This window comes from Rheinheimera soli, from assembly GCF_021290985.1.
GTDB lineage: Bacteria > Pseudomonadota > Gammaproteobacteria > Enterobacterales > Alteromonadaceae > Pararheinheimera > Pararheinheimera soli.
In genome coordinates, this window is record NZ_JAJOYU010000004.1 from 57,672 (window position 1) to 115,342 (window position 57,671).

General features: G+C 46.4%; 53 protein-coding genes (2 of these 53 cut by a window edge). 27 read left to right on the plus strand and 26 right to left on the minus strand.

Annotated features, from left to right (window positions below; all coding sequences use genetic code 11):
- The 8 genes from aceF to LSG37_RS04630 form a co-directional block, all read left to right on the plus strand.
- Positions 1-1,122: the 3' portion of a pyruvate dehydrogenase complex dihydrolipoyllysine-residue acetyltransferase gene (gene aceF, locus LSG37_RS04595; protein WP_233078759.1), read on the plus strand. The gene continues 498 nt to the left of window position 1, outside the view; only the last 1,122 of its 1,620 coding nucleotides appear in the window; the start codon falls outside the window, past its left edge; the stop codon is at positions 1,120-1,122.
- A 143-nt stretch (positions 1,123-1,265) separates the two neighbouring features.
- The gene (gene lpdA / locus LSG37_RS04600; RefSeq protein ID WP_233078760.1) at positions 1,266-2,678 is read left to right on the plus strand and encodes a dihydrolipoyl dehydrogenase; all 1,413 of its coding nucleotides are present in this window, start codon (positions 1,266-1,268) and stop codon (positions 2,676-2,678) included.
- A gap of 155 nt (positions 2,679-2,833) precedes the next feature.
- The gene (locus tag LSG37_RS04605; protein ID WP_233078761.1) at positions 2,834-4,921 is read left to right on the plus strand and encodes a M13 family metallopeptidase; all 2,088 of its coding nucleotides are present in this window, start codon (positions 2,834-2,836) and stop codon (positions 4,919-4,921) included.
- 259 nt (positions 4,922-5,180) lie between these two features.
- Entirely contained in the window at positions 5,181-7,778 is a 2,598-nt protein-coding gene (gene acnB, locus LSG37_RS04610; RefSeq protein WP_233078762.1) for a bifunctional aconitate hydratase 2/2-methylisocitrate dehydratase, read from the plus strand.
- 113 nt (positions 7,779-7,891) lie between these two features.
- Positions 7,892-8,266 (plus strand): YacL family protein, encoded by a 375-nt coding sequence (locus tag LSG37_RS04615; RefSeq protein ID WP_233078763.1) that lies wholly within the window; start codon positions 7,892-7,894, stop codon positions 8,264-8,266.
- A 181-nt stretch (positions 8,267-8,447) separates the two neighbouring features.
- The gene (gene glnK / locus LSG37_RS04620; protein WP_008899672.1) at positions 8,448-8,786 is read left to right on the plus strand and encodes a P-II family nitrogen regulator; all 339 of its coding nucleotides are present in this window, start codon (positions 8,448-8,450) and stop codon (positions 8,784-8,786) included.
- Between the two features lie 10 nt (positions 8,787-8,796).
- A complete protein-coding gene (locus tag LSG37_RS04625; RefSeq protein WP_233078764.1) occupies positions 8,797-10,068 on the plus strand; it encodes an ammonium transporter in 1,272 nt (423 codons plus the stop codon).
- 1,027 nt (positions 10,069-11,095) lie between these two features.
- Positions 11,096-12,019: a Dyp-type peroxidase gene (locus LSG37_RS04630; protein ID WP_233078765.1), complete on the plus strand. Its 924-nt coding sequence runs from the start codon at positions 11,096-11,098 to the stop codon at positions 12,017-12,019.
- Here the strand turns inward: LSG37_RS04630 and argR are convergent.
- Positions 12,002-12,469, minus strand: coding sequence for a transcriptional regulator ArgR (gene argR, locus LSG37_RS04635; RefSeq protein WP_233078766.1), 468 nt, complete (start codon positions 12,467-12,469; stop codon positions 12,002-12,004). The two genes, LSG37_RS04630 and argR, sit on opposite strands and share 18 nt — an antisense overlap.
- Positions 12,470-12,657: 188 nt before the next feature.
- Between argR and mdh the strand changes: the two genes are divergently transcribed.
- The gene (gene mdh / locus LSG37_RS04640) at positions 12,658-13,599 is read left to right on the plus strand and encodes a malate dehydrogenase (RefSeq protein WP_233078767.1); all 942 of its coding nucleotides are present in this window, start codon (positions 12,658-12,660) and stop codon (positions 13,597-13,599) included.
- Between the two features lie 116 nt (positions 13,600-13,715).
- On the opposite strand, the gene ispB is transcribed toward mdh, so the two are convergent.
- Positions 13,716-14,687 (minus strand): octaprenyl diphosphate synthase, encoded by a 972-nt coding sequence (ispB, locus tag LSG37_RS04645; RefSeq protein WP_233078768.1) that lies wholly within the window; start codon positions 14,685-14,687, stop codon positions 13,716-13,718.
- Between the two features lie 207 nt (positions 14,688-14,894).
- Between ispB and rplU the strand changes: the two genes are divergently transcribed.
- The 5 genes from rplU (at position 14,895) to LSG37_RS04670 (ending at position 17,785) form a co-directional block, all read left to right on the plus strand.
- On the plus strand, positions 14,895-15,203 hold the full coding sequence (rplU, locus tag LSG37_RS04650) for a 50S ribosomal protein L21 (RefSeq protein WP_008899666.1): 309 nt from the start codon (positions 14,895-14,897) through the stop codon (positions 15,201-15,203).
- A gap of 18 nt (positions 15,204-15,221) precedes the next feature.
- Positions 15,222-15,479 (plus strand): 50S ribosomal protein L27, encoded by a 258-nt coding sequence (rpmA, locus tag LSG37_RS04655; protein ID WP_008899665.1) that lies wholly within the window; start codon positions 15,222-15,224, stop codon positions 15,477-15,479.
- 191 nt (positions 15,480-15,670) lie between these two features.
- Positions 15,671-16,831 (plus strand): Obg family GTPase CgtA, encoded by a 1,161-nt coding sequence (gene cgtA, locus LSG37_RS04660; RefSeq protein WP_233078769.1) that lies wholly within the window; start codon positions 15,671-15,673, stop codon positions 16,829-16,831.
- Positions 16,832-16,838: 7 nt separating this feature from the next.
- A complete protein-coding gene (gene folA, locus LSG37_RS04665) occupies positions 16,839-17,327 on the plus strand; it encodes a type 3 dihydrofolate reductase (RefSeq protein WP_233078770.1) in 489 nt (162 codons plus the stop codon).
- Positions 17,328-17,404: 77 nt separating this feature from the next.
- Positions 17,405-17,785: a DUF3718 domain-containing protein gene (locus tag LSG37_RS04670; RefSeq protein WP_233078771.1), complete on the plus strand. Its 381-nt coding sequence runs from the start codon at positions 17,405-17,407 to the stop codon at positions 17,783-17,785.
- A 68-nt stretch (positions 17,786-17,853) separates the two neighbouring features.
- Here LSG37_RS04670 and LSG37_RS04675 read toward each other — a convergent pair whose 3' ends face one another.
- From LSG37_RS04675 to LSG37_RS04705, 7 genes are all read right to left on the minus strand, one after another.
- Positions 17,854-19,866 (minus strand): HAMP domain-containing methyl-accepting chemotaxis protein, encoded by a 2,013-nt coding sequence (locus LSG37_RS04675; RefSeq protein ID WP_233078772.1) that lies wholly within the window; start codon positions 19,864-19,866, stop codon positions 17,854-17,856.
- Between the two features lie 109 nt (positions 19,867-19,975).
- Entirely contained in the window at positions 19,976-20,773 is a 798-nt protein-coding gene (locus LSG37_RS04680; protein WP_233078773.1) for a symmetrical bis(5'-nucleosyl)-tetraphosphatase, read from the minus strand.
- 4 nt (positions 20,774-20,777) lie between these two features.
- Entirely contained in the window at positions 20,778-21,155 is a 378-nt protein-coding gene (gene apaG, locus LSG37_RS04685) for a Co2+/Mg2+ efflux facilitator ApaG/CorD (protein WP_233078774.1), read from the minus strand.
- A complete protein-coding gene (rsmA, locus tag LSG37_RS04690) occupies positions 21,152-21,967 on the minus strand; it encodes a 16S rRNA (adenine(1518)-N(6)/adenine(1519)-N(6))-dimethyltransferase RsmA (RefSeq protein ID WP_233078775.1) in 816 nt (271 codons plus the stop codon). Before rsmA ends, apaG begins: the two co-directional genes overlap by 4 nt.
- Positions 21,957-22,955, minus strand: coding sequence for a 4-hydroxythreonine-4-phosphate dehydrogenase PdxA (pdxA, locus tag LSG37_RS04695; protein WP_233078776.1), 999 nt, complete (start codon positions 22,953-22,955; stop codon positions 21,957-21,959). Before pdxA ends, rsmA begins: the two co-directional genes overlap by 11 nt.
- Positions 22,952-24,244, minus strand: coding sequence for a peptidylprolyl isomerase SurA (gene surA, locus LSG37_RS04700; protein ID WP_233078777.1), 1,293 nt, complete (start codon positions 24,242-24,244; stop codon positions 22,952-22,954). Before surA ends, pdxA begins: the two co-directional genes overlap by 4 nt.
- Before the next feature lie 11 nt (positions 24,245-24,255).
- Entirely contained in the window at positions 24,256-26,529 is a 2,274-nt protein-coding gene (locus LSG37_RS04705) for an LPS-assembly protein LptD (RefSeq protein ID WP_233078778.1), read from the minus strand.
- Between the two features lie 142 nt (positions 26,530-26,671).
- On the opposite strand from LSG37_RS04705, the gene LSG37_RS04710 reads away from it, so the two are divergent.
- The 3 genes from LSG37_RS04710 to djlA are packed head-to-tail and all read left to right on the plus strand — an operon-like array spanning position 26,672 to position 29,136.
- Positions 26,672-27,661 carry an aminoglycoside phosphotransferase family protein gene (locus tag LSG37_RS04710; protein ID WP_233078779.1) on the plus strand — a complete coding sequence of 330 codons (990 nt, stop codon included), beginning with the start codon at positions 26,672-26,674 and terminating at the stop codon, positions 27,659-27,661.
- Between the two features lies 1 nt (position 27,662).
- A complete protein-coding gene (murU, locus tag LSG37_RS04715) occupies positions 27,663-28,346 on the plus strand; it encodes an N-acetylmuramate alpha-1-phosphate uridylyltransferase MurU (RefSeq protein WP_233078780.1) in 684 nt (227 codons plus the stop codon).
- On the plus strand, positions 28,336-29,136 hold the full coding sequence (djlA, locus tag LSG37_RS04720) for a co-chaperone DjlA (protein WP_233078781.1): 801 nt from the start codon (positions 28,336-28,338) through the stop codon (positions 29,134-29,136). The genes murU and djlA overlap by 11 nt, the downstream gene beginning before the upstream one ends.
- Here the strand turns inward: djlA and LSG37_RS04725 are convergent.
- From LSG37_RS04725 to rapA, 5 genes are all read right to left on the minus strand, one after another.
- Positions 29,133-29,477: a DMT family protein gene (locus LSG37_RS04725; protein ID WP_233078782.1), complete on the minus strand. Its 345-nt coding sequence runs from the start codon at positions 29,475-29,477 to the stop codon at positions 29,133-29,135. The two genes, djlA and LSG37_RS04725, sit on opposite strands and share 4 nt — an antisense overlap.
- Before the next feature lie 81 nt (positions 29,478-29,558).
- The gene (locus LSG37_RS04730; protein ID WP_233078783.1) at positions 29,559-30,323 is read right to left on the minus strand and encodes a DUF3530 family protein; all 765 of its coding nucleotides are present in this window, start codon (positions 30,321-30,323) and stop codon (positions 29,559-29,561) included.
- A gap of 141 nt (positions 30,324-30,464) precedes the next feature.
- Complete coding sequence (locus LSG37_RS04735; RefSeq protein WP_233078784.1) at positions 30,465-31,526, minus strand: OmpA family protein; 1,062 nt, start codon at positions 31,524-31,526, stop codon at positions 30,465-30,467.
- 185 nt (positions 31,527-31,711) lie between these two features.
- Complete coding sequence (locus LSG37_RS04740; RefSeq protein WP_233078785.1) at positions 31,712-32,365, minus strand: pseudouridine synthase; 654 nt, start codon at positions 32,363-32,365, stop codon at positions 31,712-31,714.
- An 11-nt stretch (positions 32,366-32,376) separates the two neighbouring features.
- Positions 32,377-35,292 carry an RNA polymerase-associated protein RapA gene (rapA, locus tag LSG37_RS04745; protein ID WP_233078786.1) on the minus strand — a complete coding sequence of 972 codons (2,916 nt, stop codon included), beginning with the start codon at positions 35,290-35,292 and terminating at the stop codon, positions 32,377-32,379.
- Between the two features lie 279 nt (positions 35,293-35,571).
- Between rapA and LSG37_RS04750 the strand changes: the two genes are divergently transcribed.
- A complete protein-coding gene (locus tag LSG37_RS04750; protein WP_008899305.1) occupies positions 35,572-36,963 on the plus strand; it encodes a PhoH family protein in 1,392 nt (463 codons plus the stop codon).
- A gap of 76 nt (positions 36,964-37,039) precedes the next feature.
- Here the strand turns inward: LSG37_RS04750 and LSG37_RS04755 are convergent, their stop codons facing one another.
- Positions 37,040-37,696, minus strand: coding sequence for a choice-of-anchor H family protein (locus LSG37_RS04755; RefSeq protein ID WP_233078787.1), 657 nt, complete (start codon positions 37,694-37,696; stop codon positions 37,040-37,042).
- 83 nt (positions 37,697-37,779) lie between these two features.
- On the opposite strand from LSG37_RS04755, the gene LSG37_RS04760 reads away from it, so the two are divergent.
- Positions 37,780-38,619, plus strand: a complete 840-nt coding sequence (locus LSG37_RS04760) for an RluA family pseudouridine synthase (protein ID WP_233078788.1) — start codon at positions 37,780-37,782, stop codon at positions 38,617-38,619.
- Here LSG37_RS04760 and LSG37_RS04765 read toward each other — a convergent pair.
- Complete coding sequence (locus tag LSG37_RS04765; RefSeq protein WP_233078789.1) at positions 38,610-40,589, minus strand: tetratricopeptide repeat protein; 1,980 nt, start codon at positions 40,587-40,589, stop codon at positions 38,610-38,612. The two genes, LSG37_RS04760 and LSG37_RS04765, sit on opposite strands and share 10 nt — an antisense overlap.
- An 80-nt stretch (positions 40,590-40,669) precedes the next feature.
- Here LSG37_RS04765 and LSG37_RS04770 point away from each other — a divergent pair, with 80 nt between their 5' ends.
- Positions 40,670-41,533: a kinase gene (locus LSG37_RS04770; protein WP_233078790.1), complete on the plus strand. Its 864-nt coding sequence runs from the start codon at positions 40,670-40,672 to the stop codon at positions 41,531-41,533.
- Here the strand turns inward: LSG37_RS04770 and LSG37_RS04775 are convergent.
- Genes LSG37_RS04775 through LSG37_RS04790 form a run of 4 tightly spaced genes read right to left on the minus strand, consistent with a single transcriptional unit; the run spans position 41,502 to position 46,019 of the window.
- A complete protein-coding gene (locus LSG37_RS04775) occupies positions 41,502-42,452 on the minus strand; it encodes a D-2-hydroxyacid dehydrogenase (protein ID WP_233078791.1) in 951 nt (316 codons plus the stop codon). The two genes, LSG37_RS04770 and LSG37_RS04775, sit on opposite strands and share 32 nt — an antisense overlap.
- Before the next feature lie 2 nt (positions 42,453-42,454).
- The gene (locus LSG37_RS04780; protein ID WP_233078792.1) at positions 42,455-42,871 is read right to left on the minus strand and encodes a group I truncated hemoglobin; all 417 of its coding nucleotides are present in this window, start codon (positions 42,869-42,871) and stop codon (positions 42,455-42,457) included.
- A complete protein-coding gene (locus tag LSG37_RS04785; protein ID WP_233078793.1) occupies positions 42,865-43,692 on the minus strand; it encodes a DUF3034 family protein in 828 nt (275 codons plus the stop codon). The genes LSG37_RS04780 and LSG37_RS04785 overlap by 7 nt, the downstream gene beginning before the upstream one ends.
- Positions 43,689-46,019, minus strand: a complete 2,331-nt coding sequence (locus tag LSG37_RS04790; RefSeq protein ID WP_233078794.1) for a bifunctional diguanylate cyclase/phosphodiesterase — start codon at positions 46,017-46,019, stop codon at positions 43,689-43,691. Before LSG37_RS04790 ends, LSG37_RS04785 begins: the two co-directional genes overlap by 4 nt.
- A 24-nt stretch (positions 46,020-46,043) precedes the next feature.
- Here LSG37_RS04790 and LSG37_RS04795 point away from each other — a divergent pair, with 24 nt between their 5' ends.
- Genes LSG37_RS04795 through LSG37_RS04810 form a run of 4 tightly spaced genes read left to right on the plus strand, consistent with a single transcriptional unit; the run spans position 46,044 to position 48,944 of the window.
- A complete protein-coding gene (locus LSG37_RS04795) occupies positions 46,044-46,229 on the plus strand; it encodes a hypothetical protein (RefSeq protein ID WP_233078795.1) in 186 nt (61 codons plus the stop codon).
- 42 nt (positions 46,230-46,271) lie between these two features.
- Complete coding sequence (locus tag LSG37_RS04800; protein ID WP_233078796.1) at positions 46,272-48,548, plus strand: patatin-like phospholipase family protein; 2,277 nt, start codon at positions 46,272-46,274, stop codon at positions 48,546-48,548.
- A gap of 14 nt (positions 48,549-48,562) precedes the next feature.
- Complete coding sequence (locus LSG37_RS04805; RefSeq protein ID WP_233078797.1) at positions 48,563-48,733, plus strand: hypothetical protein; 171 nt, start codon at positions 48,563-48,565, stop codon at positions 48,731-48,733.
- Between the two features lies 1 nt (position 48,734).
- A complete protein-coding gene (locus LSG37_RS04810) occupies positions 48,735-48,944 on the plus strand; it encodes a hypothetical protein (RefSeq protein WP_233078798.1) in 210 nt (69 codons plus the stop codon).
- Here LSG37_RS04810 and LSG37_RS04815 read toward each other — a convergent pair.
- Positions 48,941-49,390: a hypothetical protein gene (locus LSG37_RS04815; protein ID WP_233078799.1), complete on the minus strand. Its 450-nt coding sequence runs from the start codon at positions 49,388-49,390 to the stop codon at positions 48,941-48,943. The two genes, LSG37_RS04810 and LSG37_RS04815, sit on opposite strands and share 4 nt — an antisense overlap.
- Positions 49,391-49,573: 183 nt before the next feature.
- A complete protein-coding gene (locus LSG37_RS04820) occupies positions 49,574-50,518 on the minus strand; it encodes a helix-turn-helix domain-containing protein (RefSeq protein ID WP_233078800.1) in 945 nt (314 codons plus the stop codon).
- A gap of 154 nt (positions 50,519-50,672) precedes the next feature.
- On the opposite strand from LSG37_RS04820, the gene LSG37_RS04825 reads away from it, so the two are divergent.
- The gene (locus LSG37_RS04825; RefSeq protein WP_233078801.1) at positions 50,673-51,065 is read left to right on the plus strand and encodes a rhodanese-like domain-containing protein; all 393 of its coding nucleotides are present in this window, start codon (positions 50,673-50,675) and stop codon (positions 51,063-51,065) included.
- On the opposite strand, the gene LSG37_RS04830 is transcribed toward LSG37_RS04825, so the two are convergent.
- Entirely contained in the window at positions 51,062-51,472 is a 411-nt protein-coding gene (locus LSG37_RS04830; protein ID WP_233078802.1) for a DUF3429 domain-containing protein, read from the minus strand. The two genes, LSG37_RS04825 and LSG37_RS04830, sit on opposite strands and share 4 nt — an antisense overlap.
- A gap of 291 nt (positions 51,473-51,763) precedes the next feature.
- Between LSG37_RS04830 and LSG37_RS04835 the strand changes: the two genes are divergently transcribed.
- Together LSG37_RS04835 and LSG37_RS04840 are read left to right on the plus strand one after the other, a co-directional pair.
- A complete protein-coding gene (locus LSG37_RS04835) occupies positions 51,764-52,549 on the plus strand; it encodes a hypothetical protein (protein ID WP_233078803.1) in 786 nt (261 codons plus the stop codon).
- Between the two features lie 118 nt (positions 52,550-52,667).
- Complete coding sequence (locus LSG37_RS04840) at positions 52,668-53,741, plus strand: Ca2+-dependent phosphoinositide-specific phospholipase C (protein ID WP_233078804.1); 1,074 nt, start codon at positions 52,668-52,670, stop codon at positions 53,739-53,741.
- On the opposite strand, the gene LSG37_RS04845 is transcribed toward LSG37_RS04840, so the two are convergent.
- The 3 genes from LSG37_RS04845 to LSG37_RS04855 all read right to left on the minus strand — a co-directional run.
- On the minus strand, positions 53,733-54,233 hold the full coding sequence (locus tag LSG37_RS04845; RefSeq protein WP_233078805.1) for an RNA polymerase sigma factor: 501 nt from the start codon (positions 54,231-54,233) through the stop codon (positions 53,733-53,735). The two genes, LSG37_RS04840 and LSG37_RS04845, sit on opposite strands and share 9 nt — an antisense overlap.
- Positions 54,234-54,327: 94 nt before the next feature.
- Positions 54,328-56,919, minus strand: a complete 2,592-nt coding sequence (locus LSG37_RS04850; RefSeq protein WP_233078806.1) for a DUF2339 domain-containing protein — start codon at positions 56,917-56,919, stop codon at positions 54,328-54,330.
- A 178-nt stretch (positions 56,920-57,097) separates the two neighbouring features.
- A protein-coding gene (locus LSG37_RS04855; RefSeq protein WP_233078807.1) for an ion transporter crosses the window boundary here: on the minus strand, positions 57,098-57,671 show its 3' portion. Its footprint extends 254 nt past the window's final position; the window shows 574 of its 828 coding nt (coding positions 255-828); the start codon falls outside the window, past its right edge; the stop codon is at positions 57,098-57,100.

The window sequence follows — 57,671 nt, forward strand, 5'->3', positions numbered from 1 at the left end:
GTAGGCGATAAAGTACAAACAGGCTCTTCAGTCTTTGTATTTGAAGTGGCTGGCAGCGCTCCGGCAGCTGCAGCTTCTGCGGTAGCCGCTCCGGCTGCTGTTGCTGCGCCAACTCCAGTAACTGCGCCAGCGCCTGCAGCATCAGCTGCAGCACCATCTGCGTCAGCAAGCGAATTTACCGAGAATCAGGCTTATGCTCATGCATCACCTGTGGTCCGTCGTTTAGCCCGTGAGTTCGGTGTTGATTTAAGCAAGGTTACCGGTACTGCCCGCAAAGGCCGTGTGCAGCGCGAAGACGTGCAAAATTATGTGAAAAACATTATTGCGCAAGTGGCGTCAGGCAAAGGCAACGTCACTAGCAGTAGCAACAGTGTGGGTTTTGATTTAATCCCGTGGCCAAAAGTTGATTTCAGCAAGTTTGGCGCTGTGGAAGAAAAACCACTGTCACGTATTCAGAAATTATCTGGTGCTAACTTACACCGCAACTGGGTACGTATTCCGCATGTGACTCAATTTGATGAGGCTGATATCACTGGCCTGGAAGAATTCCGCAAAGAGCAAAACGCGCTGGCTGATAAAAAGAAAATGGGCGTTAAATACACCCCGTTAGTCTTTATTATGAAAGCTGTTGCTAAAGCGATGGAAGAGTTCCCAACCTTTAACAGCTCGTTATCGGAAGATGGTGGCAGCCTTATTCTGAAAAAATACGTGCATTTAGGTATAGCTGTTGATACGCCAAACGGTTTAGTGGTGCCAGTGGTACGTGATGTGAATAAAAAAGGCATTATCGAACTGTCTCGTGAACTGCAGGATATTTCGTTAAAAGCTCGTGAAGGTAAACTGACAGCTGCAGATATGCAGGGTGGTTGTTTCACCATCTCCAGCTTAGGTGGTATTGGTGGGACGGCCTTTACGCCTATCGTCAATGCACCTGAAGTGGCTATTCTGGGTGTGTCAAAATCTGATATCAAACCTAAGTGGAATGGTAAAGAATTTGAACCACGCCTGATGGTACCTTTATCTGTCTCTTACGACCACCGTGTGATTGATGGTGCTTTGGCGGCGCGTTTCACCGCTACTCTGGCATCTTATCTGGCGGATATTCGTCAGATCATTATGTAAGACGAAACACGACTGAAAGTTGTCCCATGTTCTGAAAAGATACGGGACATCTTTCAGGTAGGGTGATAAAATTCCGTCACTTTATTTCCTGGCCGTCTGATTTTACAGGTGGCTATCTTAGCAAAAGATAAAAAGGTAAAACGATGAGCAACGAAATCAAAACTCAAGTTGTGGTGTTAGGCGCTGGCCCTGGTGGATATTCTGCAGCATTTCGCGCAGCTGACTTAGGTCTGGAAGTGACTTTAGTTGAAGCACGCAGCACACTTGGTGGTGTTTGTTTAAATGTTGGCTGTATCCCATCTAAAGCATTATTACATGTCGCCAAAGTGATCGACGATGCCAAAGAAATGGCATCTCACGGTGTGACTTTTGGTGCTCCACAAATCGATTTAGACAAAATCCGTGCCTGGAAAGACAAAGTAGTAGCTCAGCTGACTAACGGCTTAGCCGGTATGTCTAAAATGCGTAAAGTCAAAGTAGTGACTGGCTACGGTAAATTCACTGGCCCAAATACGCTGGTTGTCGGTGATACCACTATTACTTTTGAAAGCGCCATTATCGCTGCTGGTTCTGAGCCAGTTGCTCTGCCATTTATTCCAAAAGACGATGCCCGTGTGATTGACTCTACCGGCGCTTTAGAATTAAAAGACATTCCTGGCGAAATGCTGGTATTAGGTGGCGGTATCATTGGTTTAGAGATGGGTACTGTGTACCGTGCTTTAGGCTCTAAAGTCTCTGTAGTTGAATTTGCTGATCAGCTGGTTCCTGCTGCTGATACGGATCTGGTGAAGGTATACACCAAATACAACAAAGACAACTTCAACATTATGCTGTCGACTAAAGTGACTGCTGTTGAAGCCAAAGCTGACGGTTTGTATGTCACTTTTGAAGGCAAAAACGCACCGGCAACACCTGTACGTTACGACAAAATTTTAGTCGCAGTGGGCCGTCGTCCAAACGGTTCTCTGTTAGATGCCGCAAAAGCTGGTGTGACCGTCGATGAGCGTGGTTTTATCAATGTAGATAAACAACTGCGTACTAACGTGCCTCATATCTATGCGATCGGTGATGTGATTGGTCAGCCAATGTTAGCGCACAAAGCTGTACATGAAGGTCATGTGGCTGCTGAGGTCATTTCTGGTCTGAAGCACTTCTTCGACCCACGTTGCATTCCTTCTGTGGCTTACACCGATCCGGAAATGGCATGGGTAGGTATTACTGAAAAAGAAGCCAAAGAAAAAGGCGTTTCTGTTGAAACTGCAACTTTCCCTTGGGCAGCTTCTGGCCGTGCTATCGCTTCAGCCCGCACTGAAGGCTTCACTAAGTTAATTTTCGACAAAGAAACGCACCGTATTTTAGGTGGCGCAATTGTCGGTATTAACGCTGGCGAAATGTTAGGTGAAATCTGCTTAGCAGTAGAAATGGGTGCAGACGCTGAAGACATAGCTCTGACAATCCATGCTCACCCAACTTTAAACGAATCTATTGGTTTAGCGGCTGAGATGTACGAAGGTTCTATTACTGACCTGCCAAATCCAAAAGCCAAGAAAAAATAAGCCTGGCTCTTTACTAAGAGACTAAGCACCAAAAACCGGCAACTGCTTCGCATTGCCGGTTTTTTTATATTTTGTTACAACTTCCATTAACAAAAAACTGCCTGCCGGAGTAGTATAGTCTGGTTATTTAACTCATTTTGGCAGGAACCCTTCGGATGAAAAAAATTACCTTAACTGCGCTGAGCGTTGCTATTGCGCTTGGCCTGGCGGCTTGTGGCAAAGCCCCTCAGACCACCACTGAAACCGCAAAACCAGCAGCAGAACAACAAACAACAGCAGCGGTAGCCGCTTTAGTTTCTGGCGTGGATAAAGAAAACTTTGATTCGACAGTACGTTTTCAGGATGACTTCTTTTTAGCGGTCAATGGCGGCTGGCTGAAGAAAACTGAAATTCCGGCAGATAAATCTTCCTACGGTTCTTTCCATATACTGGCGGATAACTCACAGTTAGCTGTGAAAGCTATTATTGATGAAGTCGCCAGCCGCACTGATCTGGCGCCAGGTTCAGATGGTCATAAGTTAGGTAGCTTCTACAACAGCTATATGAACGAAGCCAAACTGGAAGAATTAGGCTTAACAGCATTACAGCCTCAGTTAGAACTTATTCAGAGCTTAAAAGATAAAACCCAACTGGCCAGTACTTTTGCTTCACTGCAACGTGATGGCGTGACTATTCCGCTAAGCTGGTACGTCAATAACGACGCGAAAAAATCCACTGAATATGCTGTGTATTTTGACCAGAGTGGTTTAGGTTTACCAGACCGCGATTATTACACCAAAGAAGACGAAGCCTCGAAAAAAATTCAGGCCGATTACCAAAGCTACCTGGTGGATTTATTTACTTTAGCTAAGCATGCCGACCCTGCAGCTGCAGCCAAACGTGTCTATGCACTGGAAACTGAGCTGGCCAAAAATCAGTGGACCCGGGTTGAAAACCGTGACGCGGATAAAACCTACAACAAGGTATCAAATACTGATTTAAGCAAAACCCTGGGTGACTTTAGCTGGAGTGATTTTGCTGCAGGTTCAAAACTTGCGAACGTCAATGAAGTCATTATCGGTCAGCCAAGCTACTTTGAAGCTTTAGGCAAAATTGTTGCTGCTACAGATGTGCAAAGCTGGCAGGACTACCTGACTTTCCATACCATTAATGCCTTTGCTGACAAACTGAATAAAGCTTTTGAAGACCGTCAGTTCCAGTTTTATTCAGCGACTTTACGTGGCATTAAAGAACAAAAACCACGCTGGAAAAAAGCTGTGGATGCCAGTGACGCTGTGCTGGGCGAATTAACCGGCAAGTTGTACGTGGAACGTCACTTTAAACCTGAAGCCAAGCAACGCATGGAGTTGTTAGTCGCCAATTTGATCAGCGCTTATGAGCAGTCGATTAAAGAGCTTGAATGGATGTCGGAAGACACCAAAAAGGCCGCTTTAGTCAAACTGAGTACTTTTGTGCCAAAAATTGGTTACCCAAACAAATGGAAAGATTACTCCAGTCTGGAGATCAAAGCCGATGACTTAGTAGGTAACTTTGTCCGTTCTACCCACTGGGGTTACGATCAGATGCTGGCCAAATTAGGCAAGCCAATCGACAAAGACGAATGGTATATGACACCTCAAACTGTGAATGCCTACTACAACCCAGTGAACAATGAAATCGTGTTCCCTGCTGCTATTTTACAACCGCCGTTTTTTAATATGGCCGCAGAAGATGCAGTCAACTATGGCGGCATAGGTGCAGTGATTGGTCACGAAATTGGCCATGGTTTTGACGATCAAGGTGCCAAGTACGACGGTGACGGTAACTTACGCAACTGGTGGACAGAGCAGGACGAAACCAAGTTCCAAGCTTTGGGCAAAGCCTTAAGCGCTCAGTACAGCAAGTTTGAGCCTGTAACAGGCCATTTTGTGAATGGTGATTTGACCTTAGGTGAAAACATAGGTGACTTAGGTGGTTTAACGGTCGCCCTGAAAGCCTATCATTTATCGCTGCAAGGTAAAGAAGCACCAGTGATGGATGGTTTCACCGGTGATCAGCGTGTGTTGTTAAGCTGGGCTCAGGTATGGCGTTCTCAATACCGTGAAGAAATGATGAAACAACAGCTAGCAACAGGCCCTCATTCGCCTCCACATTACCGTGTCAACGGCATAGTGTCGAACTTGCCAGTGTTCTACACAGCTTTTGATGTGAAAGAAGGTGACAAGCTGTATGTAGCACCGGAAAACCGCGTGAAGATTTGGTAATACGTTTTTATTATCGATGACAAATGGCCGCAGATGCGGCCATTTGGCTTTCTGCACGACCAGTTTCAGTATTATTCCTGAGAATGATTCTCAACTAGGCGTGGTATTCACGAAAGTTATAGCGACTATAAGCTTGCTTGCTTATACTCAGGTGTCAATTCAGGCGATTTTTTCTTATAATCCAGCCTGTTCGAGATTCCTGTCTATCGCTGCGGTACTGATACAGTACTCTGTGGCGACCTAACCAGAGGACATTACTGTGCTTCAACAATACCGTGAACATGTGGCCGAACGTGCGGCTCAAGGCATTCCTCCGTTGCCACTGAATGCGCAACAAGTGGCGTCGTTAACTGACTTACTGAAAAACCCACCAGCGGGTGAAGGCGAATTCTTAGTTGATTTGTTAGAAAACCGTATTCCGCCAGGCGTGGACGAAGCTGCTTATGTCAAAGCCGGCTTTTTAACTGCTGTCGCTAAAGGCGAAGTAACAAGCCCTTTAGTCACTGCAGAGCGTGCAACTGAATTATTAGGCACCATGTTTGGTGGCTACAATATCCAGCCAATGATCGACTTGCTGGATAACCCAAAATTAGCGGCTTTAGCAGCGAAAGGTTTATCTCATACCTTACTGATGTTTGATTCTTTCCATGACGTGAAAGAAAAAGCAGACGCGGGCAATGCACACGCCAAAGCTGTATTACAAAGCTGGGCTGATGCCGAGTGGTATACCAGCAAACCTGCTATCCCTGAAAAAATCACTGTGACTGTGTTTAAAGTCACAGGCGAAACCAACACTGACGATTTATCACCAGCTCCGGATGCATGGTCACGCCCTGATATTCCTCTGCACGCTTTAGCTATGCTGAAAAACGTGCGTGATGGTATCGAGCCTGATGCACCTGGTTCAAAAGGCCCGGTCAAGCAAATCGAAGCGCTGATCGCCAAAGGTTTCCCACTGGCTTACGTCGGCGATGTGGTTGGTACTGGTTCAAGCCGTAAATCAGCGACTAACTCTGTGCTGTGGTTTATGGGTGAAGACATCCCATTCGTGCCAAACAAGCGCACAGGTGGCGTGTGTTTAGGTAGCAAAATTGCACCTATTTTCTTCAATACTATGGAAGACTCAGGTTCACTGCCTATCGAATTAGATGTGTCGACCATGAACATGGGCGATGTAATCGACATTTTCCCACATCAGGGCGTGGTTAAACGCCATGGTACTGATGAAGTAATCTCTACTTTTGAACTGCGCTCGAACGTGTTGCTCGATGAAGTGCGTGCCGGTGGCCGTATTCCTCTGATCATCGGTCGTGGTTTAACGGACAAAGCCCGTGAAGCTTTAGGTTTACCGCACTCTACAGTGTTTGAACGTCCTGCAGTGACTGAAGTGACCAACAAAGGTTTCACTTTAGCCCAGAAGCTGGTCGGTAAAGCATGTGGCGTGAAAGGTATTCGCCCAGGCCAATACTGTGAACCAAAAATGACCACAGTCGGCTCACAGGACACCACAGGTCCTATGACTCGTGATGAGTTAAAAGACTTAGCTTGTTTAGGTTTCTCTGCTGATTTAGTGATGCAGTCGTTCTGTCACACCGCCGCTTATCCTAAGCCGGTTGACGTGAACACGCACCACACGCTGCCAGATTTCATTATGAACCGTGGTGGTATCTCTTTACGCCCTGGTGATGGCGTAATCCACAGCTGGTTAAACCGTATGTTGTTACCAGACACTGTAGGCACTGGTGGTGACTCTCACACCCGTTTCCCTATCGGCATTTCTTTCCCGGCAGGTTCTGGTTTAGTGGCTTTTGCTGCTGCTACTGGTGTTATGCCACTGGATATGCCTGAGTCTGTACTGGTGCGTTTTAAAGGTGAAATGCAGCCTGGTATCACCTTACGTGATTTAGTGCATGCGATTCCTTATTACGGCATCAAGCAGGGCTTGCTGACTGTTGAGAAGAAAGGCAAGGTCAACATTTTCTCTGGTCGTGTGTTAGAGATTGAAGGTCTGGAGCATTTAACTGCTGAACAAGCCTTTGAATTGTCTGACGCATCAGCTGAACGTTCAGCTGCAGGTTGTACTATCACTTTGTCTGAAGCTTCAGTCGCTGAATACTTAGAATCAAACATCGTGATGTTAAAGTGGATGCTGAGCGAAGGCTACGGCGATGTGCGTACTATTGAACGTCGTGTTCAGGCGATGCAAGCCTGGTTAGCGGATCCAAAACTGGAACGTGCTGATGCTGACGCTGAATATGCGGCCATCATCGAAATCGATCTGGCTGACATTAAAGAGCCAATCCTGTGTGCACCAAATGACCCGGATGATGCCCGTTTATTGTCACAAGTGGCAGGCGACAAAATTGATGAAGTCTTTATCGGTTCTTGTATGACCAACATCGGCCACTTCCGTGCAGCTGGTAAACTGTTAGACAAGTTCAAAGGCCAGATCCCAACCCGTCTGTGGATAGCTCCGCCAACTAAGATGGATAAAGATCAGCTGACTGAAGAAGGTTATTACGGTATTTACGGTCGCGTTGGCGCCCGTATTGAGATCCCAGGCTGCTCATTATGTATGGGTAACCAGGCTCGTGTAGGCGACAATACCACAGTGGTATCAACCTCTACCCGTAACTTCCCGAACCGTTTAGGTCAGGGCGCTAACGTCTATCTGGCTTCTGCTGAATTAGCTGCTGTGTCTGCTATTATCGGTCGTCTGCCAACAGTGCCTGAGTACCTGGAGTACGCTAAACAGATCGAAACCACGGCTGCGGATACTTATCGCTACCTGAATTTCCATCAGATGAGCCAGTACACCAGCAAAGCGGCTAACGTGATTATTCAGCAAGCTGTGTAATTCGTTTTAACCTGATGCCAGAGGCCCGCTAAGCGGGCCTTTTTATGTCCATGGGGGGACGGTATGTCGCAACTGTCGGGAACGTTGTTGCGACGATGACGCTGGAATGAGTGATGGAATTCGATTTTATCTACAACACTGACGCTAAACGCTACAGCCTGAAGTTAAGTTCTGAGCAGCTGGCGCTGCAGTGTTTCTTATTGGATGAGTTTGAGCCTAAGGCAAGTGCATATCAGCCTCTGTTAACACAGCTACAACAGCTGAATGCACAGAGTCAGTATCAATGGGATGGCAAAGAGTATCGTCTGACTGTACAGGCTGCTGAAGTGGTGATTTGTCATTACGCATTGTTGCAGGAAGGAAGTCCTCAAATGGAGTTGGATCCAGAGCAGGATTTGGAGTTGGACCAAAGCCAGCTTTATGCCGAATGTGGCCTGGAAGATCTGCTGCATTTAGTGCAGCAATGGCAGCAATTTTTGCCGGCCTGATTTAGTTTTTTTACCCATCAGCTGCACTCTGGCAGTGAATAAACGCACCTTATTGGTGCGTTTTTTTTGAGCATTTAAAAATTAATTCAGTAAGCCATTGAAAAATAACAATTATAAATCTTGGCACAAGGTTTTCTTGTCTTATTGGCAAATGCAACAAGACACCATAAGGATAATAACCATGAAACTCGTATGTGCCATCATCAAGCCATTCAAGCTTGACGATGTCCGTGAAGCCATTGCGGACATCGGTATTGAAGGTCTTACTGTGACAGAAGTGAAAGGCTTCGGTCGTCAGAAAGGTCATACAGAACTCTACCGGGGAGCGGAATATCAGGTCGACTTTTTACCTAAGGTAAAACTGGAGATCGCGGTATTGGATGAAAACGTCGAGCGTTTATTGGAAGTGATCCAAAAAGCTGCACATACAGGCCGCATCGGTGACGGAAAAATCTTCGTTTATGATCTGGAACAAGTAGTGCGTATTCGCACTGGTGAAATGGACTCAGAAGCCATCTAAGGGGTAAATCATGCAGGAACAAATTTATCATTTACAGTTTGCAATGGACACCTTCTACTTTTTGGTGTGCGGCGCTTTAGTGATGTGGATGGCAGCTGGCTTCTCTATGCTGGAAGCTGGTTTAGTCAGAGCAAAAAATACCACGGAAATTTTGACCAAAAACGTGGTGTTGTACTCAGTATCATGTGTGATGTATCTGGTCTGCGGTTACCAGCTGATGTACGGCGGTGGTTACTTCTTATCAGGTATTGGTGAAGTGGATGTGGCTCAGACCTTAACCAGTTTCGCTGAACGTGAAAATGGTTTTGAAGGTAAAGCGATTTATTCCAAAGCTTCAGATTTCTTCTTTCAAGTCGTGTTTGTTGCAACAGCAATGTCCATCGTATCTGGTGCCGTGGCTGAACGCATGAAGTTGTGGGCTTTCCTGACTTTTGCTGTGCTGATGACAGGTGTGATTTACCCAATGGAAGGTTCGTGGACTTGGGGTGGCCAGTCTGTGTTCGGTTTATACAGCTTAGGTGACTTAGGTTTCTCTGACTTCGCAGGGTCAGGCATAGTGCATTTGGCAGGTGCTGCTGCGGCTTTAGCTGGTGTGTTGCTGCTGGGTGCCCGTAAAGGCAAATATGGTAAAGACGGTAAGGCTCACGCGTTCCCTGGTTCCAATATGCCACTGGCTGCTTTAGGTACGTTAATTCTGTGGTTAGGCTGGTTCGGTTTTAACGGTGGTTCAGTACTGAAGTTAGGTGATATTGCTAACGCCAATGCGGTAGCTGTGGTGTTCTTAAATACCAATGCTGCTGCTGCTGCCGGAACTATTGCTGCAATCGGCTTGTCTATGCTGCTATTCAAAAAGGCTGACTTAACTATGGCGTTAAACGGCGCTTTAGCGGGTTTAGTGGCTATCACTGCAGAACCTTCTACACCAACACCATTAGAAGCGTCTATCTTCGGTGCTATAGCCGGTGTGTTAGTGGTTGGTTCTATCCTGGCCTTAGACAAGTTAAAAATTGATGACCCTGTAGGTGCTATTTCTGTGCACGGTACAGTAGGTTTATTTGGATTATTGATTGTTCCTCTGACCAAAGAGTCGGCTTCATTAATGGGTCAACTGGCTGGTGCTGCTACTATTTTCGTCTGGGTTTTTGTTGCCAGCTCTATAGTGTGGTTTGCTCTGAAGATGACAGTGGGTATCCGTGTCACAGAGCAGGAAGAATATGAAGGTGTTGATCGTTCAGAGTGCGGTGTAGAAGCCTATCCTGAATTTGTATCGACAGTAAAGTAGGCAGCCTGGGGAGAGCCGGTGGGGCTTCTCAGGAGCTGGTTGCCAAGCCAGCCGCTACGCAAGTAGCAATTGGTCTTGGCAACTAAACTCGTACCACCAAATTCGTCTATCCTTGTCCTTTGTCTTTATCAGACAACCCCGGCTGCGTAAGCTTCCGGGGTTTTTTCTTGTGGTCTTAGCCACGGACCTGTGCGCCGTTTTAGTGCAGTCGCCAAATCATTTTGCAAAGAACGCAGGTAATCTAACAGCTGTTTTCAAACAGGAAAAGAGGGCTGGTGAAAAAAACAACATTATTGTTAGTGCGAAAACTCTAAATTGCCTCAGAGTGGCGCAAGAAATGCTTTGAGATGGTGCATGTGTGAGGGGGTAAGCTAGCAAGTAAATAAAAGCGGTTGCTCTGAAAATAAGACGGGCCGCGAACTTCGCGGCCCCTAAAACTTGGTGGCGTCCTTCCAACCACTATCCCTGATGGATCATCCCTGTGTTCATCCTGAACAATCCGACTGCATCCCCGCAGCATCCTTCTCCATCTAACTCTCATCCTGAGAGTACCATCTGCCTCCGGCAGAGTCCTTTTCCTTGTATCTTCATCCTGAAGATGTATGCTCAATCCTGAGCCTGTCCTGTTCATCCTTGTGCTACCCTGCACAATCCTTTGGTATCCACGCGTCCTGCTGCTACATCATGTAGCTTGTCCTGCTAAACATCTTGTTGAGCCGTCACATCCAGCGACGAAATAATTATCGTACATTTATCACCGGAAAAGGACCTTGTTTGTTAAATACTTGTAGTGAAACATTATTGTAATCTGTGCTTTTTTAGATTTATTTCATTGCTAATCATATGCTTAGATATTTGTTATTGGAGTGTTGCCTGCAATAAAAACTACATTGGCTTACTGATTTGTGAGATATATCTCACAAAGATACAGGGCAATTGTCTACCTGTTGCTGACTGATGTGAAAACTACTGACCAATACCAGCCGAATTGGTATGATCGCTTACCCTTAATTTTAATGAGATGGTTATGGCCCGGGAACAATCAGGCATTTGTGCCGAAGCGAATTTGCATTGTTGTTATGTACTGCTGAATGCCTTAGATGGTCATGAGCATCATGTACGCTTGCAGTTAGCTAAAGTTCCTATGTTGGCGGAGCGCTTATCGGATCAATTTTCTGAGGCAATGCTGAATGTGGTTGTGGCGATAGGGCAAAACTACTGGCTCCATTTATATCCAGAGCAACAACCAGAAGCTTGGCCTGATTTTGCGGACAATCTTGCAGGCTTACCTGTAGTTGCACCGGATTTGCTGATCCAAATTCGTGCCGATCGTTTTGATGTCATTCATATTGCTACCCAGCAAATTTACCATTTACTGCAGCAGCATGTGGACTTGTACGAACAAGTGCATGCATTTCGTTATCTGGATGGCCGCAGTCTGACCGGGTTTCATGACGCCCCAGATAATCCCAAAGGCAAACAACGACGTTTGTGTGCGCTGATAAGCAATGAACCCAAAAGCCATATGAGTGCTGGCAGCTATGTGTATATGTTGCGCTATCAATATGACTTACAGCGCTGGCAACAATTAACTATGCCACAACAAGAAGCCGTGATGGGACGAAACAAATTGGATGGTCAGTTGTTGGCCTCAGCACAGCGTCAGGCAAATTCTCATGCTGATAAAACGGCATTAGAGAATGAGTCCGGGCGTAAACAGATCTTATGGCAAAATATGCCGGTAGCTGATATTCGTTCGCAAGGTATGATTGCTGTAGGTTTTTCTGCGAATGCTGTGGATATACCGCTCTGGTTAGTGAACCGCTTAGGCTTAGGCACTGACAATGCAGATTTGCTGTTGGACTATTGTCAGATTGAAGCGGGGGCGGCTTTTTTTGCCCCCTCTATCAATTTTCTGGAAGAACAAGCCGGTTCAGACCTTTTCAAATAGCTCAGTCACCTTATTTAAGGTGAAGTTGATATTTTTAACACTGGTAGGTGCGATAAAAATGGTGTCATCACCAGCTATCGTGCCCAACACGCCTTCGGCTTTACCAACAGAATCCAATAAACGGGCTATTAGCTGAGCAGCGCCAGGGCTGGTACGGATAATAATCATCACATCGTTATGTTCTATATCCAGCACTAACTGTCGCAATGGACTTTTGGTGGTAGGTACGCCAAGTTCAGGCGGTAAACAGTACACCATCTCTTGTTTGGCGTTGCGTGTTCTTACTGCTCCGTATTTGCTCAACATCCGGGACACTTTAGATTGGCTGATGTTGTCAAAGCCATCCGCTTTCAGTGCATCCACAATATCGCTTTGTGAGCCAAAACGCTCTTCTTTTAGCAGGGATTTAAAGGCCTGGATCAGTGCTTCTTGTTTCGATTGTTTAGTCATCATTTTTGCTTAAACTTTTTGTTTTTCCGGCCGTCTTGACCGAACTTGGACTAATACTGTGGTTCAGCAAGTAAATTACACCAAAATCAGATAAAATGCTTAGACTTTAGGCGTAAGTGATTTGTATTTTGTGCCACATTTCAGTATTGTTGGCGCGTTTATTTTGAACCGTAAATTGGGAGAATAGCATGAAAGTTGCCGTATTAGGTGCTGCTGGTGGTATAGGTCAGGCGCTGTCTTTATTATTAAAGTTAAACTTACCTGCCGGTACTGATTTAGCTTTGTACGATTTAGCGCCAGTGACACCAGGTGTTGCTGTAGATTTAAGTCATATCCCTACAGCGGTGAAGATTACAGGTTTTGGTAAAGAAGACCTGGATAAAGCGCTGATTGGTGCAGATATCGTCATGATCCCAGCTGGTATGCCTCGTAAACCAGGTATGGACCGCTCTGATTTGTTTAACATTAACGCTGGTGTAGTGAAAACTTTGGCTGAAGCCATTGTTGTGAACTGCCCTAAAGCTTTAGTGGGTGTGATCACTAACCCTGTGAATACTACTGTAGCTATTGCTGCTGAAGTGTTCAAAAAAGCAGGCACTTATGATCCTAAGCGTTTATTTGGTGTCACTACACTGGACGTGATCCGTGCTGAGACTTTTGTTGCTGAATTAAAAGGCAAAAACCCTGCTGAAATCATTGTTCCTGTGATCGGTGGCCACAGCGGCACTACTATTCTGCCTCTGCTGTCTCAGGTGAAAGATGTTACTTTCACAGATGAAGAAGTGTCTTCATTAACTTACCGTATCCAGAACGCTGGTACTGAAGTGGTTGAAGCTAAAGCTGGTGGCGGATCTGCAACTCTGTCTATGGGGCAGGCTGCTGCACGTTTCTGTGTGTCTTTAGTCAAAGGCTTACAGGGCGAAAAAGTCTCTGAATACGCTTATGTTGAAGGTCAGGGTGAACATGCCCGTTTCTTCGCACAACCTATCGTATTAGGTAAAAATGGTGTTGAAGCACTGTTACCTATCGGCGAGTTAAGTGCGTACGAGCAAAAAGCCATGAACGACATGTTAGGCACGTTAAAAGCTGACATCACGTTAGGCGAAGAGTTTGTTGCTAACGCAAACTAAGACTGTTCGAGTAAGAAAAAAGCCAGCTGATTGCTGGCTTTTATGTCCATGGAGGGACGGTAGGTCGCAACTGTCAGGAACGTTGTTGCGACCAGCTTTGGTGTGAGCAGCAGTTTTTAATGATTTCGCTGTACTGCGATATCAGCCAACGTTAGCAAGGCGTCTTTATAACCAGATTCTGGTAAAAAGGCGATCGCTTGGCGGGCTTTTTCAGCTTCTTGTTCAGCCATTTCTCTGGTGTAAGCAAAAGCCTTGGTTTGCTCCAGAATCGTCATGATACGTTCCAGATGCTGCATACCGTTGGCATGTTCAATCGCATCTTTCAGCAGTTGTTGATCTTCACCACTTGTATGACGCAGCGCATAAATTAGAGGTAGGGTAGGTTTACCTTCTGCTAAATCGTCACCAATGTTTTTACCGAGCTCATCCGCATCAGCCTGATAATCCAGTACATCGTCAATTAGCTGGAAAGCTGTGCCCAAGTGCATGCCATAGAGTTTCATCGCATTCACTACAGATTCAGGCTGATTTGCCAGAATAGCTGCAAGCTGGGTAGCGGCTTCAAATAATTTGGCAGTTTTGCAGTAAATCACCTGCATATAGTTTTGTTCGGACGTTTCCGGGTCGTTGACGTTCATCAACTGCAACACTTCGCCTTCCGCTATGATATTGGTTGCATCGGCCAGGATTTGCATTATCTGCATTTTATCCAGCGACACCATTAACTGAAACGCTCGTGTATAAAGGAAGTCACCGACTAACACACTGGCTTGATTACCAAATACAGCATTGGCAGTCTCTTTCCCACGGCGCAGCATGGATTCATCCACAACGTCGTCATGAAGCAAAGTGGCGGTGTGAATGAATTCCACTATAGTGGCGAGAGTAATGTGTTGTTGGCCTTCATAACCCAGCGCACGCGCAGCTAGTACAGCTAACAATGGGCGCAAGCGTTTGCCGCCACTATTGACTATATAGATGCCAAGCTGATTAATCAGCGCCACCTCAGAACTAAGCTGAGAGAATATATGTTGGTTCACGGCCGTCATGTCATTAAGACTGAGCTGGCGGATCTCTTCGAGCGTCATCTGGTAAAACAACTGCTTAGGTATAGAATGTGGCTGATTCTACACCATTGCAGCTGATCAGCTAAAGCAAAACCCGATCCTTTTTGTTGCTCACTGATCTTTTTAATAATTCTGCTTGCGAGGGTAGGGGAAATTGCGTACAATTCGCGCCCTGTGATTATAATTAACACGCCCTTAAAAGTCGGCGTGATTTGTACGGAGTTAACTATGTACGCGGTTTTCCAAAGTGGTGGTAAACAGCACCGTGTAACGGAAGGGCAAACCCTTCGTCTAGAAAAACTAGACTTAGAAACCGGCGCAACTATTGAATTTTCAGCTCTGATGATCGCTAATGGCGAAGACATCAAGATCGGTACTCCTTTAGTTGAAGGCAGTAAAGTAACAGCGGAAGTGGTCAACCATGGCCGTGGCGATAAAGTTAAAATCGTCAAATTCCGTCGTCGTAAGCACTACCGTAAACAAGCTGGTCACCGCCAGTGGTTTACAGAAGTGAAAATTACCGGCATCAGCGCGTAATCGAAGGAGTAACTACTCATGGCAAGTAAAAAAGGTGTAGGTAGCACTCGTAACGGTCGCGATTCAGAAGCGAAACGCTTAGGTGTGAAACGTTTTGGTGGTGAGTCAGTGTTAGCTGGCAACATCATCGTTCGTCAACGTGGTACTAAGTTCCACGCTGGTAGTAATGTTGGTATCGGTAAAGACCACACATTATTCGCCTTAACTGACGGTAAAGTGCAATTCGAAACGAAAGGCGAGCACAATCGCAAGTTCGTAAGCATCGTTAGCGAATAACGACGCATTGATTCGAAAAGCCCCGCCTAGTGCGGGGCTTTTTTATTAAGAATCGATCAAAGCCTGATAGTTCAGCATACTGAATGTCAGTTTTGTTGCTTTCAATTCATCAGACCCTAGCCAGGCATTCATGCCAGGGCAGAATTGATAGTATAATGAGCCCATAGTTTTTTAAGATCAGGATAGTCCAGATGAAATTCGTAGATGAAGCAGAAATTCGGGTTGAAGCCGGCGATGGCGGCAACGGTATTGTCAGTTTCCGTCGCGAAAAGTTTGTCGCCAAAGGTGGCCCAAATGGTGGTGACGGTGGTGATGGTGGCGATGTTTATTTAATGGCAGACACCAACCTGAATACTTTGGTGGACTATCAGTTTGAAAAGTATCATCAGGCTGAACGTGGTCAGAATGGTATGAGTACCAACTGTACCGGTAAACGTGGTGATGACATGATTTTACGTGTGCCGGTAGGCACGCGTGCTGTGGATATAGACACTGCAGAAGTTATTGGCGATTTGACCAAAAATGGTCAGAAGCTGATGATTGCTAAAGGCGGCTGGCATGGTTTGGGTAACGCCCGTTTTACTAGTAGCACCAACAGAGCGCCACGTAAAAAAACCAATGGTACGCCAGGTGAAGTACGTAATATCCGCTTAGAATTGCTATTATTAGCTGATGTAGGCTTATTAGGCCTGCCGAATGCAGGTAAGTCGACTCTAATCCGTGCTGTATCTTCTGCCAAGCCGAAAGTAGCTGATTATCCTTTTACTACACTGGTTCCTAACCTGGGCGTAGTGCGGGTTGAAAGTCACCGCTCTTTTGTGATTGCCGATATTCCAGGCCTGATTGAAGGTGCTGCAGAAGGCGCTGGTTTAGGTATTCAATTCTTAAAACACTTAGAACGTTGCCGCTTATTATTGCACGTTGTTGATGTGCTGCCTGCCGATGGTTCTGATCCGGCTGAAAATGCTGTGACTATTTTAAAAGAATTAGATAAATACAGCGACAAGTTAGCCAACAAACCACGTTGGTTAGTCTTCAATAAACTGGATTTAGTGTTAGAAGATGAGCTGGAAGAGGTGATTGAGCGTGTCACTAAAGCCATCAACTGGGAAGGCGAGGTGCATAGAATCGCAGCTGCCAGCCGCACTAACACTGAACGTTTAGCTGCTGACATCCTGAATTATATTGAATTGCTGCCTGTTGAAAAGCCAAGAGAGCAGATTGAAGACGCCGTAAACTTCAAATGGGATGATTATCATCAGGACGTATTGGCTGTAGCGGACGACCTGGACGATGAAGATGATGATTTCGATGAAGACGATTACGACGTCGAAGTAATTTATAAGCGCTGAGGTGACAATGCGGATTGCAATGATAGCGGCTATGGCCAATAACAGGGTAATTGGCAAAGACAACCAGATGCCCTGGCATTTACCGGCTGATCTGAAGCACTTTAAAAAAGTGACTTTAGGCAAGCCGGTGATTATGGGTCGCAAAACTTATCAATCTATAGGTAAGGCCCTGCCCGGACGACGTAATATTGTTATTAGTCGGCAGAGCGGAGCACTCAGTACTGATGCAGACTGGGTGCAAAGCATTGAGCAAGCACTGGCTTTAGTCCAGCACGAAGCTGAAGTGATGGTCATAGGCGGTGCAGAGATTTACCGTCAGGTGCTGCCTTTAGCTGACACTCTCTATATTACTGACATAGATTTGACGGTAGAAGGCGATGCCTTTTTCCCTGATTATCTGGCTGAAGCAAGCTGGAATCAGTCTGCATTAGAACAACATACTCCCGATCCTAAAAACCCCTATTTTTATCAGTTCCGCACCCTGAACAGAGAATGAACAAGTCTTCATTGCACCTGTTGTCACATGTTGTTACTATGGATTTGTCTGTTTTTTGACTGCTTCAGGAGTAATGTATGAAATTGTTGCCAGCAGTGTTCTGTGGTGTAGTGGTGGCAGGTGCAGTATTAGTGTCCCCGGTGGTGCATGCTGACGACCAGTTAGCAGCTTCGATGTGTGACTATGTCAAGGCTGACGATAAGAATAGACTACGGAAAGTATTAAGTGACTACCGTCTGCGTCTTCGTAACATCTATGATGGTGTGACGTGCAACGGTGACAGTTTAGTTCGGTTTGCGATAAAAAGTAATGCAGCTGATGTGGGTGAGTTTATTGTGAAACAGCTGCCAGCAGCTCAGGTTGCGGCGTCAGGTGATATTGCCTGGGCTGAAGGCAACGGCTTTGCAGCCTCTCCTTTGTTGGCAGTATTAAAAGAGCGAGCGGGTGGCGCTGAGTAATTCACTTACTCGACAAGCATAAAAAAATCCGCCATCTGGCGGATTTTTTACATGTGATCGTAACCAGTTCAGACTTTGAACTGGTCTACAGATTGGCGTAACTCTTCAGCTAAACGAGCCACTTCATGGCTGGACTGAGAGGTTTGCTCAGCGCCTGAAGCTGTTTGTTCGGCAATAGTTACAATAGATTCTAACAAATGGCTGATTTCGTTAGACACCTGATTCTGCTCTTTGGCAGCGTGAGAGATCTGTTCACTCATATCGTGCGCTAAATGCACGGCGTTAGTGATAGATTCCAGCGCCTGAGCGGCCACCTCAGTCTGAGTCACACAATTTTCAGCCTGCTTCTTACCTTTGTTCATGGCTTCTACCGCAGCATGAGCACCGGTTTGCAGCACCTGAATCATCGCCTGAATTTCCTGAGTGGATGCTTGAGTTTTGCTCGCCAGAGAGCGAACTTCATCTGCTACCACCGCAAAACCACGACCTTGCTCGCCAGCACGTGCTGCTTCGATAGCAGCGTTTAATGCCAGCAAGTTGGTTTGTTCTGCGATGCCACGGATCACATCAAGGATACTGCCGATTGAAGCGCTGTCTTTATGCAGTTTATTGATCACAGTGGAAGCCTGATCCACTTCTTTAGATAACTGCAGTATGGTCTGCTTGTTATTTTCAGAAATAACCTTAACCCGTTCAGCTTCGCTATCTGCGTTCTTAATTTCGGCCAAAGCATCATTTGAGCTTTGCATTACACCTTGTGAGGTGCTGCTCATCTCTGTAGTGGCTGTCGCTGCCTGAGTCACCTGAGATTTCTGCTCGCGAATGGCTGTAGTGGTTTCTACTGTAATGGCAGATGTCTGTTCTGACGCTGCGGCAAGCTGCGTAGAACGTGAAATAATACCCTGGATCAACTGACGTAAGTTGGTAATTACCTGGTTGCAGTTACGCGCCAGATCGCCAAATTCATCCTGAGCTTTATCATCCAGGCGTTTGGTTAAGTCACCTGAAGCCACTACACCTAAAATTTCGTTTACTTTAGACAACGGCACTGTGATGCTGCGCACTGTTACCATAGCAATACCCACGGCCAAACCAATAGAAATCAGTACAACCAGAAAGATGGTAGTAATAGCCCCAGACACATCAGACTGGGCTTCTGCCTGAATTTCTCCTGCTACAGTACGAGCTCTGGATAACAGACGGTTTAAGCCATCTAGAGCTGTTTTATTGTGACCTTCAGCCTGAGTCAATAATTTTTGCGCTTCAGCTGAGGCTGCCAGCATTTGTGCTTTTAAGCTCAGAATACCTTCATCGCCAGCAAGTAATTCATTGATCGCAGTAATTTTTTCCTCTAAATCAGCGACCATATCAACAGCAGAACCAGCTTCAGTTCTAATGGTGTTCATTTGCTGGTTAACGCCTGCTAAACGTGAAGTGACTTCATTAGAAATAGTATCTGCTGTGGTTGCTGAGGTGGTACGGGTTAAATCCACTACGACGCTGACCAGAGTGTTTAAACCAGTCTCGAGTTCCGTGCCTGCTTTGCTTGCTTCAGGAAAACGGCGGGTCACGTCTCTGATATCACTGAAATCCAGCAGTAAAGAGGCTGAATCATCGGAGTTCAATTCAACATCAGATAACTGAGAGGCAATTTGATCTCGTAAACTCAGGCTTTTACTTAATTCAGCGAAAAGCTTTTTACTGATAGGGGTAAAGTCAGTGTACGCGGCTGAAACTTCTTTAAAGGAGTTCGCCAGTGTTTCTTCTTCTGAAACTACAGTTTGTAATGCTTTAGCTGCGGTATCGTATAAAACCTGTTCTGCGCCGAATTGAGTTTCTAAATCTTTTACTTGTTTTACTTCAGTGGCATAAAAAGCCTGCAAACTGATTTTGCTCATTTTGACAAATTCACTTTGCAGCACCGCACTGTTTTCAAGTGCCGGGATAGATATTTCATTTACTTGCGTGGTTGAGGCATTGATACTATTCAAGCTCATGTACGAGGTAATACCGATCACCAGCAGCAGTAGTGAAATAACACCAAAACCACCAATAATCCGAAGTGCTACCGTTAACTTCATAACCTTACTCCCAGTATCCAGGCTAAAAGGGCGTCATTGGCCCTGTCACCACACAATAAACAATTCAAAATAGAACATTTTGAAACAACGTCGCATTATAGCGTTATTTTTAGTCAGAAACACTATAACGCTGTGCTGTCTCAATACAATAGGCTGTTAAAGAATTTCCCCAAACAGCACCGGTATCCAGCGCATTAATTCCCTCAACAGGGCTATATCCCATCAAGGACGCCCAATGACCAAAGAAGATCTGTGGGTGTGGTTTGTGTTTCCAGAAGTCATACCACGGGACGAGCGTACTTACTTTTTCCGGGTGGCGCTTTTCTTTGAGTTCAAGTGCGCCATTTGAAAGACAAAAACGCATTCTGGTGCAACTGTTAATAGCGAAACGCCAACGATCTTCATTAGTTTTCGCCTCAGCCCAAAGAGCTGGGGTATTGCCATACATGACTGCAAGTAGAGTTTCGGGGGATTCTCTTAGTATCTGACTGACTTGCGCTGCTGTATCCAACGCTGTCTGTAAGTCCCAGTTCGGCGCTAAACCTGCGTGGACCAGCAACAGGTCGCGCTCTGGTTCAAAATACATCAGAGGTTGTTGCTGTAACCAATGGATTAGTTCCGGCAGATCAGGGGCATGAAGTAACTCATCCAACTGGTCCTGTGGATCTACTGCGGCTAAACCATAAACACAGGCTAAAAAATGTAAATCATGATTGCCCAACACTACTTTAGCTTTATCTCCTAAAGAGCGGACAAAACGTAAGGTAGCTAATGAATCAGGACCACGTGCAACCAGATCGCCACAAAACCACAATTCATCCACCTGTGGATCAAACTGGATTTTAATTAACAGCGACTGCAACTGTTGAAAGCAGCCCTGAACATCTCCGATCACGTAGCCAGACATAACATCAATTCAGAATATTGGGCAGAGCTAAACGAAACAAAGGAATGGCGGCTTTAAAACATAATTGGCTTTGGCTGGTCATTTCATAATGACCTTGCATAGTGCCTACCGGGGTTTCCAATACTGCACCACTGGTATAGCTGTAACTTGAGCCAGGTGCCAGTTGAGGTTGTTCACCTACCACACCCTCACCATGCACTTCAGTTTCCTTGCCATTCGCATCAGTGATAAGCCAATAGCGTTTGAGTAACTGCACTGTTTCAGTGCTATGGTTTTTAATGGTAATGGTGTAAGCAAAAACATATCTGTTTAGTGCAGGGTCAGATTGAGCTGCCACATAAAATGTCTCTACTGAGACAGGAATTTCAAAACTCAGACTCATAATTGTTGTTGCTCGTGCTGATGCAGCCAACGGGCGATGCCAATAAATTGCTCCACGCTTAATTGTTCAGGGCGCAAGGTTGGATCTATTCCCATTTCGATAATTTGCTCCGCTGTTGCAAAGTTGCTAAAGCAGTTACGCAAGGTTTTACGGCGCTGGTTAAAGGCTTCCAGGCAGACCCTGTTTAATACTGCAACAGGCACATCCTGGCGTTCTGAACTTGGTTTTGGGATAAGCCGAACTACGGCCGAATGCACTTTAGGGGCTGGTTTGAAAGCTCCAGGCCCCACCTCTACCACTGGCATCGCATGACAAAAAAACTGGGTCATGACAGATAAACGGCCATAGGTTTTGGAGCCATGGCCTGCTGTCATACGCTCAACCACTTCTTTTTGCAGCATAAAATGCATATTTTCAATATCGTCTGCATAGTCGAACAGATGAAACAACAGTGGGGTAGAGATGTTGTAAGGCAAATTACCGAATACTTTTAACTTTTTGCCTGGTTGTACTAACTGGCGAAAATCAAATTTCATCGCATCAGCCTGATGGATAGTCAGCTTATCTGCCAGCACAGGATGCTCCTGTAAACGCTGGGCCAGATCTCTGTCCAGTTCAATCACAGTTAAATGCCCGGATTTTTCGGCCACAGGCTCAGTGATCGCTCCTAAACCGGGGCCAATCTCAACCAATACATCTGTTGGTTTTGGGCTGATAGCTTTAACAATACGTTCAATGACGACAGGGTCGTGTAAGAAGTTCTGACCAAAACGTTTTCGTGCTGTGTGTCCCAGGTGTACTTTATCTGTCATGTGATAACTTGGCTCTTTGCGCTAAATAAATGGCTTGTTCCAGGGCGTGGAATAAACTTCCAGGGTCGGCTTTTCCTGTGCCGGCTAAATCCAGCGCAGTACCATGGTCGACTGAGGTTCTGATTAAAGGTAAACCAAGGCTGATATTCACCGAACGTCCAAAGCCTTTATGCTTCAGAACAGGCAAGCCTTGGTCGTGGTACATAGCTAAGACGGCGTCGGCATGGTCCAGATATTTAGCCTGAAACAGCGTATCTGCCGGCAAAGGCCCCACCAGATTCATGCCTTGTGAACGTAATTCTTCTAAAGCGGGGCTGATGATATCTATTTCTTCACGACCCAGATGCCCGTCTTCTCCAGCATGCGGATTTAACCCACAGACGTAAATTACCGGGGATTCAATAGCGAATTTGTGCTGTAAATCATGATGTAACACAGAGATCACTTTGTGTAAGCGTTCTTTGGTGATGGCTTTGGCTACATAAGCCAGAGGGATATGAGTCGTGGCTAGAGCAACCCTCAGACCTTCGGTTGCCAGCATCATCACTACATAAGGCGTATTCGATAGATGCGCAAAATATTCGGTATGGCCGCTAAACGGAATACCTGCTTTATTGATAATGCCTTTATGGACCGGACCCGTAACTATGGCGTCAAATTCGTCAGACATGGATTTTTCGCCCACATACTTTAAGGTCTCTACCACATAACGACCATTCGCTTCATTGAGCTGGCCTGGAGCTACAGCGGCTTCTAAAGGGAAGTCGACATAAGTCAGAGTACCAGCCTTTTGTGGTTGTGCAACTTGAGTCGGGTCATAAGGTAAAAGCTGAAGCGGCAGGTTTAATACTGCCGCTCTTTGTTGTAACACTTCGGCGTTGGCACAAACTACAAGCTGCACTGGCCAGTCTTTTTGCGCCAACATCACCACCAGATCGGGGCCTATACCAGCCGGTTCACCAGGGGTGATTGCAATCCTTAATGTCATTCAGTTTCCGCCAGCACTTCTATAAAGGCCTGATCACGCAACTCACGCAGGAAGTTGGCTTGCTCTTCGTTGAATCGGCGATTGAACAACATACGGTACACTTGATCCTGTTTTCTTTCTGCGGTCATGTCGACAACACGTTTCTCTAATAACTGTACAACGTGCCAGCCATGTTCAGTACGGAAAGGTTCGCTAACTTCCTGTAATTGCATATTGTTTAAGGTATCGCGGAAGGCCGGTACATACATAGCAGGATCTGCCCAACCTAAATCACCACCTTTGAGTTTAGAGCCCGGGTCTTCAGAATTGGCACTGGCAAATTCGGCAAAATCAGCTTTGCCAGCTTTAAAGTCGACAACAAACTGCTTCAAGGTGTCACGGGCTTTTTCTTCACTCATGATAATGGATGGTTTAATCAGTACATGACGTGATTTAACTTCATTCATTTCAGCGACGTTGGCACCACGAATATCAAAAATAGTCAGAATATGAAAACCGGCACCTGAACGTAACGGACCAATCACATCGGTTTTCTTTTTGCCACGAATAGCATCAGAGAACAAGGTTGGCATTTCGTTAATATTCATCCAACCCATATCACCACCATCCAGTGCTGTGCTGTCAGATGACGACGCAATGGCAATCTTTTTGAAATCGCTGCCTTCACGCAACAATTTCATCACTTTGTCGGCGCGATCTTTTGCGTCATTGATCTCTTCGGTGCTGCCCTGATTTGGTATTGAAATCAGAATATGACCTACATTGTATTGCTCGTTGGAGGCGCCTTGTTCTTCCATCACTTTCATCAGGCTGTCTATTTCCTGTGGGCTGATGTAGATACGACGTTGCACATTAGCGCGTAACACTTCACCAGCGGTGATTTCCTCACGGAAGCGTTCACGAAATTGCTGATAGTCCCCTTCTTCTTGCACTATACGTTGCCGAAATTGTTCCATCGTCAGGTTTTCGCCGCGAGCAACGTTTTCCAACGCCTGATCCAATTGTGGATCGGTGATTTGCAGACCCATACGGGTAGCCATTTGCATTTGTAAACTATTGCTGATTAAACGTTCCAGAGCCTGAGTACGTAAAGCCCGATCAGAAGGTAAGGTCTGGCCCTGGCTTTGCGCATTACGCTTTACCTTATTGACCATATCAGTCACTTCAGTATCCAAGACGACACCGTTGTTAACTATAGCTGCAATACCGTCGATCTTCTGTTCTGCCGCCTGGCTCGAGAAGGCCAGAAATACGGCCACAGAGCTGGCAATCAAAAGTTGTAACTTCATAGGTTCCTACATTAATTATTTAGTAAATATGGGCGTCTATAACCAAAAATTCCATTCGATAACATGTCGCTGACAGAGAAGCCAGCACCCTCACCAAAACCTTTTAATACAAACTGTACGGCTATACCGTTATCAAAAGTCGGAGGTTGGGACAAATCATTCAGTGCCAATTCAAGGTTGGTATTGATTTGGCGCTTAGCTACCACACGAATTGCCCAGCAACAGGATTCATATTGCAAACCGAGGTTAGCTTCTATCATATGATGCTTGTTGATGTCACGATAATAACTGGCAATCAGTTTCCATTTATCATCAATAGGTGTGGTGCCTAAAAAGCCTATTTGTGCAATTTCGTAGTCTGAGACCTCACGACTGTAGCGGTGGTTCAACTGAAACAGACTTTTATCATCTGCTATGTAATCCAAAGTCACGTTGCTTTTCACCATACGCTCATTGCTTGAATCATACTGCAATGCGGTATTTAAGTACCAGCCTTTGCTCCAATTCCACAAAAGCTCGGATGCCAGCACTGAATCGGCAGGTTGTTTGGCGTCGGGCACTATGTTGTCTATGGGCTGCGGATCATTCAGGAATATAATCTGACCAAGGCTAAAGCGGAATAATTCGGTATCCTGTGAGTCATAAAGACGAGTTGTCCAGCCCAGAGTGAATTGGTTGGTATCGGCAATTCGGTCAAGACCCGAATATCTGTTTTCACGGAATAAACCATAATAATCGTCTTGCAAAGGCGCTGTGTCATACAGGCCAATCATCGACTGGTCGCGATAGGGAATATACAGGTATTGTATTTGTGGTTCAAAAGTTTGTAATGAATCGGCATTTTCCCAGCTCAACTCTCTTTCCATATTCAGTTTGGCGTTGATCTGGACTTTGGGCACTGTTCTGTTGGTGTCTTTTTGAACGAATAAACTGTCTTGATCGGTATTTTGTTGGTAACGGGTATGCAGCAAGCTGGTTTCTGCGACTAACTCGACGGCTGGTGTGATTAAAGGCCATCGAATGCTGGGTTCAAGATGTAAACGGTCGGCGCTGGTGATCAGGGCGCTGTCATTGCGAAAATGAGCGTATTGGCTGTGCCAGTTAAATTCAAAACCAGCAGCTAAATCCGTTGGTGCGGCAGAGCTGAGATCAATTTGTGGCAAAGCAGCATAAGAAGGCGAGTAATTTCCGAGGATCTCAAAGCCTTGCAGACGGATTTCTGAATTCAGGTAATCCCCGAAATAATTCAGGCTGGCTTGCCGGTAAAGTTGAGTGTCACTTTGGTTATTGTAATCCGATCCGAGTTCAGACAAGTAAGCGTCGTCGCTGACATCAGTAAAGTCGACACTGGCGCGCCACCGGTCTGATAAATCGCCACTATGGCTGAAATGAGTTAAATAGCGACTGCCAAAACCTGCGGGCTTGTCGTTGTCGTCAGGTAAGATTTCCAGTTGCAACTGGCCACGATGATCTTCCGTCAGATAACGGAATTCGGTGTTCAACTGAGCACCTCGTTTACTCATAAAGCGCGGGCTGATAGTGGCATCATAGTTATCGGCCAGATTCAGGTAGTAAGGTGTTTCAAGATCCACCCCTAATTTCTGTGAGCTGCCAATTTTGGGAAACAATAAGCCACTTTTGCGCTTATCACTGACAGGGAAGGTCATGTAAGGCAGATAAAATACAGGCACATCCTGAATTTTAATAACCGAATGCCAGGCTTCACCCCAGCCATCATCGGCGTTAATATTAATTTTATCTGCATGCAGGGCCCAACTATTGTCGTTGTCTGGACAGGTCGTAAAACTGGCTTCGGATAAATTAATTTGCTTTTTATCAGCACTCATCTCTTTGGCATAACCGCGGCCAGACTGACTAATCAACTTATAGTCCGCTTCACCTAATATGGCTCTGTCTTCTTTGAGATGAGCCGTGAAATGACTGCTGCTAACTTTTAAATCCGGACTGAAGTATTCAATGCCGCCGCTGGCAAGCAAGGTCTGGCTTTTTTGGCTGACCTGGGCATTTGCGGCATTTAGCATAGTGTCGCGGTAGATGATTTCTATATTGCCATCAAATAATGCCGTTTGATCTTGCATCATTCGGATGCGGTCAGACAATATTTGTAATCTGTTATCTTTTGCTGACAGCTGACTCAACTTTGCCGGGATATCCACAGCACCATAACATTGCTGGATAGGTTGAGGTGTTTGCTCTTCTGCATGGGCAAGATAAGGAATACCAAGCGCCATGATAATAAGGCGATAGATCAAAGAATGAGTCATGCAACCTACTTAGTACACTATGTGAAACAGGTGAAAAGGACCAGAACACCGGGTCAGCTATAATAAATCAATTTTCCGGATCCTGCTAATCCGTTATAGTGCTGGCTTTGACCAGATGACGGGGGATGAAGTGCCAGCTCGAATGCAGTTAATTCAAAGTTTTTTGACGGCGTGTTTTCCTGGTGAAGTTATTCACCTTGATCCTATTACCGGGGATGCCAGCTTCAGGCGCTATTTTCGCTTTTCCGTCGCTCAAACCAGCTACATTCTGATGGATGCACCAACACCAACAGAGGATTGTGGTCGTTTTGTTGCGACCCAGCAGGCATTTGCGCAGGCAGGTTTAAAGGTTCCCCGGATTATTGCACAGGATATTGAGCAAGGCTTATTACTGCTGGGTGATTTGGGCGACACCTTATTGTTATCCAGACTGACACATGACACTGCTGCTACTTTTTATCGTCAGGCATTGGCACAACTAACTCAGATCCGGACTATCAGCGCGACAAGCGCAGGACCTTTGCCAGTATTTGATCAGGCTTTTTTATTGCGTGAAATGCAGATCTTTATTGATTGGTTTGTGCTGCAGCACTTGCAACTTAGCTTGACTGAACAAGAACAAAGCATGTTGCAGCGGCATTTTCTGTTGCTTGCAGAATCAGCACTACAGCAACCTCAGGCAGGTATGCATCGTGACTATCATGCCCGAAATTTGATGTTGCAGCCGGACGGTTGTCTGGCTGTGATTGATTTTCAGGATGTGGTGACTGGCCCTGTAACCTATGATGCCGTGTCCTTACTGAAGGATTGTTACGTCAAGTGGCCAGCTGAGCTGGTTCAATCATTAAGCCATGAGTTTTACAGCAACCTCAAAGCAAAGGCTGAGTTGCCTCTAGAGGTTAGTGCTGAGCAGTACCAGCTTTGGTTTGATTGGATGGGATTGCAGCGGCATATTAAAGTCTGCGGTATTTTCTGCCGCTTGTACCATCGTGATGGAAAATCGGGTTATTTGGCTGATTTACCTCGTGTCTTTGAGTATGTGCTTGAGGTCACGCAGTTGTACCCACAGTTGCAGGAGCTGGATCTGTGGCTGAAAAATAAAGTCAAACCTGCACTGGAGGCTATGGCCTGAGATGAAAGCAATGATACTGGCTGCAGGTCGTGGTGAACGGATGCGACCTTTAACTGATCTGTTACCAAAACCACTGTTAGCTGTGGCTGGCAAAGCATTGATCCACTACCATCTGGAAGCGCTCCGTGACGCCGCAGTGCAGGATATAGTGATTAACCATGCCTGGCTGGGTCATTTGTTGCCACAGCATTTAGGCACTGGTCAGCAGTTCGGGGTGAAGATCCGCTATTCGGATGAAGGTGCCGAAGGACTTGAAACGGCCGGAGGTATAAAAAAGGCGCTGCCCTTGCTGGGTGATGCGCCTTTTATGGTGATCAATGGCGATGTATTCAGCGATTATCCTTATCAGCAATTAATGGATAAGTTGGCTCCTGATAGTTTGGCTCATCTGGTATTGGTACCTAATCCTTTGCAGCACCCCAATGGCGATTTCGGTATCAGTGCAACAGGTTTGGCTTTGGCTGAAGCAGAGCAGTGTTTTACCTTTAGTGGCATTGCTGTTTACCGCCCTGAGTTTTTCAGTGCTGTGCCTGAGGGCAAGCAAAAATTAGCACCTTATTTACGCCGGGCTATGGCGCAACATCAAGTGACGGCAGAGCTTTATCAGGGGGTATGGCACGACATTGGTACTGTGCAACGACTGAATGAATTGTCGGCGCAACTGGAGTCTGAACATGTGGGGTAAAATTCTTGGTGCCTTATTTGGCATGGCTCTGCTGAAGATCCCTGGTTTATTTCTTGGTTTATTGATTGGGCACTGGTTCGATAAATCCTATGGCGGAGCATTCGCCAGTCGTGGCGGTTTTAATGGTTTTTCCCGCGATACGTCTGAAGCTCAGGGAATTTTCCGTTACAACACTTTTGCAGTAATGGGCCATATAGCTAAATCTAATGGGGTAGTCACTAAGTCCCATATTCAGCAAGCAACTGTTTTTATGGACCAATTAGGTTTAACAGCAGCGCAGAAACAAGAAGCTCAGGCGGCTTTTCGCCATGGTAAACAGGCGGACTTCGCTCTGTTAGAACAGTTGGCTGAATTTAAATCTGCGTACAGATCCAGGCCTGATTTGTTGCTGATGTTTTTGGAAATTCAAATCAGTACTGCTTATGTTGATTTACATCTAAGCAGCGCGGAGCAGAGAATACTGACACAGGTTGCTTCTGCGCTGGGGATCAGTGGTACTCAACTGGAGCAGATGTTGAGTCGTTACGAAGCTGAAGCACGTTTTGCTAAAAGCAATGGCGGCGGAGCTGTTGACACAGGACATCGTTTGACAGATGCCTACAAGATTTTAGGCATCAGCGCAGACAGTTCTGAAGCACAGCTAAAAAAGGCTTACAAAAAGCTGATGGCGCAACATCATCCTGACAAGCTGATGTCACAAGGTTTGCCACCTGAGCTTATGGATGTTGCCAAACAAAAAACTCAGGATATTCAGGCCGCTTACGAGTTAATTCGTAAGCAACGGACTTAATCGCGGAAAAACATAAAATAGACTGCGCCCAGCAAGCACAAGCCTGCATAAACATAATTCCATTTAAAAGGCTCCCTCATATAGAAAACAGCGAATGGAATAAAAATACTTAAGGTGATCACTTCCTGCAGAATTTTCAGCTGAGCCAGGCTGAGGACCTGGTGACCTATCCGATTGGCAGGCACCATCAGCATATATTCAAACAATGCTATACCCCATGAAACTGCAATAGCTATATACAGAGCCGAGCTTTTAAAATGTTTGAGATGACCATACCAGGCGAAGGTCATAAAAATATTACTGGCGGTCAGCAACAAGACCGTTTGAACCAAAGGTGACATAGTCTGACTTCTCCGCTGACGAATGGCAGGAACATGAATGTCGCATAGTGTAATAGGTTTTTAGTAGGGGAAAAGTTAATTTTAATAGCCCTGATAGCTTAACCAGCCATAAATTTCTTTAAATACCTGCTGTTGAGTTTCAGCTTGCGCACTAAGCCCACTGATTTCCCTCTGACGATAAAGTAATTTTTGTTGTTGCCTGGCCAGTTGTTTGCGTAACTGCCATTGAGCGGCCACTTGCTGGTTACCTTGTTGTTGTATCAAGTCCAGAGTGGGAACCTGTTGTTTTGCTATCGCCAGAGGCAGGCTACGTTGTTGCTCTGCTGCAGGTAAGTAAGCCTCCAATAAAATCAACGATTGCGGTTCCTGCAGTTTTTTGTCTGCATACAGCTGGCTTATTAAAGCTGCACTGCTGCCTTGAGCCACAATAATTACAGTATTGTTTTCCGCCATAGCACTTTGCATAGCTACTTCAATGCGTTGTTGTAACTGGTCTTTGTAGTTTTCTAAGGCTTGCTCATCATCCTGTAAAGGCGCGTCAGGCACTGCAATTGCTAGCGTATCCCAACCATAGTCATTAAACTCTTTTCGCAATAAATTCAGATTTTTCGGGCTTGAGGCATGCTGGGACCAATCTGGAATAAATAACATAGTGCCTTTTACTTTTGCAGTAAAAGCAGCCCTTTTTAACGCCAGAAAGCTTGTATCTCCAGCCAACAATTCTGTGATTTCATCTGCAGGTAGCTGCCAGGTCAGATCGGCTTTATGCCATTCCTCCATAGAGGCGGCGGCAGCAACCTGAATGTGTGCGCTAAACAGCAGCAAGGCAAAAATTTTCGACGACATCCGATGGTGCTCTGAAAAGCTGAACTTGAGTAGGATATCGGCAGCCACTGGCGAAACTTTACCAAACAGAGTGAGTTAGCCTGGTGATGAATAGATACAAACAAAAAAACCGCCTTGCGGCGGTTTTTTTAGTAGCAGAGATTAACGCTCTACTTTTTCTTTGATAGTTGCAGTTACAACAGCTTCAATGCGGCGGTTAGCAGCATGTGCAGCTTTAGTATTACCTTCAACTTTCGGACGTGACACACCGTAACCTTTTACTGTTACACGATTAGCACTGATGCCGTGTTCGTTTAACAATACTTTAGCTACAGCATCAGCACGACGCTCAGATAATTTCAGGTTGTATGCAGCGCCACCAACGTTAGAGGCGTGACCACCGATTTCAACATCAGTACCAGGGAAACGTTTTAAGAAAGCCGCTAAGTCAGCGATTTCTGAATTGTATTCTGGTTTGATAACAGCTGAATCGTTGTCAAACTGAGCTTTTAATGTGAAGTTCACTTCTTTTTCAGTGAAGATTGAACAGCCAGTTGCATCTACTTTATCAGTAGATGGAGTGCCTGGGCACAGATCGCTTGAATCAGGAACACCGTCGTTGTCGCTGTCTGCAACTACAACAACAGGAGCTACTGGCTCTGGAGCTGGAGTAGGTTCTGCTACAACAGGAGCATCACCAAACAGCACTGACATACCTAATTTAATGTTGGCGTCTGCAAAACTGTCACTGATACCCTGGAAACGGTTCATTTCGCCGAACAGAGATACGCGATCATTTAAGTACTGACGGTAACCCACACCGATGTTGATTGCAGAAGCATTATCAACTGTTTCGATGTCAAGGCGTTTTAAACCACCTAACAGGTACATGCCTGAACCTGGAATGGAGTACAACACATCCAAACCTATGCGCTCGCCATCGATTTTATCGTCGGTGATTAATTGCTCTAAACGTTGTTTAGCGAATTCCAGACGTAAAGCCCAGGTCTCGTCCAGGTTGTAACCTAATTCAACACCGTAGCCCCAGCCTTTGTCTGCGTAAGCCCATTCTGAAGTTTGGGTTTTGTCACCGTCTGGCATGTAGTATTCACCAAACACAGAACCGAAAGCACGGTCGCTAACTAAAGGTTTTGAACTATCTGCTAAAGCAGCTGTCGAAAGTAATGTTGCCATAATGGCAATTGCGCTAGTACTTAGTTTCATCCATATCTCCTAAGAGGTAAATTGCGGCTGCTATTCTATTTGAGTAAAATATTTAGTCAAATCTAGCTGCTCGTTATTACGAATTTAAGTCAGATGTCCATCTGACTTCTTACCGTTGTGCTAAGTTTACCTTAAATAACTGAACCTTAGGTTAACAAAGCCATCAATTACTGCTGTTCCTCTGATTAAAACGGGCACTCAACGTCAAAATATAGCTCAGTTCCTGAGGTTGGGTGTTTTAATGTCAAAGAGCCAGCATGTAATTGAAGTCGAGTCACTGAACTTTTTCCTTGCTCAGTTCCATAAAACTTATCCCCAAGTATCGGATGTCCTAACCATAACATATGTACTCTTAACTGGTGAGAACGCCCTGTAATGGGAGTAAGTTCTACTTTCGTTTGGTGTGGAGTTCGCTCCAACACTTTAAAATACGTTAAAGAAGGCTTACCAGATCCAAAATGCACCATTTGTTTTGGTCGGTTAGGCCAGTCACAAATCAAAGGCAAGTCAACAGCACCTGAATCGACAGACACCCTGCCTTCCAGCAAAGCAAAATAACGCTTTTTGGTCTGACGCAACTCAAACTGTTTATTAAGATCGCGCTGACTTTGAGCATGCATTGCCATTACAACCAAACCTGAAGTCGCCATATCCAGTCGGTGTACTATACGAGCCAAAGGCCAGACCAAGCGCACCCTGTAATCCAAACTGTCTTTGTGTTCAGGCGCTTTTCCCGGCACTGTCAGTAGACCACTGGGTTTATTCAGTACCACAATATCCTGATCCTGGTACACAATATCCAGATAAGGTTCTTTTGGCGGCTTGTACTCAAGTAACATTGTATTCACTTTTAGTCATGACTGACAACTACTACCCGCAACGCATCAAATTTTAACCGAGCTTTACTGATGTAATCTGTTAATTCTTGTTGCTGTTTTTGTAAATGTACAATTTCTTCCGGTCGCACGGACGGGTTCAATTTCTGCAGGGCCTGCAAGCGTTCAATCTGAGCATTCAGCTGTTGTTGCATCAACTGCTGGGCTTGCTGCTGAACTTCAATTAAACGCGCTGTGGCCAATTCCTGCGCTTTACCTATCAGCGGGTGAATAAAGCTTTGTAAGGCTTTTACCATCTTGGCTGCAGGTTGTCGGCCTACAGGCTTTAATTGCTTATTAAACTGCTCAAAGCCAACATTTGCAGCCAGATTTTTCCCATTCTTTTCCAATAACAAACGCACTGGAGTGACAGGCAAATAACGACCCAGTTGCAGCTCTTTGGGCGCGCTGGCTTCAACGATAAAAATAAATTCAACAAAATAAGTACCGGCAGGCAGAGCTTTATTCGGCAACAAGGCCACAGAACTGTTGCCCATTTGCTCATTGGTTAAGATATCTAAAGTGCCTTGAACCATAGGGTGATCCCAGCTTAAAAACTGAATATCTTCCTGTGCCAAAGCGGTGGCCCGGTCAAAGGTAACGCTGACACCATCGTCGTCCAGCATAGGGTAGTGGCTGTGCAAGTGTTCCGACATAGTCAGCACCATACTGTTTTCGCCGCGGTCGTCCTGATTCACACCCAGAACATCCCATGCCCGTAACATAAACATCGGCAGACGGGTTTCATCATCCAAAGTGGCGATAGCATCAGCCAGTTCACGGGCCCTACCTCGACCTGAACTATTGATTTCAAGCAGTTTATCGCGGCCTTGCTCCAGCTTTTGTTTCAGTTGCAGGTTCAGTTCTGCACTTTTTGCGATAAGCGCCTGTACAGCATCATGATCTACTGTGTTGGCAGAAAGCAGCTCAAACAGCTCAGTAGACACTTGTTCAAATACGGAACGCCCGGTTTGGCAGGTTTGACTGAACGCCTGTAAACCCTGCTGATACCAGTCCAGTAGTACCTGCTGAGGATGGTTAGCAAAATAAGGGATATGGATTTGAATATCCTGCGTCTGACCTATACGGTCCAGACGACCTATTCGTTGCTCAAGCAAATCCGGGTTCAGTGGTAAATCAAATAACACCAGATGATGAGCAAACTGAAAGTTACGGCCTTCACTACCAATTTCTGAACAAATCAGCATTTGAGCGCTGTTATCTTCCTGAGCAAAATAAGCGGCTGCCATATCCCGTTCGACAATAGTCATACCTTCATGGAATACCGATGCGCGGATACCTTCACGAACCCGAACTGCCTCTTCCAGTGCGATAGCTGTATCAGCGTGAGCACAGATCAATAAAAATTTGCTGCGTTTATGTTGTTTCAGTAAAGCAATCAGGTGGTCAACCCTTGGGTCAAACTGCCACCAACTGCTGGCTTTGCCTTCAAACTCCTGAAACACCCGCTCAGGAAATAAACTGGCTTTGGCTTTTTGCTCAAGGCTTTGTTGCTTATTAAAGGCTTGCTGCACTTTTAACGCATTTTGATATTGTTCAGGTAGGTGCAGGGCAACAGCTTTGGGCTGACGTTGTGGAAAGCCTGAAATAGCGCTGCGGCTATTGCGGAATAAAATCCGGCCTGTGCCATGACGGTCCAGTAATTGGCTCAGTAACTGCTGTTTTACCTGATTAATTTCATCATCGCTGCTGTTCGCATCTTGCAAAGTGGCTAAAGCGGCTTTGATGTCGCTTTCAGCTAACAATTGGCTTAGCTCTTGGGCGGAAGCCTGGCTTAATGGCGTTTGCTCCAGCACAGCGGCCGCCAAATCGGCAATCTGTTTGTAGCTTTGTTCTTCTGCAATAAACGCCTGATAGTCATGGAAACGGTTTGGGTCTAATAAACGCAAGCGGGCAAAATGACTCTGATGACCCAGTTGATCAGGAGTGGCGGTCAGTAATATTAAACCTGCTGTGCCTTCTGCCAGTTCTTCAATACGTTGGTATTCAGTGCTGGCTGCTTCCTCGCTCCAGTGCAAATGGTGAGCCTCATCTACCACCAATAAATCCCAGTCGGCTTCGACAGCTTTTTGGTGATGGCTGCGCTTTTTAACCAGAAATTCCAGGCTGGTTAATATTAACTGTTCAGTTTCAAAGGGGTTGCCACCATCCAATGAGGATTCAATACAACGTTCATCATCAAAAATAGAAAATTTAAGGTTAAAACGGCGCAGCATTTCCACCAGCCACTGATGTTGCAGTGACTCAGGTACGATCACCAGCACACGTTTGGCTAAACCCGCCAGCACCTGCTGATGGATCACTAAACCCGCTTCAATGGTTTTACCCAAACCTACTTCGTCCGCCAGTAATACACGCGGCGCATGGCGTTTTGCTACTTCTTCGGCGATGTAAAGTTGATGCGGGATCAAACTCATTCTGCCGCCGACTAAACCTTGCAACGGGCTTTGTTGCTGCTGATGTAAATGCTGCCAGCTTTGGTAACGCAGAGGGAAGGTTTCAAAACGATCGACCTGACCAGCGAATAAGCGGTCCTGTGGTTGACTGAAGCTAATAAAATGGTCGAGAAATAATTCACGCAGTGCGACAGTCTCATCTGTGTCGGTGCGGGTGCCATGATAAATAAAACAGTCGTTTTTACTTTCTACTTCACTGATGAGCACTGAGAAACCTTCGGCACTTTTGACTGTATCGCCCGGGTTAAACTGTACACGGGTCAGCGGTGCTTCCAAAATGGAGTACAGGCGGTTTTCACCACTGGCGGGGAACAACAAAGTCAGCATCCTGCCTTCCTGCCCAATCACAGTACCTAAACCTAAATCCGACTCACTGTCGCTGATCCAACGTTGACCCAAAGCAAATTTTATCATCTTGTCCTCACTGCAGAAAATGGCGCGCCATGGTACAGCGAAAAGCCTGAGACCGCATCAGCTGTCATGACGTATTTTTTTTCCATAGATTAAAAATCGTCATCTATTGGTCATACAGGCAGTGCATTTTTGCTCTAAGCTTAGATCAAATGAATAAAAGCACTGACATCTTCCTTCCCACTGAACCAAAGCATCAGGGAGCCAGTCAGAGTTGAAGTAAGGATTGTTGTATTTTTGCCATGAACTTTCATGGTTTTTATTGTCGCTAAGGAGCTGCTTATGGCGCGAAGAAGAGCTAAAGATAAAAAAATATACGTTCTGGACACCAACATTCTGCTGCATGAACCTTTCGCCTTCTTAAACTTTCAGGAACACGACGTTGTCATCCCGATGACTGTGCTCGAAGAACTGGACCATATCAAAGACAAACACAAAGACGTCAGCCGAGAGGCCCGTATTGCTATTCGGGCGCTGGAAGATGTTTTAAAAGACGCTTCACCTGAAGAGATGCTGTTGGGGGTTGCTTTACCCTGCCATCTTGAAGAAAAAAATGCCGGTCATTTGTTTATCATCAACGACCATCATATCAGCGACCAAATCCCCGGCTTGCCCGGCGGTGAAAATGACCATCTGATTATTAATACCGCTTTATTTTTACAGCGGGAAAAAGCGCCGACCAAAGTGATACTGGTCACCAAAGATATTAATATGCGCCTGAAAGCTAAAGGGGCAGGGCTGAAACTGGTTGAAGATTACCGTACTGACCAATTGATTGATGATGTGCGGTTTTTATACAAGGGCTATTACAAGTTTTCCGGCGATTTCTGGTCTGTGGTCAAAGATTGCCGCACCCATAACGAAGGTCGAGACACCTATCATTTTGTACCTCGCTCCGTACTGCCTAATGCCTACCTGAATGAGTACCTGATTGACGAAGCTGAAACTTTTGCTGGCCGGGTGCTGGAAATCAATGAACAGGAAATCAAAATTCTCGATTTGGGTTTTGAGCGCCTGATGCACAAACATGCCTGGGGTATTCACCCGAAAAACATTTATCAGGCGATGGCACTGAATGCCTTGCTGGACCCTGATATGGATTTAGTGATCCTGACCGGGCCTGCAGGTTGTGGTAAAACTCTGATTGCTTTGGCTGCCGCGCTGGAGTTGGTGATTGAAAAAGGCCTGTACGACAAAGTAATAGTCACCCGCAACACGCCGGAAATTGCTGAGTCTATTGGCTTTTTACCTGGCACCGAAGAAGAGAAAATGGCACCTTGGCTGGCAGCTATTACCGATTCATTGGAAGTGCTGCATAAAACGGATGAACACCCTCATGCCAGCGTGCAATACATTATGGACAAAGCCAACATCCAGTTTAAGTCTGTGAACTTTATGCGTGGTCGAAGCATCCAGAACGCGATAGTACTGTTGGATGAATGTCAGAACTTAAGCGCAGCGCAGCTAAAAACTATCATCACCCGCTGTGGTGAAGGTACCAAACTGATTTGTTCCGGCAACCTGTCGCAAATCGACAGCAATTACCTGACGGCAGTGACCTCGGGTTTAACTTATATAGTGGAGCGTTTTAAAAACTTTGAAGGCAGCACGACCGTTAATCTTAATGGTGTGGTGCGAAGCAGGTTGGCATCTTTTGCTGAGGCCAATTTGTAAAGGATTTAAAAAAAGCCCCGCTTTGCTGCGGGGCTTTAACACTTCTGCACTATAGCTTTGATTTCTCTGCAGGCAGTTAAACCACTTTAAATTTTCTGCGTGCAACAGCAACTGCAAACAATGCCACTATACTCAACCAGCCAAAACTGCCGCTGTCTTCTTCAATAATCACAACCTGCGGTCTGTCATAAGAATAATCTTCCAGTGGAAGTCTTGATAAAGCAGGTTCGTCGAATCCTGAAATTTCGGCTAACAAGTCATTGTAATCGGCATCATAAATCCGGATCACCAAATCGTAATAGGCTGGCGGCAGGCTATGCAGCAGCTCACTTTCTATCGCAAACCAATCATCTGCACTGGTACCGTATAAGGTAAATACAGAGCTGGTATGGATGATGACCTCAGGAGCGCCGGCACGTTTTAACGCAAAATGGGCATAGACTGGCACCGAGGTATAGTTGGTGTCGGCGTCAAAACGAACATAGAGGCTATGATAAAAGCCGTTATTATTTATATCTGAATCAAATGAAATATCTATGGTATCAAACCAGACATTGTTTTCGACACTTTGAATTAAAGCGCCGCTGCTGCGCAGTGTTGCTTTAGGTTTGGCTGTCGCAGCCAACTCAGACGGCAACGCAAATGACTCTTTGGTGGATGCGACTTCTGCAGGCGCGGCCAGAGTAAGAAAAGGTGTTACAACAAATAAACTGACCAACCAAAATTTACGCATACACAGAGCCTCCTAAGCTTTGGTATCATTACAGGCCAATGGCCATGAATACTGGCTGAACTCTTTTTAAGTGAACACATATTTTGAAACTGACAAAAAAGCTCCAGATCACAGAGGCACAACAAGCTATTGACGCTTTGGTTGCTGCTGCACCACAACTGAGTAAAGGTCGGCTGAAAGATGCCATGAATAAAGGTGCGGTGTTATGGCGGCGTGGTAAACAAAATAAAAGGTTACGCCGTGCTCAAGCGGATCTATTACCTGGTGACAGTCTGGAACTGAATTACGACGAGCAATTACTGCAGCGCAGTTGTGAGCCCGCAGTTCTTATCCACGAAGCTCGTGGTTATAGCGTCTGGTTTAAGCCTGCCGGTATGTTGTCTCAAGGTAATGAGTGGGGTGATCATCTGGCTTTGTTACGTTTTGCAGAGCTGCACTGGCAAGGCAAGCGTCAGGTATTTTTACTGCATAGGTTGGACCGGGAAGCCAGTGGTCTGGTGTTAATAGCCCATACTAAACAAGCCGCAGCTGCTTTTAGTCTGATGATGCAGCAGCATAAAATCGACAAAGAATACCGGATTGAAGTCAAAGGTCAGCTGTCCGAAGAATTGCTGGCAAAAGGCGTTTTGACTACACCGCTGGACGACAAAGCCTGTAGCACAGAATTTGAACTGGAGTCTTATTCAGAAGAGCGCCGCAGCAGCACCATTAGGGTGAAGCTGATCACCGGACGTAAGCACCAGATCCGCCGTCATTTTGCCTTGGCTGGACACCCTGTGATGGGCGACCCTGCCTATGGTTCGGGTAATAAAAACGAACAAGGCTTGATGCTACAAGCGGTGAAGCTGAAGTTTATTTGTCCCTTTCGTAAAACCGCTATGGAGTTTGAACTGCCAACGAATTTAATGCAGATTCAAATCTGAGCCAATTGTTGCTGTAGTTTATCAGTCAATGAAATGCCATTCGCCTGCACTTCCAATAAGCCCAGGCTGATGGCATTAAATAAATCCTGCCTCAGGTTCTCAGCTTGCCAGGCGCAAGGGCGGCTCTGATTGCACTGATAGTGGAATTCTATAGCTCCTTGCAGCCCTTGCTGTTGCGCCAAAAACAGGCTGTACCAGACCAGCTCACGCAATGCATCTAAGTCCTGCTCACAAATGCGTTCAGACAGCAGCGAGTGCAAAGGTAAAACCGCTGAATGAGCCTGATAATCTGAGGCTAAGCTTTGGAGCAACTGATGTTGCAATTCGTGAGCTTTCTGCTCTGAAGCGCAATACAACCAGAACTCCTGATCCTGCTCAACCCAAAATAATGCCTGGTCTAACAGTGTTCTGAACTGAACGAAATCTGAGCTGACTTGTTGTATGCCTTTGCTCAGCAGGGCATTCGTTTGCGCCGGAATGACCACCAGCAGTTGTCCCTGAGTTTTAGCTTTGTGATGATGCAGCATTAATTCGGTAAAACTTCGCCACTGCGGTTGCTGCACCAAGGTGCCTGAACTAGTTTTTTTCTGCTTATTCAACACCAAAAGCAAGCCAAAAAAGGTAATTGCCAGCAGAGCCAAACTAATCAGCAACCATTGCCGGAGTTGTTGTTGCTGCGCTTGATGCACCTGCTGTTGTTTTTCTTGCTGCATCTGCAATTCAAGGCTGCTTTGCAGGCTATCCAGCTGTAGTTTGCTGTCGTCATTGAGCTGAGCGATCTCCAACTGATTGGCAGACTTTTCCAACTGATAGGCTTGTTGCCATTGTTGTTCCAGAGCTGCCAGTTCCGCACTTAAGGCTAAATGTTTATGCTTAAGATAGCCGGCCAGCTTATCCGGTTGTGGTGCAGCTTCGGCCAGTAATTGTGTTGCTGCACTGTAATTTTGTTTTTTGATAAACACATTAACAAGAAATAATGCGGTCTCAGATTTGATGGACTGGGCCGATACCTGGCTGGCCAGTTGATGGGCTTTGATCAGCAACTGCTCGGATTGATCCAGATCGTTTTGCTCCAGTGCCAATTCTGACAAACTGACATAAGCTGAGATCAGCATATGGGGATCCTGGCTATCCAAAGCTAAGTTCAGAGCATTGTTGTAAGTGGCTTTCGCTTTGTCGATTTGTTTAAGCACCAGTTGGCTGTCGCCAATATTAATCAGCGCATTGACCTGACTGCTCTGGCTATCTAACTGCTGATAAAGCCTGCCAGCCTCTTCAAAATGCTGCAATGCCAGCTCGTGTTGTCCAAGCTTCTGATAGGCCATACCCAGACGCATATTGATCGAGGCAATGGCTTGTTGATCTGCCAATTCAATAGCAAGCGGTAAAGCTGATTTAAAATGCTGATAGGCTTTGGTCAAATGATTGTTTTGTAAATGCAGGCGGCCCAACATGATCATTGAATCCAATTGACGCTGTTTGTCCGCAGCCTGAGTCGCCAGGGCCAGACTTTGTGCAGCGGCTTTCATCGCGAGCTCCGTGTTTCCTTGCTGATTGTAGGCTTGCGAAAAACTTTCCAGAATGTCCATTCGCAGTGCCAGCAGCACCGGGCTGTTTTCCTCTGGCAAAATAGCCTGTGCCAGTTTTAGCTTTTCAACCGCAAGCGCAGTGTCGCGGTAAAACACACCATAAGTTAAAGCCTGCATTAATAGAATACGAGCTGCAAGCTCGGTGTCGGGTTCTAACGTCAGAGCTTTATTGCTGAACTCCAGCGCAGCCTCTTTGTTTTTAAGCACATAATGGCTATAGGCCAACAGAAAATAGTCAGTTGCAGTCCGTGCAGCTTGAGTTTGCTGTGCATCGAGTTGGCTCTGCGGATTGGCCTTGGTTTGCTCTAATAATTGAGTTAAATCCGTCGCATAGGTGCCAGCAGTAAACAGCAGCAAAAAAAAGCAGAAAGCAAAGCGCATGCGGAAGTACTCCAAAAAATAGACAACGCAGTGTAACTGAAAGAAAATCAGACAGCCAGACCAAAACGACGAGGTGCTTAGTGACTGAAAATGTTAGCAATTTATGGCTGAAACAGTGGCTTTTTTATAGCCTGAAAGCTCAACTGATGAAGCCAGACTTTATAAATAAACAACTTAGCAGATTAAGTCAGCTTCAACCGTCACAGCCTTTGATTATAGGCATCAGTGGTGCTCAGGGCAGTGGAAAAAGCAGTCTGGCAGCAGCTTTACAAAAGTTATGGTCAGGATTAGGTGTTCAGACTGATGTGGTGTCTTTAGATGATTATTATCTTGAACCTGACCTAAGGCTAAAACGAGCCAGGCTCTGGCATCCACTTTTTGCTGAGCGCGGAGTTCCTGGCAGCCACGATATAGCACTGCTGTTGTCCCAGTTACAAAATTTCAAAGCGGGCGAAGCTCAGCACTGGCGTCGTTATGATAAAGGGCAGGACAAAGCTGCAGCAGCAGCGCCAGTAACAGATGCACGATTGTTGATTGTTGAAGGCTGGTGTGTTGGGCTGAAACCACAGCCGGATCATGAACTGCTGCAGCCTATCAATGCACTGGAACAACAGCAGGACTCTAATGCGGTATGGCGGCGTCAGGTTAACCACCAACTGAATGGCGATTATCAACTTGTCTGGCAAGAGTTGGACCAGCTGGTTTGGCTGAATGCGCCGGACTGGCAGGCGGTTTGTCGCTGGCGATCCTGGCAGGAACAAGCTCTGCAACAGCAGGGTTTAGGAAAAAGCCCTGCACAACTTGAAGGCTTTATGTTGTACTTCCAGCGTTTGACGCAACAGAGTTGGCGACAGCTACCGCAGTGTGCAGATTTTATTCTGGATTTGGACTCGCAACATCACTTTATTCGTCTTACACCTGACGAACAGGTTGCTGACGAATAAAGGCTTGCAGGTTTTCCGACAGTTGCCCCACCAGACGTTGCATCGCCTGACGACTGGCCCAGGCGACATGAGGGGTCACAATCAGATTAGGAATCTGCTGGCTAAGCAGTGGGTGGCTGACAGGTGGTGGCTCAATGCTTAATACATCCAAAGCTGCTCCGGCCAGGCGGCCATTTATTAAAGCGTCCGCCAGCGCCGGTTCATCAATCAATCCACCTCGTGAGGTGTTAATCAGCAATGTAGTGGGTTTCATCCAGCTTAAGGTTTTGGCGTTGATCAGTTTTTCGGTGGTCGCAGTGAGCGGGCAATGTAAAGACAACACATCGGCCTGGCGCACTGCGCTTTCAAAGGTTGTTCGGCCTGGGCGAATTTCTGTGGCATCAGGTCGTTCAGCTAGCAGTACTTTCATACCAAAAGCTGCTGCCAGACGAGCTGTGGCCTGACCTAAATCACCGTACCCCACCAAAGTCATGGTTTTATCCGCCAGTTCTTCTATAGGTTGCAGGTGCAGACAAAACTGCGAACTCTGACTCCAGGCCCCTTGTTGCACCGCCTGATGATAAGACTGAATATGGTTGGTCAGTTGCAACAACAAGGCAAAGACCTGCTGGGGCACTGCAGTACCGGCATACCCCTGAGCATTACAAACCACTATGCCTGCTGCCTTGGCTGCAACTAAATCGACCATATTCACACCTGTAGCTGCAACCAGAATACAGCGCAGTTCAGGTAAAGCCGCTATAGCTTTCGCATCCAGCGGAACCTTATTACTGATGACGACCTGCGCTCCACCGGCATGAACAAGCAATTGCTCAGCGCTGGTTTGGGGATAGAGGGTTAAACTGACATCAGCTAACCGGAGCGGACTCAAATCGGTTTCAGCCATAGTGGCTGCATCAAGAAAAACGACTTTAGTCATGATCAGCGATACACCACATCTTCATACATAGGCGCTAACATCGCCAGAAATTCATTTTGTGCTGCAACAGGAACCTGTTGTTGCTGCATAGCTGCAATTAAATGATTGACCAGTGCATCAAAGTGCGCCTGAGTGATCTGAAACCCTGTGTGGCTTTCCTGCATAGAAACGCCTGTGTATTTGCAGGGGCCTCCCGAGAGTTCGCAAAACTGCTCTATCAACAAACGTCGAAATCTGGGGATATCGGTGTCTGCAAAATGATGCACTATGCTTTGATCGTGCTCAATGCCATACAAAACGCCATCGACAATTTTTTCAACGCCTGCTTCTGCACCTAAACGTTGGTACAAAGTAGTTTCTGGTTTTTGCTGGCAGGCGGTTAAGACTAAGGTCGCTATTAGCAGCAGGTATTTCACCATGTGCCCTCCACTGATAGATAAAAGCCGGTTTGTTCAGTGAGGCCCGCTATGTCACCTAAGTCGACATAACCCAAAACCACAGATGCATTTTTATTAATAAACCAGGCAGCAAATAAATCCCGCCAGTGTTGCTCGTCAGCAAAACCCAGTTGATTGGGTTTTTGCTTAAATTCAGCGCCAACAGCCAGATTGTAATTCAGCAGCAGCACAGCTGAGCTTTCAAACATCAGTTTACGAGTCACCTTCTGGCCGCCAAAACCTAACAAACCAGTTTGATGTGCCTCTGTTGAACGCACAGTGGTATTGAGTAACAGGTTGCGGCCCGCTATGGCATCAAAAAACACTTTAGTGGCGGCAATATAAAACTCATAGCCAGAATCATCACCAGCGCCTACAGCCGCAGGTAAAGCAAAGTCGCGGTTTTTCTTAAATTGCACACCCAGACTGATCTGTGGCATAGCCGTATACAATAACTCACCTGCCACTTTGTATTTGATGCCCAGAACGTCCTGACGCAGCTCACCGCCTATAGTGTCGAGACCGAGCTTTTGTCGGGCAAAAGACAGTTCCCACTGGTTGTTGAAACTGGCACCCACACCATAACTATCCAGCGTAAAATCATCCACACCCACCCGGGCGGCAAAGGTGTTGACTGACCACTCGTCACTGCTGCTGTAGCCGTTGATAGTGGCCCATGGCACTATGCCTCCGCCTGAATTGCCTTCAATGTTTGTCGCCCCTCCGGTGGCTATAACTTTGGAGCCTGCCATCAGGTTGCTGCTGGCTACTGCTAAACACAGCACCACTAAGATTTTTTTCATTCAGTTACTTCTTGTTCAAACCATTGAGAATTCTGTTCAGCAAACTGTTGAAGCCATTCGCTGAAAACTTCTGAAGTTAAAGGTTTAGAGAAAAAATAGCCCTGCACCGTATCACACTGATATTGCTGCAGCTTTGCAAGTCCTGCTCTGTTCTCCAAACCTTCAGCTGTTACTTTTAAACCTAAGCTATGAGCCAGTTGCGTGGTGGCGCTGACAATTAAAGCATCATCCTGATTGTGTTCAATGTCTTTAATAAAAGCCCGGTCGATTTTTACTTCATGCACCGGCAACTGCTTTAAATAGGCTAAGGACGACTGGCCTGTACCAAAGTCATCAATCGCCAGCTCGATACCCATATCACGTAGTTGGGTTAAAATCTGGATCACTTGTTTTGGATCCTGCATCACTGCACCTTCTGTCACTTCGAGTGCTAACACTGACGAGGGTAGTTGATAGTGTTGCAAAAGGGCGGCAATGTCCGCAGGTAACTGTGGGTTGGTTAAGTCATGGGCCGACAGGTTAACGGCCACAGTAATACGTTTCCCCTGTTGATACCAAAGGGCTAATTGAGCAACCACAGTGTTGAGCATCCATTCTGTCACCAGAGCTATATTGCCTGAGTGTTCAGCGAGTTTAATAAATTCATCCGGTGGCACAAAACCCAGCTCAGGGTGAACCCAGCGGATTAATGCTTCGGCAGAACTGCACTTTCTTTGGCCCAGCTCCACTTTGGGCTGATACACCACAAAGAGCTGGTTTTGCTGCAAGGCTGCGGGTAAGTCGCGCAAGATGGTCAATTCGCGCTGATGGCTTTCATCCTGACCTTGCTGATAAAAAGCGACCATTCCAGGCTGTTGTTTGGCATGGCTTAACGCAATATCCAGCCGTCGAATGGCATCGTTGGCATGTACGCTGCCGGGGGCAATATTGTAAGCGCCAAGTGACACCTGTAAGCTCAGAGGCGAATCAGCCAATAAATACCCTGAATGCAATTGCAGCCTTAACTGTTCTAATTGCGAGGCAGAAAGATGCTGGTTGTACAGCAATAAAAACTCATCTCCACCTAAACGGGCAACCAGCAACGGCGTGGGATTGAGTTGATTCAGGCGTTGCGCCATTTGCTGCAATAAGGAATCACCATTGGCGAAACCTAAAGCATCATTAATATGGCGGAAATTTTTTATATTCAGCAGCAATAAACCCACCTCCTCGGTGGGCAGCAGTTCGGCCAGCTTACGCTCGGCTGCGCCGCGGTTTTTTAAACCTGTCAGGGAATCATGTTCAGCCTGATACAGCAGCTCCGCTTCCCGGCTGCGGATATCCAGTTGCATCTTTTGTAAGGTATTTCCCAGCAAACCTATTTCACCTTTGGCTGCAGGTAAATCCTTTGTCGTCAGACCTTGACCTATCTGGCTGGCAAAGTCGGATAATAATCGTAAAGGCTGAGTAATACTGCGGGCTATCACAAAAGCCAACAGCAGTGCCAGGGTTAAACTCAAACCAAAAATGACCAGCAGTTGCTGACGAATTTGCTGGTAACTTTCTTGCCAGCGGGCACTTGGATAATGCAATACAGCCCAGAGCAATTGCTGTTGATCCAAGGCTAAAGCCAAAGATAAAAATTGGTCTTCGTTGCTGCTGAAAGGTTGTTGCTTTGTGTCCGCCAGATTAGGCAATAAAGGTAACAAGCTTTGTTGTGTCGTGGGTGACAGAGTGGAATGCAAGGTTTGATTGCCTCTGTCACTGTTGGTCGTAAAGCTGATATCCAGATCTGTGATACCTTTAATTTGCTCGGCCAATTCTTTGTTTAAACTAAAACCCATGCCAACCCAAGCTATGGTTTGCGGTGCTCTGACCGGGACAAGCACCAATTGGTAGGAACTGCCTGCCAATACCAGAATATCGTTGACAGTGCCGGACTGATTGCCTTTGCTCTGTAAAAATACCGGTTTTACATCTGCGTTTGTTAAATCTGTGCTGGTGCTGGTAAGTAAGTCCCCCGCAGGAGATAGCAGCAGCACCAGATCGGCATTGACTCTGCTGCCATGATTCTCAAGTACAGATAAAATAGTTTCTTGCTCAGCAGTTGCTACAGCACGGCGAAATCCAAAGTCGCTGGCCAGAATACTGACAGAATTCGTGAGCTGGCTGGCTCTGTTTTCCAGCGCCTGTATAAATACATTAGCTGCAACCCTTAATACTTGTTGGGCTTGCTGTTCACTGTCTTTTTTCATCGCATTTAAGGTGGCTAAACCACTGGCTAAAGCCAGAATGGTTAACAGACTAACAAGCGATACCACCAGGCGACTACGCAATGAATCGAACATTTGACCTCGTTGTGGCAGCAAATAGTGAATGCTGTCATAGTAGATAATAAAGGAAAATTTGAGAGTCAGGATATCGGCAACTACAACACTAATGCTCTCAATAGTGAACGCCAATGCTGCCGTGATGAAACCTTAGCAACAACTCAGAAAGGACTCAACTCTAAAGCGCCAAAACCAGAAAAAAACCTGACTTTTCAACTTCGTATTTAATACTATTGTTAGTAACGGAAGAGTTAAACAGAGGAGCTGTGAATGAAGGCAAAATGGGGACTGTGGTTTGTTGCACTGCTTTTCAGTGAATTTGTGTTTGCCGCAGAGTCTGAAGCCACAGGGCAGGAGCCTTGTGCCAGAGTAAAAAACCGGCCTTGTATCGCTTTAGTTCTGGGAGGCGGTGGTGCCCGTGGCGGCGCTCATCTTGGCGTGATCCGGCAACTGGAACAACAAGGCATACCTATAGATCTGATCGTAGGCACCAGCATAGGAGCCTTTATTGGTGGCCTGTATGCGACAGGTCATAGTCCGGATGAAATCCAGTCTATCCTCGATCATTTGGAGTGGAGTACAGGTTTTCGCGATAAAGTGCATCGTGATGAAATGCCGGTGCGACGCAAGCAGCAACAAGACCATTATCCTATCCGGCTGGGCCTTGGATTAGACAGTTCAGGCGTAAAAATTCCTAAAGGCGTGTTGTTAGGTCAGGCTATGGCTGAACTGATTCTGGAGGCCTATGGGGCTCAGTTAAATCATAGTCATTTTGACCAGTTGCCTATCCCTTTTCGTGCCGTGGCTGCAGATTTAACCAACAGAGAAACTGTGGTGATGAGTCAGGGCAGCTTATTGCAGGCTGTGCAGGCTTCTATGTCGATCCCAGGAGTGGTACGGCCTATGGAGCTTAACGGCCGGGTGCTGGTGGATGGTGGCGTGGCGAATAACTTACCTGTCAGCATTGCTAAAGATTTAGGCGCAGACAGAGTGATAGCTGTCGCTATTGATGCGCCCTTGCTGAGTAAAGAACAGCTGGATTCAGCTTTTGCCGTGACTGATCAGTTAACCAATTTTTTAGTGCGTCAGGTGGTCGACCAACAGATAGCTTTGTTAGGGCCAGAGGATTTGCTGCTCAATCCTGACGTGGCAAAAATTGGCACTCTGGATTTTGATCAGTTGCCTGCCTCCATCGACGCGGGTCGTGTCAGTGCACAACAGCAAGCCGCTGCATTAGCCAGTTTTTCCTATCCAGAGCATTTTCCGGACTGGCTGGCAGCTCACAGAGCAAAACAAGCGACCAGCATTCGGGTGGATCGTATTGAGCTGGATAATCAAAGCTTGTTATCTGATCAGGTCATATTGCACAGGCTGGCATTAAAAGAAGGCCAAAATTACAACAGTAAAAAACTCAAAGAAGGTTTGAGGCAGGTGTATGGCGTTGATACGCTGGAGCGGGTGTCTTTGCAACTGGAGCAAAATTCACAAGGTGAAGATACCACTTTAAAAGTTCGGGCCGTAGAAAAAGACTGGGGGCCTGGTTATCTGAATTTCCGTTTTACTATGGAAGATGATTTCCGCAATAACAGATATTACCAACTGGCGGCCTCTTACACCTACACTAACATTTCTGAGCTGGGTGCAGAGTGGCACAATGAACTGGCGCTGGGTACAGATAAGCTGGTTAGTTCTGAGTTGTATTGGCCTGTCTTTACACCTGCGACTTTTGTCAGCGTTCAGTTCATGCGCGATACCACTATTTTAGCTTTGGAAGATACTGAAGGGTTATCCTTAGGCGACTTATCCAATAAAGAAACGACATTGACGGCCAAAGCGGGCTGGAATTTGTCTGATCATGCCAGACTCAGTTCTGGCTGGACTGACAAAGATGGCTACTTTCGTATTCCGGTGTCCGGGGTGGACGAGTTGGGTTTTAACAAGCTAGGGTATCAGCGTGAAGGGCCTGTGCTGGATTTTGTCTGGGATCGACTGGATAACCCGGCTTTTCCAAGCAGAGGTTTTCGCATTAGTGCCAACTGGCAGTGGTTAGATGATACAGCTTTGGGCCAGACGTATCGAAGTCGTAGTCATGCTGTTGAAGTTTTGGCTGCCCGCAGCTTTTTTGAGCGCCATATTTTGCGAACCCGCTGGCGTCATGAAGAGTATACGCCCGGCGACCCTGATGTGGCAGTGGAACAATTTTCACTGGGGGGCTTATTAAATCTGTCCGGATATCCAAAAAACTATTTGTTTGGCAGTGAGGTGAAGTTTGGCAGTCTGGTGTACCTGTACAAAATGAGTGAAAACAGATTCAGTATCATTAATTCGCCTTTTTATCTGGGTGCTTCACTGGAAAAAGGTCTGGTGCATGGCAATATGATCCAGCTTGAACGTCTTGCCAATGAAACCGACTGGATTTGGGCCAGCAGTGTTTTTGCTGGCTGGGATAGTCCTTTTGGTCCTGTCTATCTGGGATATGGCCGGGCGGAAGACGACCTGAATGGCAAGGCGTATCGCTACTACTTATCTTTGGGGCACAATTTCTGATCAGAGGCGGAATAATGAACACTATCAGTGGCTGGTTAGTGGTGCTTTTGTGTTCTTTGCCTTGCCAGGCAAACTCAGGGCAAACAGAGTTGAGGGTAGGTCTGAGTCAAAATGCTGCACCGCAAAAACAAGGCAATACCCTTCATTTTGAAACTAAATTGTTTCGCGTTGCTGGTGCCGGATAAAGTGACGTTTTATCGGCGCTGGGCCGAAAAAGGGTTATCTGCTACTAAGGTGAAAAGTTTCGATTTGTTTCCAAAAGCTGAGCATAAAATTGGCTTTACGGATCAGAAGTTACAACAAGAGGTGAGTCAGTTGCTGCAAAAATGGCAGGATTCTGGCCGGGTTGCACAGCTGCAAAAACAAAGCCGGCAGTTCAATCCATCTTTGAATTAACTTGCTTCTTCAGTCAGTTTTTTTGCACTTTCTTTGATCAGTTGTTCTTTTTGTTTTTGCAGTATGTCCAGCTGAGCTTTTTCAGCGTCCGTCAGTTCGCCTTCTTTATTTAAAAGAGCTTCAATTTTCTTTTCTATTTCTTCCAGTTTTTTCCGGTCGATACCCATTTTGGCGTCCAGCACTTGTTGCATCATGTTGGCAAGCCGACTTGTATCTGGTAGCTGGTCATCTTCTTCATTTTGTTTGCTGGGTTCTTCAGACAAAGAGCTGCTGTTGTTTTTTGCCAGATGGCTGTAAGTCAAAGCAGGTTCTTGTTGTCCATCAGACAAGCTGACTTTGTCGGCATAAGGGTCTTCAATAAAGACTCTGTCTTTGCCAAAAGAGGGGGATTTCAATAGCTGACTATCCAGTCCAAGCGACTGTGTTGCACCAGAAATACTGAACATACGGATCTCCTGAGCTTTATGCTGTGGTCATGGACCTGACCTCTTACATAAACAGGAGCAAATTTGGTGCCAGAGTTGTTGTGCTTCAAAATGCAGAAAAAACCCGGATCATGGCACGAGGTGCGGCAAAAGCTGGCCGTTTTTCACCTCTTGTCAGATGAAGTTTGCCGCCAGCTTATAGGGTTAAAGCTGACTGCAACTGAATTGACGTTGATATTGACGGGGGCTTATCCCCAATTGCTTTTGAAATTGCTGGCGCAAGTTCAATGCTGAACCAAAACCTGTCAGATCACTAATTTGTTCTATCGAATGCTGACCTTGTTCCAGATAATGCTGTACCAGTTGCAAACGCTGCTGCACTAACCACTGCAGCGGGCTTAAGCCTGTACTAGCTTTAAAATGCCGATCAAAACTGCGTCTGGACATACCTGCTTTATTGGCCAGTTGTTCAATAGCTAAAGGTTGATCCAGATGTAATAAAGCCCAGTCCATAGTGGTGCTGAGTAAATTGGTTTTTTTCTGTAACGGCTGTGCGACAAACTGAGCTTGTCCACCTTCACGGTGAGCGGAAATGACCGCTCTTTTCGCCACCTGATTGGCGATTTCAAAGCCAAAATCCCGCCGTATTACCGCCAGACCTAAATCCAGAGCTGCTGCACTGCCCGCCGAGCAACCTATCTGGCCATCAAAACAATAGAGCACATTCTGTTGATACCTGCTGTCAGGGTAACGGCGCTGAAACTCATCGGCATATCGCCAATGAGTCGTTGCGGCTTTGCCTTTAAGTAAGCCAAGCTCTGCCAGCAAAAATGCACCTGAGCAGAATGAAATCAGCCGGACACCACGCTGATAAGCGGCCACTAACTGACTGCGTAACAGAGCAGGAGGTTCAGGCTGCGATACAGACCAGTTGGGGATTAAAATCGTATCGTAGGCTGTTAAATCCTGCACCTGCGGTACCAGCAATTGCAGACCGCCAGTTGCCATTAAAGGCCCCTTATGAAAACTGATGATATCGGTCTGATACCAGTTCGGGTATTCAGGCCGGCTCAGGGCAAACAACTCTGAAGCACAACCCAACTCAAAACTAGCCACGGCAGGGCCTAATAAAATAGCAACTTTATGCATAATGGCTGTCCGGTTTTTAGCTGATGGCTGAGATTGGCTTAATACTATCTTATTGTGTCTTTTCAGCCAATGGTGTGGGTGCTTTCAGTGAAGTAGAGTACTGCTGACGTTCATCAACGCTCGTATACAGGGCATGTAAACAGGAGTCAGCTTTATGTCATCTATGGTATCCAGGCCAGCGGCTGCGGGATCCGATCAGGCGGTTGCCCACTTTAGCGCTTTGTTGCAGTTTGAAACCGATTGCTGGGACTTGCACCATGCCATCAGCAATAAAAGGCAGGATTTTGTGTTGCTGGATGTTCGGGGAGAGGCCGCTTATCGGCAAGGCCATTTGCCTGCAGCTGTGTTGTTGCCACATAGCCGGATTTCAGCTGAAAGTCTGGCGCTTTATCCGGCCGATACTTTGTTTGTTGTCTATTGTGCCGGACCCCATTGTAATGGAGCAGACAAAGCTGCACTCAAACTGGCTCAGTTGCAAAGACCAGTCAAAAAGATGATAGGCGGAGTGACGGGGTGGCTGGATGAAGGTTTTGAATTGGTCTGTTAAACAGACCACCAAAACAACACATGACAAAACACAACCACAGTCGTCAGCTGATTTCTTAATCTATGATAAGCGGGGTTGTAATTTAACAGGCTGCCTTGCCAGAGTTCAATCAGCCGGACTGCGATAAAAGCAGCTGCAAGCACCAGAAGCTGGTGCTGTGGCAAAAGCAAGCTGCTAAACCAGCCAACCAGAGCTATGCTGACCACCCACACAGGCAGAGATGGTCCGGATTGCTGATAAAACACAGGCCAGAGTGCTCCAGCCATAAAGGCCAGGATGATCTGGCTGTAACTTTGGAATGCAGTAAAAGGCAAAGTAAAAGTTATAAGCTGAGGCCATAGTTGTAAAAACGTCAGGCCGATAAAAGGCACTAAGCCTGCATAACCTAAGATGTGGATCAGTTGCATAAAAAAATCTCAATGAAAGGCGAGAAATTCTTATACGCAGCAGAAGATAGAGCGGATGAAAAAGTAAAAAAAAGAGGGAGAACCACAAGGGTTTCCCTCATAAAAATCCAGGACAATCCAGGGAGTTAAAGCAACACATTGACAGGGTTCGCACTTAACTGGGGCTTATTATCCGGCTGTCCCGTGGCATTTTTATGACAAGTTGATAAAGCTTTCGCGACACTTGCCAAGCCGTCTGCTTTGCGGTTCACTGCAATCAGAAGCAAGCCAAAGCTATAGTGGGAGCCATCAATGTTAAAAAAGTATCTGCAGCAAATCCGTCAGGGTAAGCCTGTGCATTACGGTCGTATGCTGGAGTTGTTGCCTCCACTGTTTTATCAAAAAAAATCAGAGCTATTTAAAGTACGGCAATTGGGCTCAGGCCGTTGGCAAGTCAGTATTGTCTCTGAAGCATTGTTTCGTCAGCTTGAACAACAGGCGCTGCAGCCTGCATCACGCAAAGAAGCGGCTCAGATTGGTGATTCGCATCGGGTTAATACCTCTTTTGGTTATCAACTGGTGTATCACGAGGGGTGTCAGAACCGGCAACCTGAAGTGGTGGTGCTGGACGGCACCGACAAATTCCAGAGCTATCAGGCGAAAAGTAGTTTGCTGCTGATTGAAAATGAAGAATGTTTTTTCCGTTATCCACAACTAGTGCCGGTCTGTGGTCAGATGCTGGCGCTGGATTTTTCCTTGCACAACACTGATATTGGTTTTGCTTCTGGCAGCAAAGCCAGTAGTGCTTTGCTGATGCCCTTTTATCAGCAGTACCAACAGATTTATTGCGCCTTTGATTTTGATGCCGCAGCTTTAGAGCTGTTTGATCTATTAAAACAGCGGCTGGGTGACAAACTAATTTTTGTCACTCCTGCTGATTTCAGCCCCTGGCAGACGTTATTTAACAACAAACCCAAGCATCCGAATCAGTTAGCCAAAGCGATAGAGTTGGCTGAAAAACACCATTTCTACGGCTTGCTGGATGCACTACAGCAAAAAGGCTGCTTTTTAGAGCAGGAAGCGCTGTTAGAAAGCTAATGGCATGTTGTTCAGATCAACAAGGCCGACTGTATTTTTTAAATTTTTTGTTTTGATTGTCCCCTTTTAACCCGGTCGTGACTCTATCACTGTATTCACTATCAAAAAGGGGTAACACATGAGTTTCAGAATTTTGTTCATAGCGCTGTTCTGGTTCTGCAGCACTGCAACGGCTGAGCCACTGAAGTTAAATCAAATACAGTGGATTGGTTCACACAACAGTTATAAACAGGCTTTACCTGATGGAGTCAGTCACTACATGCAGCAGCAAGGTCAGGATACCTCGTCGTTGCAGTATCAGCATTTGCCGTTGCAGCAGCAACTGGAGCTGGGTTTACGTCATCTGGAGCTGGATGTAGTGGCTGACCCTGAAGGTGGTATGTATCTCAAACCTGCAGCAGAGCAATGGTTAGGTAAATCTTTGTTGTCGGCAGAACACAAAGCAAAATTACAGCAACCTGGCTTTAAGGCGTTTCATATTCCGGACCTGGATTTTGCCTCCCATTGCCCATTATTTCAGGATTGTCTGCGTCAATTACTTCAGTGGTCTTTACAGCACAAAAATCATTTGCCTGTGGTGATCCTGCTGAATGTAAAAGAAAGCGGCGTGGCAGGGGGCATTAAGCCACGAATTCTGACGACTGAGGATTATGCTCTGCTGGATCAGGAAATACGTGCCGTTTTGCCGGAAGATAAGCTATTAACACCGGATTTTGTCCGAAAGCCAGGCCTTAGCCTGCAGCAAAGCGTGCTGACTAAAGGCTGGCCAAGCTTGGCGTCTTCCCGGGGGCGTTTTGTCTTCTTGTTTGATGGGCAGCCAGAACAACTGGAATTGTACCGTAAGCAACATCCTTCTTTAGCCGGAAGGGTGATGTTTGGTAATTATCCACCTGCCAGTGCTGAAGCCGCTATGCTGCTGCAAAATCAGCCAGAGCAGCAGTTTGAAGCTATAGGGCAATTGGTCAAGCAGGGTTATATAGTTCGCACTCGCAGTGATGAATTTCATCCTACAGTTTATTCCACCGTAAGACGTGATACCGCATTACAAAGCGCAGCTCAGATTATTTCCACTGATTTTTACCCACAGGCACCCCAACAAAGCCCGGATGGCAAAGCGGTGCAATTTCCGGATCAAAGCCTGTGGCGCTGTCATCCACAATTAACTCAGGCCAACTGTGTTATTTCAGAATAATTGCCTGCAGTGTGCCAGTTGGGCCACAGCGCGGCTGATATGTTTTTTCAGCGCTGCTTCGGTCATTTTCAGCTCCAGAGCTATTTGTGCTCTGGGCTGATGATGCAAGCGGCAGCGGATAAAAACTTCACGGCGTAGCGGAGGCAACAGCAGCAACACCTGCTCTATATGCTGTATCTGTTGCTGCAGAACACTCTGAGCTTCAGGATCTGAGGCCGGATCTGTGCATTCCAATTCGTTGCATTCATCGGCGAATTCAGTTTTTGTGTGGTCAGGTTTAGAGTGATGAAAAACCAGATGCCGTGCCACAGTGATAGCATAAGCCAGAGGATTTCGTAGGTGATCAGGACTTGCATGACTCAGCAGCGCCATGATGGTTTGTTGGTATAGATCGGCTCTGTCTTGAGGTCTGTGCACTCTGGATCGCAGGTAACTTTGCAGTTGTGGACTGAGTTGCACAATGGAGTGATGAAGTTTGTTATCTGTATTCACTGCGATCTTTAATGGTCATGCTGTGCTGCAAGGAGAATTGCGCCACAGCATGACCCTTGTTTATGACATGCAGATGAAAGAGGCCAGTGACCTGTTAGTGAGTTGTTTTTGTCAGCACAGGTCGTTGCAAGCGCTGAAACAGCCAGCCAAGCAACACCAGGCTTAAACCTAAACCTATAAAAGACAAGGCTCTGAGTACCCCTGTTAAATCGTTTAAATCCACTACAAAAACTTTCAGCACCACAGCGCTTAACAACACAAAACCTGCTTTACGGGCTTGGGTTTTATTTTGCCATTGCGCCAGTAACACAGTGGCTATGGCAATTACTAAAAACACCAGCGAATAGCTGTATTGCTCGGCTACAGAGGTAGGTAAACTCAGCAGAATTTGCCCGTCCTGCCAGAAATGCCTTATAGCGCCAATCAGGTATAAAGTGCCGGTAGCCAAAGCTGCGTATAAGGCCAGTTTTTTCAGGCGGATGTTTAATGGCAAGCTGCTAAAAGCCCAGCATATCAAGGCAGGTAAACCCCATACCAACAGCAACAGGTTCAGTACTGGTACAGCACCTAAAGACTGTGTGTACCAGAACGGGTTTTCCATCACACTCAGTTTAAAATGTGCCAGCGCTACCAGAACCACTAAAGTGGACGCTGCAATACGATACAGCAAGGCTGTGCCACCTGCCTGAGCGCTGCGCCACTGATATACCCAGGCCAGCAGCAGCCAGTTAAAGGCCTGAATGCTCAGAGTGCTAAAGTTTATATAGCTAAAATCAACCACTGCATCATTGAGCCAGTACTGGGTTTGCACAGTGACAAATACGGCAACTAAATGTAATAAAGCGCCCTCCAGATAACTTCGCAGTGCTGTTGCAAACCACAAATACCAGCTCAGTGCAAAACAGATTAAGGCGGCGGGGTAGACTACAAAAGACCAGTGTAATCCCAGTAAAAGCTCATTCTCATAATGCCCCATCAGAGGTGCTGTGGTCAGGCGAATTAAAACTGCAGCAACAATCAGCTTTATCAACCAGTGTGGCACCGGCATCCTGAGTTTGATGCCCAATAGAGTCAGCAGTACCAGTTGAGCCGCTATAGCTAAAGTTAAGGCGGCATCGGCCAGCCATAAAGTGAAACATAAGGTCAGAGCAAAATTGGCTCCTGCCACCTGAATAAAAGCAGCTGCTTTGTGGCTGTTTTTTAGTGTCATCGCACTTTGAACTGCAACCAGCACTAAGGCCAATGCAGTCCAGAGCAGTTGCATCTGTTGCTGCACTTCAAGGTTTGCCTGAGAGTGACTAACCCCCAGGAACAACACAGGCAGGGCAGCCAAAGCGCTGCTCCATTGCAAACGTTCTGGCCACTTTAATGCCGCACTGATCAGTGGCAATGTAAATACAGCCACCAGCAGCAGATGTTGGTTTAAGCTGGTGCTGCTGAACGCATAAGGGTCTGAGGAGAAAGCCAAAGGTTGCAGCAACAGCCAGCATAAGGCGGGTATAAAACTAAGCCAAAGCAGTAGTTCTGATTTACTGTCCGTGGCGGCACAGCACTGCAGCAGCAAAATAAACACCAGCATGCCGCTAAAGCCTAAATAACCCGGAATATCGATAAGAGCGAAACATGCCAACAACAGCAAACCCAGTGCCAGCGTCAGTTCACGCTTGAGTGGCCACCACTGGCGCATTGGTTGGGGGCTGAATTGCAGATACTGTGCTTTAAAGCCGATGCGGGGTAACCAGACCAGCAACACAAAGCTGCCACAAAGTACCAGCCAGAAGGACCATAACTGCTCTGAAGTGGCGACCATCAAAGGGGTAAAGAGCCATACAAGATGAGCCGACATCGGCAACCACCAGAGCCATGCTCTTTTTACTTTTTGCTCCACCAGCACGGACGATGCAGTCACCAGCGAAATATAAGCCAGCAAAACTGGTATATTGCCTGAGTCTGTTGATACCAGCACTGGCACTGCATAAGCGCCAACAATACCTATCAACGCCAATAGCGGCCCTTGTCGTAAGGACAGCCAGGACGCCGTTAAAGCAATCACTGCCAATAGCGGAAAAGCAACAGCAGGACTAAGCATCTGATACCACTCGAGAGCGACCAGCACTGCTGCATAAAGGCTGATAAAACCGCCGCTGGACAAGGCAGCTGGTGCATAGTTGTTCAGCGCATGACCCTGACTGCGTTTATGCAGCCATTCACTGCCAATAATTAAAGCCAAACCAAAAGCCATACCGGACGCGATACGTAAAGCGGGCGATAACCAGCCTGCGTCCAGTGAATGCTTAACTAAAAAGATGCCACCTAAAGCCAGAGCCAAAGCACCAAGCCAAACCATGCCTCTTTTAATCAGTTGCTGCTCTATCCAGCCAGAGACAGCTGAAAACAGATCCGCAGAGGAGGAGCTGGTGTCAGGTGCTGGAACAGGCTGAGCTTGAGGAATGATAGCTAAGGGGTTTAATGGATTCACATCTGCTACTGGCTGGGCTATCGCTGCAGTTGCAAGTTCAGGCTCAGTCGGCAGTGCTGCTGGTGGGACTGACACACTTTGGCCCTTGAACTGTTTTTTCAGCTCTGCCAGTTCAGCTTTGATTTGGCTCAGTTGCAGCATTGCCCTGAGACCACAAAGAGCGCCAATGACGGCAATAAGACCAACTAAAACCATCAGACTTGTCATACATCAGGCCTGCAAATAAATAGATCAAAAGCCATCCGGACACTCCATTGTGTATAGCCAAGATAAGTGATTAACATCAAAGAAACATCAGCTTAAACCAGCTGAAGCAGAAAAGGAATGCAAAGGCGAGTTGGCAAAGGGATTAGCCGCGACTGAATGCCGCGGCCTGAACAGAGTATTAGCTGTTACGTTGTTTCAGCTCTTCTCTTAACGCTTTTAACTCGCGTTGAATGTCAGCCAGTTGCTGGTGCATCAGTTGCTGTTCTGCCTGCTCCGCTTTTTTATCTTCAGCCCGTTCGGCTGCATGCTCCTGATCGGTAAAGGTTTGCATGGTATTGACGATAATGGCGATAAAGAGGTTTAGCATGGTAAAAGTGGCTATTAAGATAAAAGGCACAAAAAAGGCCCAAGCATAAGGGAACTGCTCCATCACAGGGCGGGAAATACCCATAGACCAGCTTTCCAATGTCATCACCTGAAACAGCGTGTAGAAGGAAGCGCCAATAGAACCAAACCACTCCGGGAAAGCACTGCCAAATAACTTAGTGGCAATAACGGCAAAGACGTAATAAATCAGCAGCAATACCATCGCAATCGAGCCTAAACCCGGTAAAGATCCCAGCAGAGCCGAAACAACACGGCGCATTGAAGGGACGATCGACAATAAACGTAAAACCCGCAGCACCCTTAAAGCCCGCAGCACTGAGAACTGGCCGGTAGCAGGCATCAGAGCTATAGCCACTACGGCAAAA

Excerpts from the sequence above, each read along its gene's own strand:
- lpdA (WP_233078760.1), top strand. The coding sequence starts at position 1,266 with ATGAGCAACGAAATCAAAACTCAAGTTGTGGTGTTAGGCGCTGGCCCT.
- LSG37_RS04605 (WP_233078761.1), top strand. The coding sequence starts at position 2,834 with ATGAAAAAAATTACCTTAACTGCGCTGAGCGTTGCTATTGCGCTTGGC.
- LSG37_RS04615 (WP_233078763.1), top strand. The coding sequence starts at position 7,892 with ATGGAATTCGATTTTATCTACAACACTGACGCTAAACGCTACAGCCTG.
- glnK (WP_008899672.1), top strand. The coding sequence starts at position 8,448 with ATGAAACTCGTATGTGCCATCATCAAGCCATTCAAGCTTGACGATGTC.
- LSG37_RS04625 (WP_233078764.1), top strand. The coding sequence starts at position 8,797 with ATGCAGGAACAAATTTATCATTTACAGTTTGCAATGGACACCTTCTAC.
- LSG37_RS04630 (WP_233078765.1), top strand. The coding sequence starts at position 11,096 with ATGGCCCGGGAACAATCAGGCATTTGTGCCGAAGCGAATTTGCATTGT.
- argR (WP_233078766.1), bottom strand. The coding sequence starts at position 12,469 with ATGACTAAACAATCGAAACAAGAAGCACTGATCCAGGCCTTTAAATCC.
- mdh (WP_233078767.1), top strand. The coding sequence starts at position 12,658 with ATGAAAGTTGCCGTATTAGGTGCTGCTGGTGGTATAGGTCAGGCGCTG.
- ispB (WP_233078768.1), bottom strand. The coding sequence starts at position 14,687 with ATGACGCTCGAAGAGATCCGCCAGCTCAGTCTTAATGACATGACGGCC.
- rplU (WP_008899666.1), top strand. The coding sequence starts at position 14,895 with ATGTACGCGGTTTTCCAAAGTGGTGGTAAACAGCACCGTGTAACGGAA.
- rpmA (WP_008899665.1), top strand. The coding sequence starts at position 15,222 with ATGGCAAGTAAAAAAGGTGTAGGTAGCACTCGTAACGGTCGCGATTCA.
- cgtA (WP_233078769.1), top strand. The coding sequence starts at position 15,671 with ATGAAATTCGTAGATGAAGCAGAAATTCGGGTTGAAGCCGGCGATGGC.
- folA (WP_233078770.1), top strand. The coding sequence starts at position 16,839 with ATGCGGATTGCAATGATAGCGGCTATGGCCAATAACAGGGTAATTGGC.
- LSG37_RS04670 (WP_233078771.1), top strand. The coding sequence starts at position 17,405 with ATGAAATTGTTGCCAGCAGTGTTCTGTGGTGTAGTGGTGGCAGGTGCA.
- LSG37_RS04675 (WP_233078772.1), bottom strand. The coding sequence starts at position 19,866 with ATGAAGTTAACGGTAGCACTTCGGATTATTGGTGGTTTTGGTGTTATT.
- LSG37_RS04680 (WP_233078773.1), bottom strand. The coding sequence starts at position 20,773 with ATGTCTGGCTACGTGATCGGAGATGTTCAGGGCTGCTTTCAACAGTTG.
- apaG (WP_233078774.1), bottom strand. The coding sequence starts at position 21,155 with ATGAGTCTGAGTTTTGAAATTCCTGTCTCAGTAGAGACATTTTATGTG.
- rsmA (WP_233078775.1), bottom strand. The coding sequence starts at position 21,967 with ATGACAGATAAAGTACACCTGGGACACACAGCACGAAAACGTTTTGGT.
- pdxA (WP_233078776.1), bottom strand. The coding sequence starts at position 22,955 with ATGACATTAAGGATTGCAATCACCCCTGGTGAACCGGCTGGTATAGGC.
- surA (WP_233078777.1), bottom strand. The coding sequence starts at position 24,244 with ATGAAGTTACAACTTTTGATTGCCAGCTCTGTGGCCGTATTTCTGGCC.
- LSG37_RS04705 (WP_233078778.1), bottom strand. The coding sequence starts at position 26,529 with ATGACTCATTCTTTGATCTATCGCCTTATTATCATGGCGCTTGGTATT.
- LSG37_RS04710 (WP_233078779.1), top strand. The coding sequence starts at position 26,672 with ATGCAGTTAATTCAAAGTTTTTTGACGGCGTGTTTTCCTGGTGAAGTT.
- murU (WP_233078780.1), top strand. The coding sequence starts at position 27,663 with ATGAAAGCAATGATACTGGCTGCAGGTCGTGGTGAACGGATGCGACCT.
- djlA (WP_233078781.1), top strand. The coding sequence starts at position 28,336 with ATGTGGGGTAAAATTCTTGGTGCCTTATTTGGCATGGCTCTGCTGAAG.
- LSG37_RS04725 (WP_233078782.1), bottom strand. The coding sequence starts at position 29,477 with ATGTCACCTTTGGTTCAAACGGTCTTGTTGCTGACCGCCAGTAATATT.
- LSG37_RS04730 (WP_233078783.1), bottom strand. The coding sequence starts at position 30,323 with ATGTCGTCGAAAATTTTTGCCTTGCTGCTGTTTAGCGCACACATTCAG.
- LSG37_RS04735 (WP_233078784.1), bottom strand. The coding sequence starts at position 31,526 with ATGAAACTAAGTACTAGCGCAATTGCCATTATGGCAACATTACTTTCG.
- LSG37_RS04740 (WP_233078785.1), bottom strand. The coding sequence starts at position 32,365 with ATGTTACTTGAGTACAAGCCGCCAAAAGAACCTTATCTGGATATTGTG.
- rapA (WP_233078786.1), bottom strand. The coding sequence starts at position 35,292 with ATGATAAAATTTGCTTTGGGTCAACGTTGGATCAGCGACAGTGAGTCG.
- LSG37_RS04750 (WP_008899305.1), top strand. The coding sequence starts at position 35,572 with ATGGCGCGAAGAAGAGCTAAAGATAAAAAAATATACGTTCTGGACACC.
- LSG37_RS04755 (WP_233078787.1), bottom strand. The coding sequence starts at position 37,696 with ATGCGTAAATTTTGGTTGGTCAGTTTATTTGTTGTAACACCTTTTCTT.
- LSG37_RS04765 (WP_233078789.1), bottom strand. The coding sequence starts at position 40,589 with ATGCGCTTTGCTTTCTGCTTTTTTTTGCTGCTGTTTACTGCTGGCACC.
- LSG37_RS04775 (WP_233078791.1), bottom strand. The coding sequence starts at position 42,452 with ATGACTAAAGTCGTTTTTCTTGATGCAGCCACTATGGCTGAAACCGAT.
- LSG37_RS04780 (WP_233078792.1), bottom strand. The coding sequence starts at position 42,871 with ATGGTGAAATACCTGCTGCTAATAGCGACCTTAGTCTTAACCGCCTGC.
- LSG37_RS04785 (WP_233078793.1), bottom strand. The coding sequence starts at position 43,692 with ATGAAAAAAATCTTAGTGGTGCTGTGTTTAGCAGTAGCCAGCAGCAAC.
- LSG37_RS04790 (WP_233078794.1), bottom strand. The coding sequence starts at position 46,019 with ATGTTCGATTCATTGCGTAGTCGCCTGGTGGTATCGCTTGTTAGTCTG.
- LSG37_RS04800 (WP_233078796.1), top strand. The coding sequence starts at position 46,272 with ATGAAGGCAAAATGGGGACTGTGGTTTGTTGCACTGCTTTTCAGTGAA.
- LSG37_RS04805 (WP_233078797.1), top strand. The coding sequence starts at position 48,563 with ATGAACACTATCAGTGGCTGGTTAGTGGTGCTTTTGTGTTCTTTGCCT.
- LSG37_RS04815 (WP_233078799.1), bottom strand. The coding sequence starts at position 49,390 with ATGTTCAGTATTTCTGGTGCAACACAGTCGCTTGGACTGGATAGTCAG.
- LSG37_RS04820 (WP_233078800.1), bottom strand. The coding sequence starts at position 50,518 with ATGCATAAAGTTGCTATTTTATTAGGCCCTGCCGTGGCTAGTTTTGAG.
- LSG37_RS04825 (WP_233078801.1), top strand. The coding sequence starts at position 50,673 with ATGTCATCTATGGTATCCAGGCCAGCGGCTGCGGGATCCGATCAGGCG.
- LSG37_RS04830 (WP_233078802.1), bottom strand. The coding sequence starts at position 51,472 with ATGCAACTGATCCACATCTTAGGTTATGCAGGCTTAGTGCCTTTTATC.
- LSG37_RS04835 (WP_233078803.1), top strand. The coding sequence starts at position 51,764 with ATGTTAAAAAAGTATCTGCAGCAAATCCGTCAGGGTAAGCCTGTGCAT.
- LSG37_RS04840 (WP_233078804.1), top strand. The coding sequence starts at position 52,668 with ATGAGTTTCAGAATTTTGTTCATAGCGCTGTTCTGGTTCTGCAGCACT.
- LSG37_RS04850 (WP_233078806.1), bottom strand. The coding sequence starts at position 56,919 with ATGACAAGTCTGATGGTTTTAGTTGGTCTTATTGCCGTCATTGGCGCT.